At 46.3% G+C, this 57,671-nt stretch carries 50 protein-coding genes (1 of these 50 running past the window's edge); 22 read left to right on the top strand and 28 right to left on the bottom strand.

What is annotated here, in order from left to right:
- The 6 genes in view from EOPP23_RS11945 to EOPP23_RS11920 are tightly spaced (at most 30 nt apart) and all read right to left on the bottom strand, a layout consistent with a single transcriptional unit that may run on beyond the window.
- A protein-coding gene (locus EOPP23_RS11945; RefSeq protein WP_153766226.1) for a PilC/PilY family type IV pilus protein crosses the window boundary here: on the bottom strand, positions 1 to 1,305 show its beginning. 1,572 nt of this gene lie to the left of the window's left edge; the window shows 1,305 of its 2,877 coding nt (coding positions 1-1,305); its start codon is at positions 1,303 to 1,305; the stop codon falls past the left edge of the window.
- A 30-nt stretch (positions 1,306 to 1,335) separates the two neighbouring features.
- A complete protein-coding gene (locus EOPP23_RS11940; protein WP_153766225.1) occupies positions 1,336 to 1,653 on the bottom strand; it encodes a hypothetical protein in 318 nt (105 codons plus the stop codon).
- Complete coding sequence (locus tag EOPP23_RS11935) at positions 1,650 to 2,129, bottom strand: pilus assembly PilX N-terminal domain-containing protein (protein WP_153766224.1); 480 nt, start codon at positions 2,127 to 2,129, stop codon at positions 1,650 to 1,652. The genes EOPP23_RS11940 and EOPP23_RS11935 overlap by 4 nt, the downstream gene beginning before the upstream one ends.
- 3 nt (positions 2,130 to 2,132) lie before the next feature.
- Entirely contained in the window at positions 2,133 to 2,909 is a 777-nt protein-coding gene (locus tag EOPP23_RS11930) for a PilW family protein (protein ID WP_153766223.1), read from the bottom strand.
- Positions 2,906 to 3,409 carry a type IV pilus modification protein PilV gene (gene pilV, locus EOPP23_RS11925; protein WP_153766222.1) on the bottom strand — a complete coding sequence of 168 codons (504 nt, stop codon included), beginning with the start codon at positions 3,407 to 3,409 and terminating at the stop codon, positions 2,906 to 2,908. The genes EOPP23_RS11930 and pilV overlap by 4 nt, the downstream gene beginning before the upstream one ends.
- Positions 3,410 to 3,964, bottom strand: coding sequence for a GspH/FimT family pseudopilin (locus EOPP23_RS11920; RefSeq protein WP_194842587.1), 555 nt, complete (start codon positions 3,962 to 3,964; stop codon positions 3,410 to 3,412).
- A 175-nt stretch (positions 3,965 to 4,139) separates the two neighbouring features.
- On the opposite strand from EOPP23_RS11920, the gene EOPP23_RS11915 reads away from it, so the two are divergent.
- Positions 4,140 to 6,230, top strand: a complete 2,091-nt coding sequence (locus EOPP23_RS11915) for an EAL domain-containing protein (protein WP_153766220.1) — start codon at positions 4,140 to 4,142, stop codon at positions 6,228 to 6,230.
- A gap of 130 nt (positions 6,231 to 6,360) precedes the next feature.
- A complete protein-coding gene (locus tag EOPP23_RS11910; RefSeq protein WP_153766219.1) occupies positions 6,361 to 7,983 on the top strand; it encodes an NAD+ synthase in 1,623 nt (540 codons plus the stop codon).
- A 52-nt stretch (positions 7,984 to 8,035) separates the two neighbouring features.
- On the opposite strand, the gene coaE is transcribed toward EOPP23_RS11910, so the two are convergent.
- Together coaE and EOPP23_RS11900 are read right to left on the bottom strand one after the other, a co-directional pair.
- Positions 8,036 to 8,647 (bottom strand): dephospho-CoA kinase, encoded by a 612-nt coding sequence (coaE, locus tag EOPP23_RS11905; RefSeq protein ID WP_370514760.1) that lies wholly within the window; start codon positions 8,645 to 8,647, stop codon positions 8,036 to 8,038.
- On the bottom strand, positions 8,644 to 9,522 hold the full coding sequence (locus EOPP23_RS11900) for an A24 family peptidase (RefSeq protein WP_153766218.1): 879 nt from the start codon (positions 9,520 to 9,522) through the stop codon (positions 8,644 to 8,646). Before EOPP23_RS11900 ends, coaE begins: the two co-directional genes overlap by 4 nt.
- Before the next feature lie 238 nt (positions 9,523 to 9,760).
- Between EOPP23_RS11900 and EOPP23_RS11895 the strand changes: the two genes are divergently transcribed.
- The gene (locus tag EOPP23_RS11895; protein WP_153766217.1) at positions 9,761 to 10,828 is read left to right on the top strand and encodes a hypothetical protein; all 1,068 of its coding nucleotides are present in this window, start codon (positions 9,761 to 9,763) and stop codon (positions 10,826 to 10,828) included.
- Between the two features lie 95 nt (positions 10,829 to 10,923).
- A complete protein-coding gene (locus EOPP23_RS11890) occupies positions 10,924 to 14,133 on the top strand; it encodes an autotransporter domain-containing protein (protein ID WP_153766216.1) in 3,210 nt (1,069 codons plus the stop codon).
- Positions 14,134 to 14,233: 100 nt separating this feature from the next.
- Here the strand turns inward: EOPP23_RS11890 and EOPP23_RS11885 are convergent, their stop codons facing one another.
- The 6 genes from EOPP23_RS11885 to EOPP23_RS11860 all read right to left on the bottom strand — a co-directional run bounded on the left by EOPP23_RS11885 (position 14,234) and on the right by EOPP23_RS11860 (position 22,581).
- Entirely contained in the window at positions 14,234 to 15,451 is a 1,218-nt protein-coding gene (locus tag EOPP23_RS11885; protein WP_153766215.1) for a type II secretion system F family protein, read from the bottom strand.
- A 235-nt stretch (positions 15,452 to 15,686) separates the two neighbouring features.
- The gene (locus tag EOPP23_RS11880; protein ID WP_153766214.1) at positions 15,687 to 16,493 is read right to left on the bottom strand and encodes a symmetrical bis(5'-nucleosyl)-tetraphosphatase; all 807 of its coding nucleotides are present in this window, start codon (positions 16,491 to 16,493) and stop codon (positions 15,687 to 15,689) included.
- Between the two features lie 75 nt (positions 16,494 to 16,568).
- Entirely contained in the window at positions 16,569 to 17,366 is a 798-nt protein-coding gene (rsmA, locus tag EOPP23_RS11875; protein ID WP_153766213.1) for a 16S rRNA (adenine(1518)-N(6)/adenine(1519)-N(6))-dimethyltransferase RsmA, read from the bottom strand.
- Between the two features lie 130 nt (positions 17,367 to 17,496).
- Positions 17,497 to 18,486 (bottom strand): 4-hydroxythreonine-4-phosphate dehydrogenase PdxA, encoded by a 990-nt coding sequence (gene pdxA / locus EOPP23_RS11870; protein ID WP_228550703.1) that lies wholly within the window; start codon positions 18,484 to 18,486, stop codon positions 17,497 to 17,499.
- A 1-nt stretch (position 18,487) separates the two neighbouring features.
- A complete protein-coding gene (locus EOPP23_RS11865; RefSeq protein WP_228550702.1) occupies positions 18,488 to 19,768 on the bottom strand; it encodes a peptidylprolyl isomerase in 1,281 nt (426 codons plus the stop codon).
- Between the two features lie 11 nt (positions 19,769 to 19,779).
- Positions 19,780 to 22,581 carry an LPS-assembly protein LptD gene (locus tag EOPP23_RS11860; RefSeq protein WP_194842586.1) on the bottom strand — a complete coding sequence of 934 codons (2,802 nt, stop codon included), beginning with the start codon at positions 22,579 to 22,581 and terminating at the stop codon, positions 19,780 to 19,782.
- Positions 22,582 to 23,066: 485 nt separating this feature from the next.
- Here EOPP23_RS11860 and EOPP23_RS11855 point away from each other — a divergent pair, with 485 nt between their 5' ends.
- Genes EOPP23_RS11855 through djlA form a run of 3 tightly spaced genes read left to right on the top strand, consistent with a single transcriptional unit; the run spans position 23,067 to position 25,587 of the window.
- Entirely contained in the window at positions 23,067 to 24,101 is a 1,035-nt protein-coding gene (locus EOPP23_RS11855; protein WP_153766209.1) for an aminoglycoside phosphotransferase family protein, read from the top strand.
- 5 nt (positions 24,102 to 24,106) lie between these two features.
- Positions 24,107 to 24,769: an N-acetylmuramate alpha-1-phosphate uridylyltransferase MurU gene (gene murU, locus EOPP23_RS11850; protein WP_153766634.1), complete on the top strand. Its 663-nt coding sequence runs from the start codon at positions 24,107 to 24,109 to the stop codon at positions 24,767 to 24,769.
- Complete coding sequence (djlA, locus tag EOPP23_RS11845) at positions 24,769 to 25,587, top strand: co-chaperone DjlA (RefSeq protein WP_153766208.1); 819 nt, start codon at positions 24,769 to 24,771, stop codon at positions 25,585 to 25,587. The genes murU and djlA overlap by 1 nt, the downstream gene beginning before the upstream one ends.
- A 30-nt stretch (positions 25,588 to 25,617) precedes the next feature.
- On the opposite strand, the gene EOPP23_RS11840 is transcribed toward djlA, so the two are convergent.
- Together EOPP23_RS11840 and dgt are read right to left on the bottom strand one after the other, a co-directional pair.
- Positions 25,618 to 27,093 carry a hypothetical protein gene (locus tag EOPP23_RS11840; protein ID WP_153766207.1) on the bottom strand — a complete coding sequence of 492 codons (1,476 nt, stop codon included), beginning with the start codon at positions 27,091 to 27,093 and terminating at the stop codon, positions 25,618 to 25,620.
- A gap of 479 nt (positions 27,094 to 27,572) precedes the next feature.
- Positions 27,573 to 29,012: a dGTPase gene (dgt, locus tag EOPP23_RS11835; RefSeq protein WP_153766206.1), complete on the bottom strand. Its 1,440-nt coding sequence runs from the start codon at positions 29,010 to 29,012 to the stop codon at positions 27,573 to 27,575.
- Between the two features lie 96 nt (positions 29,013 to 29,108).
- On the opposite strand from dgt, the gene EOPP23_RS11830 reads away from it, so the two are divergent.
- From EOPP23_RS11830 to EOPP23_RS11815, 4 genes are all read left to right on the top strand, one after another.
- Positions 29,109 to 30,152: a 5'-nucleotidase gene (locus EOPP23_RS11830; RefSeq protein ID WP_228550701.1), complete on the top strand. Its 1,044-nt coding sequence runs from the start codon at positions 29,109 to 29,111 to the stop codon at positions 30,150 to 30,152.
- Between the two features lie 14 nt (positions 30,153 to 30,166).
- Positions 30,167 to 32,080: a DNA topoisomerase III gene (locus EOPP23_RS11825; RefSeq protein ID WP_153766632.1), complete on the top strand. Its 1,914-nt coding sequence runs from the start codon at positions 30,167 to 30,169 to the stop codon at positions 32,078 to 32,080.
- A gap of 70 nt (positions 32,081 to 32,150) precedes the next feature.
- A complete protein-coding gene (locus EOPP23_RS11820) occupies positions 32,151 to 32,462 on the top strand; it encodes a hypothetical protein (protein ID WP_153766205.1) in 312 nt (103 codons plus the stop codon).
- 261 nt (positions 32,463 to 32,723) lie between these two features.
- The gene (locus EOPP23_RS11815; protein ID WP_194842585.1) at positions 32,724 to 33,878 is read left to right on the top strand and encodes a pepsin-like aspartic protease; all 1,155 of its coding nucleotides are present in this window, start codon (positions 32,724 to 32,726) and stop codon (positions 33,876 to 33,878) included.
- Positions 33,879 to 34,003: 125 nt separating this feature from the next.
- Here EOPP23_RS11815 and EOPP23_RS11810 read toward each other — a convergent pair whose 3' ends face one another.
- Complete coding sequence (locus tag EOPP23_RS11810; RefSeq protein ID WP_153766203.1) at positions 34,004 to 36,028, bottom strand: NADPH-dependent 2,4-dienoyl-CoA reductase; 2,025 nt, start codon at positions 36,026 to 36,028, stop codon at positions 34,004 to 34,006.
- A 106-nt stretch (positions 36,029 to 36,134) separates the two neighbouring features.
- On the opposite strand from EOPP23_RS11810, the gene EOPP23_RS11805 reads away from it, so the two are divergent.
- Together EOPP23_RS11805 and EOPP23_RS11800 are read left to right on the top strand one after the other, a co-directional pair.
- Positions 36,135 to 36,731 (top strand): TetR/AcrR family transcriptional regulator, encoded by a 597-nt coding sequence (locus tag EOPP23_RS11805; RefSeq protein WP_153766202.1) that lies wholly within the window; start codon positions 36,135 to 36,137, stop codon positions 36,729 to 36,731.
- Between the two features lie 73 nt (positions 36,732 to 36,804).
- Entirely contained in the window at positions 36,805 to 37,614 is an 810-nt protein-coding gene (locus EOPP23_RS11800) for a hypothetical protein (RefSeq protein ID WP_153766201.1), read from the top strand.
- Positions 37,615 to 37,667: 53 nt separating this feature from the next.
- Here the strand turns inward: EOPP23_RS11800 and artM are convergent, their stop codons facing one another.
- The 4 genes from artM to EOPP23_RS11780 all read right to left on the bottom strand — a co-directional run bounded on the left by artM (position 37,668) and on the right by EOPP23_RS11780 (position 40,740).
- On the bottom strand, positions 37,668 to 38,348 hold the full coding sequence (gene artM / locus EOPP23_RS11795; protein ID WP_153766200.1) for an arginine ABC transporter permease ArtM: 681 nt from the start codon (positions 38,346 to 38,348) through the stop codon (positions 37,668 to 37,670).
- Entirely contained in the window at positions 38,345 to 39,007 is a 663-nt protein-coding gene (artQ, locus tag EOPP23_RS11790; protein ID WP_153766199.1) for an arginine ABC transporter permease ArtQ, read from the bottom strand. Before artQ ends, artM begins: the two co-directional genes overlap by 4 nt.
- 134 nt (positions 39,008 to 39,141) lie before the next feature.
- Positions 39,142 to 39,882 carry an arginine ABC transporter substrate-binding protein gene (locus EOPP23_RS11785; RefSeq protein WP_153766198.1) on the bottom strand — a complete coding sequence of 247 codons (741 nt, stop codon included), beginning with the start codon at positions 39,880 to 39,882 and terminating at the stop codon, positions 39,142 to 39,144.
- Positions 39,883 to 40,002: 120 nt separating this feature from the next.
- Positions 40,003 to 40,740, bottom strand: coding sequence for an ATP-binding cassette domain-containing protein (locus tag EOPP23_RS11780; RefSeq protein ID WP_153766197.1), 738 nt, complete (start codon positions 40,738 to 40,740; stop codon positions 40,003 to 40,005).
- A gap of 173 nt (positions 40,741 to 40,913) precedes the next feature.
- Here EOPP23_RS11780 and argR point away from each other — a divergent pair, with 173 nt between their 5' ends.
- Positions 40,914 to 41,372: a transcriptional regulator ArgR gene (gene argR / locus EOPP23_RS11775; protein ID WP_153766196.1), complete on the top strand. Its 459-nt coding sequence runs from the start codon at positions 40,914 to 40,916 to the stop codon at positions 41,370 to 41,372.
- Between the two features lie 313 nt (positions 41,373 to 41,685).
- Here argR and EOPP23_RS11770 read toward each other — a convergent pair whose 3' ends face one another.
- Positions 41,686 to 42,096: a PPC domain-containing DNA-binding protein gene (locus tag EOPP23_RS11770; protein ID WP_228550716.1), complete on the bottom strand. Its 411-nt coding sequence runs from the start codon at positions 42,094 to 42,096 to the stop codon at positions 41,686 to 41,688.
- Positions 42,097 to 42,188: 92 nt separating this feature from the next.
- A complete protein-coding gene (gene fkpA / locus EOPP23_RS11765; protein ID WP_370514759.1) occupies positions 42,189 to 42,920 on the bottom strand; it encodes an FKBP-type peptidyl-prolyl cis-trans isomerase in 732 nt (243 codons plus the stop codon).
- Positions 42,921 to 43,315: 395 nt separating this feature from the next.
- On the opposite strand from fkpA, the gene EOPP23_RS11760 reads away from it, so the two are divergent.
- From EOPP23_RS11760 to EOPP23_RS11750, 3 genes are all read left to right on the top strand, one after another.
- Positions 43,316 to 43,645 carry a PBPRA1643 family SWIM/SEC-C metal-binding motif protein gene (locus tag EOPP23_RS11760; RefSeq protein WP_153766194.1) on the top strand — a complete coding sequence of 110 codons (330 nt, stop codon included), beginning with the start codon at positions 43,316 to 43,318 and terminating at the stop codon, positions 43,643 to 43,645.
- A gap of 326 nt (positions 43,646 to 43,971) precedes the next feature.
- Positions 43,972 to 45,183 carry an efflux RND transporter periplasmic adaptor subunit gene (locus EOPP23_RS11755; protein ID WP_153766193.1) on the top strand — a complete coding sequence of 404 codons (1,212 nt, stop codon included), beginning with the start codon at positions 43,972 to 43,974 and terminating at the stop codon, positions 45,181 to 45,183.
- Positions 45,184 to 45,197: 14 nt separating this feature from the next.
- The gene (locus EOPP23_RS11750) at positions 45,198 to 48,371 is read left to right on the top strand and encodes an efflux RND transporter permease subunit (RefSeq protein WP_153766192.1); all 3,174 of its coding nucleotides are present in this window, start codon (positions 45,198 to 45,200) and stop codon (positions 48,369 to 48,371) included.
- Positions 48,372 to 48,417: 46 nt separating this feature from the next.
- Here EOPP23_RS11750 and EOPP23_RS11745 read toward each other — a convergent pair whose 3' ends face one another.
- On the bottom strand, positions 48,418 to 48,618 hold the full coding sequence (locus EOPP23_RS11745) for a hypothetical protein (protein ID WP_153766191.1): 201 nt from the start codon (positions 48,616 to 48,618) through the stop codon (positions 48,418 to 48,420).
- A gap of 158 nt (positions 48,619 to 48,776) precedes the next feature.
- Entirely contained in the window at positions 48,777 to 49,583 is an 807-nt protein-coding gene (locus tag EOPP23_RS11740; protein WP_153766190.1) for a transporter substrate-binding domain-containing protein, read from the bottom strand.
- A 140-nt stretch (positions 49,584 to 49,723) separates the two neighbouring features.
- Between EOPP23_RS11740 and EOPP23_RS11735 the strand changes: the two genes are divergently transcribed.
- From EOPP23_RS11735 to EOPP23_RS11725, 3 genes are all read left to right on the top strand, one after another.
- Positions 49,724 to 50,359 carry a YceH family protein gene (locus EOPP23_RS11735; protein ID WP_153766189.1) on the top strand — a complete coding sequence of 212 codons (636 nt, stop codon included), beginning with the start codon at positions 49,724 to 49,726 and terminating at the stop codon, positions 50,357 to 50,359.
- A gap of 40 nt (positions 50,360 to 50,399) precedes the next feature.
- Complete coding sequence (locus EOPP23_RS11730; RefSeq protein ID WP_228550700.1) at positions 50,400 to 50,900, top strand: GAF domain-containing protein; 501 nt, start codon at positions 50,400 to 50,402, stop codon at positions 50,898 to 50,900.
- Between the two features lie 136 nt (positions 50,901 to 51,036).
- Positions 51,037 to 52,050: a hypothetical protein gene (locus tag EOPP23_RS11725; protein ID WP_153766188.1), complete on the top strand. Its 1,014-nt coding sequence runs from the start codon at positions 51,037 to 51,039 to the stop codon at positions 52,048 to 52,050.
- Between the two features lie 19 nt (positions 52,051 to 52,069).
- On the opposite strand, the gene EOPP23_RS11720 is transcribed toward EOPP23_RS11725, so the two are convergent.
- The 3 genes from EOPP23_RS11720 to EOPP23_RS11710 all read right to left on the bottom strand — a co-directional run bounded on the left by EOPP23_RS11720 (position 52,070) and on the right by EOPP23_RS11710 (position 55,029).
- Positions 52,070 to 52,636: a chalcone isomerase family protein gene (locus tag EOPP23_RS11720; RefSeq protein ID WP_153766187.1), complete on the bottom strand. Its 567-nt coding sequence runs from the start codon at positions 52,634 to 52,636 to the stop codon at positions 52,070 to 52,072.
- A gap of 118 nt (positions 52,637 to 52,754) precedes the next feature.
- Entirely contained in the window at positions 52,755 to 53,972 is a 1,218-nt protein-coding gene (locus EOPP23_RS11715) for a DUF819 domain-containing protein (RefSeq protein WP_153766186.1), read from the bottom strand.
- 376 nt (positions 53,973 to 54,348) lie between these two features.
- Positions 54,349 to 55,029, bottom strand: a complete 681-nt coding sequence (locus EOPP23_RS11710) for a hypothetical protein (protein WP_153766185.1) — start codon at positions 55,027 to 55,029, stop codon at positions 54,349 to 54,351.
- 189 nt (positions 55,030 to 55,218) lie between these two features.
- Here EOPP23_RS11710 and EOPP23_RS11705 point away from each other — a divergent pair, with 189 nt between their 5' ends.
- Positions 55,219 to 57,138: a propionyl-CoA synthetase gene (locus tag EOPP23_RS11705; protein WP_153766184.1), complete on the top strand. Its 1,920-nt coding sequence runs from the start codon at positions 55,219 to 55,221 to the stop codon at positions 57,136 to 57,138.
- Positions 57,139 to 57,347: 209 nt separating this feature from the next.
- The coding region (locus EOPP23_RS21490; protein WP_228550699.1) for a hypothetical protein at positions 57,348 to 57,671 on the top strand (324 nt) is incomplete at its 3' end.

The following is a 57,671-nucleotide window of genomic DNA, read 5'->3' as shown; positions in this document are numbered from 1 at the left end:
GCTATCACTGTCTTCATCATCAATATCTATACCACGAGCCCACTGCAAAATTTCTGTTCTATTAGTGCTGGATGTTGCTCCCAGTAACAGGTTGGTAATGAGGCTGTTGGATTCATGAAGGTTGTTGGTAGCCAGGTTAAGCTGCTGATTGGAAGCTCCTCCAGTATTGGTGTAAACAGCTCGGCCCTGAGTAAGGTGTTCGACCATTCCGCCCTGAGTCACTTCTTTACCGTCGACGCTGCTGCTCCAGTAGCTCTGTGCGGTCTCAAGGAAAAAACCAGTAGAGCTGTCTATAGCCAGATTACCGTTTTGATCATAAACCTGGTTGTCATTTCCCAAGCGATAACGCTTCAGGTTGCCTTTCCAGTTCGGGCCGACATCTGGTTTAAACACAATGTAATAAACGTCCTCAGCGGTTTCCAGAGAGTTAAAGGCACTGGTTGAAGTAGTTGGAGCGGCAAAGCTGCTGTCTTCAGCATTAACTCTCAGTAATATGTCTTCCAGTGCACTTTGTAGCTGGGAAGCATTGGAGGCATTGTAGTACTCACCACCACCATGATTAGCCGTACTGGTCAGTAGACCCGGCGGTGCAGAACCAAACCCTCCGATGGTGTAAGTTACAATATTCTGATCAGATGCCAGTGAGCTAATATCGTTGTTGAACATATACCAGGACATCTCATCAAGGCAGCCACCATCACCACTACAGCTAGTACTCAGACCACTGGGCAGTGATGCTCCACTGACAAGCGTTCTAATATCACTGACTGCATCGGTGTCATAGAAAGGGTCTCCATCAGTAAACAGAACGATATTGCTTTTCTGACAGCTGTTCACTATTGGGCTTATATAGGTGTTTCCACTTTTGGCTGCATCCACACTGTTACCGCCAAATCTTGTTGTTTGTCCGGCAAAGTACCGGTATGCCTCATAGAGGGTTTCGCTGAGAGGCGTGAGCCCGCTGGCGCTATAACCATTTATCACACTGACTGCAGCGGCTCTTCCGGTATCTATATCCTGGGAAGCAAAATCAACTTTTCCGCCGTTGTCGTAGTTAAAACTCATCAAGCTGATATTGATGTTTTGTGCGCCTTGTACAAAATTCCGGGCAGCATTTTTTGCTACATCCATTCGCGTCTGCCCATTGCCAGCACTGGCTCCCATACTTCCAGACGTATCCATAATGAACAGTACGTTAGCCTGGGCATCGCTGGGTAAATCTGCAACAAACAGCTCGGTATCATCGGCTTTTAGCGGCACGATGCAGGCAAGGGATGAGAGAATGAAACAGTGCTTTCGATTCACCGGAGTGCTACCTGAATAAAGGGCATCACCTTATTGAATCGGCATGAAACCTGAGGCTTTACGGCTGCCAGGCAGGAAAAATATAACACCGGGTTTGCCATCAGCTGCTTTTAGCTGGTTAATTCGATTGATTGGAGAGGAACCCCGAATGCTCAGGTCATGGTTGAAGGTATAGTTTTTAGGTGGGCAGGTAGGGCATTTATAGGCGGTAAAAATACCAGAGTCACTGCTGTGAAAGCGAACATATACCTTAATGTACTCACTAGCATGTTCTACCTCAGAAGCAGTGCTTTCAGCCAGAAGGCCAGTTATCTGGAAAAGAGTAACTAACAGAATAAATAATTTCATGGTCCCGCCTTTGGAGTCACATAAACAAAGCCCAGTGTCTGGTTAGAAGTAGCGGCTGCGCCATTAAGGGTAGCTACTGAATCCAGCTCAAAATTCAGACCTATGAAGCTGGTAATGCTGTAGCCGGTGGGAGGGGAAGCCTGTCCTGTATAGCGCAGGGTTATGGTCTGACAAATATCACCCGGATTGGTACAGGTTGCTGAGGCAATAATAGGCGTCAGCGTCTGGTTTCCATCCACTGCAGCGGCCATCACCGTCGGATTACTGCGTAGATAAACCATCTGGGCATCCAGTTCACTGTATGCTGTCTGATAAACCTGTAGGGTTCTCTGTTCGTTACTGACGGCCAGCTCTTCCAGAATGGCCATATCCATGACCATCAAACCCGAGAGAGTAAAGATCAGCAGAATGATCAGGGTCATCATCATAGTTGAGCCCTGTTCATTTTTTATGGGCTGGTACTCATCCCTGTTCATTCTTTATAGGCCTGCGTTATTCAGTTTTACGGCAGTGGTATAAACAAAGCGGGCTGTCGAGTCTATAAATGACAGATTGCCACTTTCCAGCAGGTTAAACTGCCTGGTCTTCTGATCAAAAGCGGTTTCACTGCGGCCGGAATTAACCAGGACACCAAGCCTGATGGCTCTGACCTGATTCCAGTTGGTAACAGCATTAGCGGCAACGTAGCGATTGACTGTGCCTGCTGTAGCCCCCTCCAGACCGTAGACCGCTTGTAAGCGTTCAACGCCGTCCACCAGCAATTGTGCCGCACCTCTGGAGGTGCCAGCTACAGGGTCATAACCCTGACAGAAGAGTCCGTTAATGTTGTTGTTACTGGCATCGGCAGCAACGTAGTAAACATCGGCAGTGATTGCGTTAGCGGGTACAGTATTGCCAGCGCAGTCCAGTCCATTGACGGGCTCATACTGAATGGCGACCTGGTCACTGCTGGTGCCGCCACCATCTCTGGTACAAGGATTACTTGAACCACAGCTGCCCTGAAAGAAGGGCTGCATGGTTGCGCCATTGGTTGGGCTCCGATAACCACCCAGACGCATACCGCGACTCATGAGTAGCAGAGCATGCCGACCATTGGCCTGAGCCAATGACAGGTGCTCATGAAAGGCGGTTGAGCGAGAAGTGCCCACCATGAGCTGAAGAAAAGTGGTCGTGAGAAACAGGCCTAAAAGCAGTGCGACCATCAATTCAAGAATGGTGACACCTTGACAGTTTCTTCTGGTCAGAGCACTCGTCATTGTCGAGCCCTTATTCGCAATTGCTGGCGACTGGCAAACAGTCCGGCAACTGCAGCTCTCGAATCCCAGGATACGGTAATGTCGAGCATGGAGCCTGTAATACAAGGGGTCGCAGAGCAGGCAATGGTCAGTTGCTGGTTGATCAGTCCGGATGAGTCACACATCAATTCATGGACATCAAATCGTGCCATATTGGTGGGTGTGCAGGTGGCACCAATGCAAGAGGGCGGTGATGAATTGCAGTAAGTGACGATGTCGGTACTGGCTGTGGACGACTGACTTTGATATTCACCGGATTCAACAGCCTGCGGATTTACTTTCATTCGTTCAGTGGCCTCATGGGCTAGCCAGGTGGCATGAGATCGTTGGGAACTGTCGTGAGTTATACGAATAGCTTCACTTTGGAGTCCTGAGAGCCCCAGTACACCGAGTGAGAAGATCAACAGACTGATCAGCACTTCAATCAGGGCAACGCCCTGGTTATTTCCTTGCCTGTTCATTCAGTTACAGTTCCCTGTTAATGATGATTTCCTTACCGTTCCAGTTCCTGAAACTGCCACAGTTCTCAAATCAGTGCCTGTTCTGCCATTCAGACACACAACAAAAGATCCTGATGATACGGGCCGACCTCTTGGGTTGAAGGTCAGGGTATTGCCGCTGGTCCAGGTCATTCTCAGCGTTGATGAAATACCGTTGTGGTAACGGATGACTTCTTCACCGGCATCAATGGAGTCGTTATCGTTAGGATTGGTGAAAACCGTCCATCCTGTCGACCAGTCAGTGCTGGTGGAGTCACAATCCAGCCCTGTGCTGCTCCGACAGATGCTGACCAGACTGCCTCTTTTAATGGCTTCACTGCGGGTCAGGTTAATACTGCCCACTGCAGCCTGAGAGCCTGAATCCAGCTTGAAGCGATCCAGCAACGAACCAAGGGTGGTCGACATGGAAGCAAGGATCGACATCAGAACCAGCACAATCATGACTTCAATCAGCGAAAAGCCGCGACCGGTAGACTGTCTGAATGTTCTCTTTTCAGGTGCTCTTTGTTTACACACAGCCAACCCTTGAACGGTGAAAACGTTAATGACAACGAATACATAAAAAGTCGGCCGTTCCCGTGGGAACTATTGCTGATTTGCTTCTATCCGGATGAAGACTAAAAAAATGTGTCATCTTGCAGCTATATAGATAGAGATTTTTCCATGTCAGCCAATCAAGGATCGACGAGCCATGGAGCTGGAGAACAGAGAAACCCTGCGTATTCTGGTGATTGATGCGTCATCATCAGAAGCGGAAGCCCTGCTGAATGTCTATCGGGATGCCGGTTATCCAACCCGTGCCCAGCATATAATGTCCATGGCAGACCTTGATGAAGCTTTATCCAGTGATCAGAAGTGGGATCTGATACTGTTCTCCAACACTGAGCTGCCCGAGGGTGTGTTTATTCAGGATATGCTGGAGAAGGTGGAGCAGCAGGGACGGGATATTCCATCTATTGCTCTGTCAGAACACCCGGAAGACGATATGTCCGAGCTGCTGAAACAGGGCATTCGCAGTGTGGTGCCCAGTGATAATGATGAGCTTTTGTTACTGACCAGTGACCGGGAAGTATCTGACCTTCATACCCGTCGTAATTACCGACGCATGAGTGTGGCGCTCAATGAATCAGAGAAGCAGCGCCGAAACCTGCTGAATGACCAGATCGACGCCATTATCTATGTTGCAGGTGGCAAGATTCGCTACTCCAACCCTGCCTTCAATGAAATGGTCGGGTTTGATGCCAGCGATAATCTCGCTGGAAAACCTTTTGCAGATCTGATTGCCCAAAATGATCGTAAGGATGTCAGCGAGTTTTTGATCAGTATCGAAGACAGTGGCCAGGCACTGGCTGCGATTCAGTGCCCTCTGGTCAGAAAAGGCGACAGTGAAGTACCGGTAAGAGTGATTGTCAGCCCGACTTCCTTTGAAGGCAGTTATACGTTGAGCCTGCTGGTGAGAGTTCACGATGAGCATACGGAGTCTGTGGCAGAAAAACAGGAAATAGAAGCCGTACGCCCTGATACCGAAACTCATCTGTTTGATAAGAAGCAGTTCAGTGACCAGCTGGATGTTGCTGCTCAGAGAGTGGTTTCTGGCAGGGACAAGTTTGCCCTGTTGTGTATTACTCTGGACTCTTTAAGGGAACTGCATGCCAAATCAGGGAAACGGGTTAGCCAGCCTGTCTATAAAGAAGTATCCAGAAGGATGGGGTTGAGCCTTCTGGAACATAAAGCGGGCAGCTGGAGTGGTGACTGTTTTATGGCTTTGGTTCAGACAGGTGACGAGAAGGCCGTACAGGAGTTATCAGGGCAGATCCTTCATGATGTTGCTGCAGAGGCAATAGAAATTGAAGATCAGGAAATATCGATTCAGCTGAGTATTGGTGCCGTCATGATCAATGACGCCTGCAGTGATATTCAAACATTGTTGGTGCGGGCTAAACACACGGCGGTGGTGTCTCAGAAGAAAGGCGGTGGTTGTCTGAGTTTTTACAAGAAACGCCGAATCAGCGCGGTTAGCTCGGTAGAGAAACATCTGGCCGGTATGGTAAGTCAGGCTCTTCAGAAAGACAATTTCAAACTCTTCTATCAGCCTATTGTCAGCCTGAAAGGATCCACTGAAAAGCACTTTGACGTCCAGCTTCGTATGCGTGACGTTCGTGGTCGTGAGCATGAGTCTACCCGCTTCCGCAGCAAACTCGATAAAAATGCTATGTGGAGCAAGGTGGATCGCTGGCAGGTGATACAGGCCGGTAAAGAGCTGCTGGACGGTATGAAAAAGAAAGACAATGTCCGGTTATTCTTTCACCTGGGTGGCAATGCCTTTACCGAGAAAGAGTTCTTGCCCTGGATGAGTGTTGCTTTTAAGGCGGCAGGTATCCCAACCTCGGCTGTTGTCATTGAAATGAGTGAGCAAAACATTGTTCGTTTTCACAAGCAGGCGCCACAGTTCTTCGATGCCGTTAAAGGTATGGGCTTCCATACCGGCGTCAGTGAGTTTGGTTGTAGTCTGAAGCCGCTGGATACCATAGAACCTTTCAATCTGGATTACGTGAAACTCGATCCTTCTTTTACTAAAGACCTCACCAACGAAAATGAAGGTAAAGAGCTCAAGGACATGATTCGAGTACTGGCTGATAAAGGTCAGAAAGTGATTGTTCCTGAAGTGATGAGTGCAGTAGAAATGGCTCCGTTATGGCACACAGGTGTTGACTTTATTCAGGGCGACTTTGTTCAGGAACCATCGTCAGACCTTGACCTGAGCTTTGAAGGTGACTTCTAGAAAACCTTCAAAACAGAGCCTGCTTTAAGCAGTGAAGGCTCTGTTTACCGCTATTTAAGTTTTACTCTTACCCCGTCTTGGTTGAAAATAGCCGCTCTTCGGAATTCATGTGAGAGAGTCAGGCATTTCAATGTCAGCATTGCTCAATATCGTCATGGCCCAGCTTAATCTGAAAGTGGGCGACATCGACGGCAATACAGCCCAGGTAGTTGAGGCGGCAGAACAGGCCAGAGATGACCTGCAGGCCGATATGATCGTATTTCCAGAACTGACTCTGTGTGGTTATCCACCGGAAGATCTGTTGCTTCGTCCCAGTATGGTGTTGCGAATCGAACAGGCGATGAGTCAGCTGGCTGGCATCAAAGGTATTGATCTGGTGATTGGTTTGCCTGCCATGGGCGCCCATGGTCTGGAAAATCAGGCTGTGGTGCTCAGGGACGGTGCTGTTATTGCCCGCTATGCCAAACAACACCTGCCAAATTATCAGGTGTTTGATGAGAAGCGTTATTTCGTACCGGGTAACTCTGCCACAGTATTCGACTGCAAAGGCACTAAAGTCGGTTTGGCTATCTGTGAAGACCTCTGGTATCAGGAGCCGGTTCAGCAAGCTAAAGAAGCGGGTGCTGAGCTGATCGTCAGTCTGAATGCTTCGCCATTCCATAAAGACAAACAGTCTATTCGTTACGAAACGGTTCGTAGCCGTTGTCTGGAAAATGATATCTCTGTGCTTTATGTCAACCTGTCTGGTGGTCAGGATGAACTGGTCTTTGACGGCGGTTCCTTTGCCATGAACGGCGAAGGTAAGGTAGCAGTCAATGCTGACTACTTTGATGAAGGGCTATTTCAGGTTCAGTTTGATCAGAAGGAATGCTCTTTTGTTGAGCAGGACGTAGCAGAACTACCGGAATTCCATGAGCGTGTTTATAAGGCTTTAGTTGTTGGTATTCGTGACTATGTCAACAAGAACGGTTTTAAAGGCGTGGTTCTGGGGCTGTCCGGTGGTATCGATTCGGCACTGACTCTGGCTATCGCTTCCGATGCCCTTGGTGCGGACCGCGTACAAGCCGTGATGATGCCTTATCGTTACACATCCAGCATGAGTCTGGAAGATGCTCAGGAAGAAGCGGATATCCTCGGTGTTGATTACAGCATTATGCCTATCGAGCCCATGTTTGATGCTTTTATGGGAACACTGAGCAGCCAGTTTGAAAATACGGCTAAGGACACCACTGAAGAGAATCTTCAGTCGCGCTGCCGTGGTGTGATGCTGATGGCCATTTCTAATAAGAAAGGCTATATGGTGCTGACCACTGGGAACAAAAGTGAAATGGCCGTGGGTTATGCGACACTTTATGGTGATATGTGTGGTGGCTATAACGCACTGAAAGACGTACCAAAGACACTGGTCTTTGAATTGTCCGAGTACCGTAATTCTCTTGGCTATGTCATTCCTCAACGAGTCATTGATCGGCCGCCTTCAGCAGAGCTTGCTCCTGACCAGGTAGATGAAGACAGCCTGCCTCCGTACAGCGACCTTGATCGTATGATTGAAATGTACGTGGAAGAAGACAAAAGTCTTGAGGCGATTGTTGAAGAAGGGTTTGATCGTGACGTGGTCTATCGTGTGCTGCGGCTGATTGACGTCAATGAATTTAAACGACGTCAGGCGGTAGTCGGCGTTCGTATTACACCTCGTGGCTTTGGTCGTGACCGTCGTTATCCGATTACCAATGGCTGGCGCCCAGGGTTGTAATCAGATAAGCCGTTAGATAGGTTCCCACGTTATATGTGGGAACCTACCTTTTTTACTTCACCAACTTAAGGTACTTCTGATGCAGAGCTTCCAGCTGCTGGTGGAGTTGTTCCAGTGAACCTGAATTGTTCACCAAATCATCAGCTTTATCCTGTCTCTGCTCTCTACTGGCCTGTTTCTTGATAATGGCCAGAGTCTGCTCTTCAGTCATACCATCACGTGTCATCGTGCGTTCTATTTGCATTTCAACCGGTACATCGACCACCAGAATTCGATCAACCATGACATGCTGATCAGTTTCAACCAGTAGCGGTGAAACCAGAACGGTATAGTCAGAGTGAGCTTCTTGCAGCTCTAGCAGTATCTGATCACGAATCAACGGGTGTAATAACTGCTCCAGCCATACACGCTCGTTGTCGTTCTTGAAAATGATATCTCTTAACTGGCGACGATTCAGCGAACCATCGGCTTCCAACACATCTGAACCATGCCGTTCTGCAATGGCAGAAAGAGCAGGGCGACCAGACTCAACAACCACTCTTGAAGCCAGATCGGCATCAACAATAGTGATGCCCTTTTCAGCAAAGTAATCGGTTACGGCTGTTTTGCCGCTACCAATGCCGCCGGTCACTCCAATGACTGTTTTTCTCATGATGCTGCTCACAGCCTGATTCCCATGGTTGAGAGATAGGCGTTCAGCAGTTGCTCACCCCAGATCATGGCGATAAAACCGGCAGCGGCAAGGTATGGACCGAAAGGAATAGGGTCGGTTCTTTGCAGCTTTTTGAACAGCATAAGAACCACGAAGAAGACGATGCCAACAACAGAAGAGAGCAGAATAACAATGGGCAATGCCTGCCAGCCCATCCATGCGCCCATGGCTGCAAGCAGTTTGAAGTCGCCATAACCCATACCATCTTTGCCTGTCAGCAGCTTGAACAGCCAGAAGATAGTCCAGAGGAACATATAACCAGCGATGGCACCGTAGACGGCATCCTGCAAAGAAGTGAACAGTTCAAAGCTGTTTGCCAATAAACCAATCCAAAGCAGTGGCAGAGTCAGACTGTCCGGTAGCAGCTTGGTGTCATAGTCAATCATGGTCAGTGTCAGCAGAGTCCAGCCAAAGAGACAAACCAAAGCGGTTTGAATCGTAGCACCGAAGTAAACACCGGTAGTGACGGCTAATAGCGCACTGACGATTTCAATAGCTGGATAACGGGCTGAAATACCTGTTTTGCAGGATGAGCATTTTCCACGCAGGAACAGGTAACTGATGACCGGAATGTTTTCCCAGGCGCGGATGGCATGACCGCAGGAAGGGCAGGTGGAGTCCGGTTTAACCAGGTTGTAAGGTTCCATCTCTGCTGGAACCTTCTCTGGATGTAACTCTTCAAGGCAATCCAGTTTCCACTGGCGCTCCATCATTACTGGTAAACGATGGATGACGACATTTAAAAAACTGCCTATTAGCAATCCAAGCAAGGCCAGAGTGGCATAGAGGTAAGCGGGAGATGTTTGTAATAGTTCGAATATGGGCATGAATCATTAGTATCGTTAGTAGTACTGACGATACTTTACTGTATTTAAGGCTTATACGCACTGAGCGAAGCCTGCCTCAAGATAGTTTCATCAACTTCCATACATATAAATGAACTTTTCTATAAATACTGCCTCTAATGTGTCAGCTGGCTCTTTTTGAGCACTTACTAACCGCAAAATACCCGGGCACACCTGTGGTAACGCTGAACTAATACAGGGAAATTAAGGAGTTATAGCTATGGAAAGTGTAACAGTTGCAGCTTCTTCGCCATACAGTAGAGAAAGTTCAATAGATGAAACCGAGAGCAGTGACGAAGAACGAATTGAAAAGAAGGACCTGGTTGGGGGGTATTTTATTGAAGTATGGAATTCAATTGGTAAAACGTGCTGTCAATTATCCCATGAGTTGCTGGAAAAAAAGCTACCCAAAGTAGACGATGCTTTAAATGAAAGGGTAGGCTTTAAACGTGAAGACTACTCTACAATAACAGCCATCACAAAACCCATTCGTTATATTGGTTTTTCCGCACTGGCCTCCACATCGATAGTTCTCTTATTAAACAGCGTATCACTACCAGCCTGGGTGACTTATGTAGCAGTGACTGCAATAGTAACATCCTGTGCAGTTTACTTATCTTATGTTGAAAATGAAGCTGGCATCAGTAAACAGAAATATAGGGATATCGATCAGCAATTTCAGTTATATAAACATGCTATCAAGACGTTCATTAGTGAAATGGAAGAAGGTCATACGCTGATGAGCAAAGATGACTTCTTAGTTAAAAGGAAAAAGATTGAAGATTTACTTCGTGAACATCACAGGGACCTCATGAATGAAATGATGGTTGAAGATAAAGCAATCAAAAATGAATTTGAAAGAAAGTTAGAAGAGTTAAAAGAATACTTTGTTGAGACGCTGGAAAAACATGATAGAGCTGTAAAGACTGAAGTTAAAACCTTGTGTGCCCGGCTGCATGAATACGGAATGGATATTACCAAAGCAAATGAAAAGATAAGGGATTGTGAAGTTACTAATGCTTCTCTGCTAAATCAGTTACGTGCTTCACAATGGGAAACCTCTATAGCCAAAGAGGAAGAAAATCAGACTGCGGTTAAGCTCTGTGAAATGCACAGAGAAAAGGAAAAAGAAAAGGAAAAAGCACAAGCAGAAATTGCTGTGTTGAAGGAGACAGTAAAAAAAATTCAGACAGAAAAAACAGAGTTGTTAGAAAAGCTTACAAAACTGAAAAATAGGATGAAAGATTCTGATGATTCTGATGTGAAATTGATTGCTGAATTGTTATAGAAAATAAGTTTTTAATTATCACGCCAAAATTTTTTATAAAGGCAAGGTGTAGAGTGCTTCAGCTCAGGAAAAAGACATTATTAAGAATCGCAGTGATGATTATTACTTTTTGCTGCCTGTCGATGCAATTTAATCATGCTGTTGATCCTCCTGATAATAGATATCTAACTCGTGGATATGAACTAAAAGTATGGTTTGGTTTTATGGCTCTATATACAATGAGTGCTATGACTGCTGGTTGGTATTACGGAACAAGTGATGAAAAAAGCAAAGCAACAGAGGGCTCACTTATTAAGTCTGACAAAGAGACAGAGATGAATAATGCCACTTTGAAGGACGATATAAATAGAGGTGATGGAAATTCAACTGATTCCAGACAAGAAAAAGTTGTAAATAGTACCAGCGATTTTGAAAAGTATCTTACGCCATTTTTTGATGGTGAGAATAAAAATAAGTTAAAGTCTAAAAATGATCTGGCGTTCAAAAATAACAAAACTCAGCCAATAAAAAATTCTGTTGCTTTCGAAAAATTTCCATTGCGAGCAGTTAATGTGAGTGCTCCAGAAGCGCAAGATGCAAAAGCAGAACCGAATTCCGACTCAAAGCATGAAAATAAATTAGTCTACAGCTATCCAAAAAATATTGAAGTAGAACCATTGTCAGCAAGGCTTTTTCTGGTGCCGGTGACACTAGGCCGCTCTGCCCCAACAGTAAATCAAATGTCGGTTGATATTCTTTCTAACAATGCAGGCTCTAACAATAGAGTACCTTTGCCAGAAGTTTCATTTGATAGCATACAGATCACAGAAAAGGGGCTGGGATCTAAGGACTCAATCACACCTGGCATGGTGATGAAACCTGCTTTGCCGCAAAAGTTATCAAACACCTTTGTTGCTAAGGGGCGATCTTATCCCGAAGTACAACAGGGTGGTCAGATAGGCTCGCAGGAAGTTATGGGGAAGATAGTCCCGGTTACTGAAAGTAGGTCAACACTCAATACGTATAACCAGCAGATTCATGACGCAAGACTGTTATTGGGTATCGATACAGAAGCTACAGCAAAAGAGATAAGGAAAGCAGTAAGAGAGTTGATTCAGAAGCGAAAGCAGCATCCAGATCACGGAGGTGATGCGGAAGCTTTTGAAATGCTTATCAAGGCCAGAGATACTTTATTGGAAAATCTGGAGGAGCAGAGCCGTCGTCGTACCGGGCAGCTGGCTTCACAGGGCTCCAAAAAGGAAATCGAATACAAGGCTATAGCAGAAAACTTGAAAATATGTCCATGGAATAGCGGGATTGAAACAGAGCTTAAAGATTCTGAATTACCCGCTGTTGAGCTCTATTTTAATGAATCCCTTGTCGTAAGTACAAAAGTCACTGGCTTGGATAGAAGTGCAGTCAAAAAGAATAGGGCTTTCTTGAATGTGAATACTATCGGTAACGCTGAAGTATCCGAAGTTACGAGTGCGTTACCAACAGTTATAAGAGAGCATCAGGTCGTATCAGATGATTATGGTTCGAATTCAGTGCGAGCTTCATTACCTTCTTTCCAAAGTGCTCATCGTGAGCAAACAGTAATTCCCTCACAACATGGCATGAGCATTGAGCCTTCAAAGCTGGTAGAAATATTTTTGCCAAACGATGGGTCTTCAAAGAAATCAGAAGTTATCGATTTTAGTGTGGCTTTTGGCAATCATGTCACTGTCAATAAATCATTGTCCCCTATGGATAATACTCAGCGCAGGGATTATCAGATTCCTGCAAGACGTTATGATGTTTTATCAAACTCATCGAATACTATCGAGAAGGGTGCTCATGGTCCTTTGAAAATTCATAGCAGTGTACCAATGGAGTCTTATACGTTTGCTATTGCTTCAGTCAAATCCTCACTCGATGTTGATCACCAAAATAGGCTGATTCAGCAGGCAAGAGCACTACTTGAACTGAATGAACAGGCAACAGCCAATGATGTCAGGCGAGCTTACAGAAGGCTGATTAAACAGCAAGAGCTTCATCCCGACTCTGGTGGCAGCAGTGAGAGTATGGCACGCGTTAATAATGCCAGAGATATTCTTCTTAAAAGCTCTGGTGATAATTCGGAAAATAGTACTGAAAAGGCTTTAACGTTCAGTGCTTTCAGGGAGGAGGCTTCTCTTGATGAGGAGATGAATCCGGACAGTAGTGATTTTAGTGAGCAGGCTTTGCTTACATCTTCTTCGACGAGCACTTCTTCCAACAATAAAACGACAGCAACTGAATTAGCGGGCAAACAGGTTTTATCACTATATGGAGCAGGTACTGACCAGGTTCAGTCTTTGTTGACTGCTACGATGATGACACACCACAGCGCAGCTATTCGAAAGATACAGTCAGGCAGGTTGCTTGCCGGGGTAACTGAGTTGAGTGTGTCCGGCAATGAACAGTTGGTTGTCTCCAGAGAGAATGGCTTTTCACTCTCGAATCCAGTACATGCAGGTAAATCGTACAGTTATGGTCAATTTTACGGACTTGATTTGAAGCAGGAGAAAATAGGGGATTTATCTGCTTTTGATGCTGAAGGCTATGGGTTCGAAGTGGGAGTATTCAGACAAATCAGTAATGAATGGTCGCTGGGGTTGTTCACCGGCATTCAGAAAATGAGTAGCCATTTTCGGGACTCGATGGCCAATATGAAAGCCACGAATTATCGTATTGGCCCATTTGCAGGTTGGTATAAAGATCCCTGGTATTTTGATGTTGCTGTGACTTATGGTTGGTCTGAACTTGAAAGCGAACGATATCAGGTTACAGATGGACAACTAAGGACTGCCAGGCAAAGTACCTCTGAATGGAGTCTGTTTGCAGGGTTCGGTTATAAAATGAACCTCGACGAAATTCTACAGGGACTTATATTGACTCCTGGAATTGAATTGATCTCTAGCAGTATTCGAATGGGGGAGCTGAAAGAGAAAGGAGAGTCTGGCCAGCTGTTTTATGTGAAGCCTTTCCATAAGGAATCTCTGATCGTTAGATCAGGGCTTCAGATAAATTACCTGGTCCCTGGTCTGGAAAGTTCTCATGAGTACAGGTTAGGCATAGGTTTCCAAAGAAACTATTCCGGTCAGAATCGGATGCAAATAGAGTCGAACGACAGTGACGTATTCAAATTCAAAAACAGTCATTATGAAAACCGATCTATGTATTACAGCCTTGGTTATTCGTATATAAAAAGCAGTGATAGCAGCTTTCATTGGGAGTACACAGGTTCAAAGGGAGACCGGAGTCGAAGCCACGGGGTAGCTGTAACCTATGAAAAACGCTTTTGAGAAAATTGCAGTATGGTTTGGAGTTTACAAAAGAGACTAAGGGGAGACAGCTTCTCCCCTTATGATAATATGAAACGTGGTATAAAAAATTTTATATTTGTCAGACGACTGCGCCTAATTGGAAGATTGGTAGGTACATTGCAATTATAAGACCACCGACTAATACCCCTAGCACCGACATGATCAAAGGCTCCATCAGACTAGTCAGACCATCTACCATGTTGTCCACTTCGTCTTCATAGAAAGTGGCCACCTTATCCAGCATTTCGTCCAGCGCACCGGACTCTTCGCCGATAGCCACCATCTGAATGGCCATTGATGGAAAGATGCCAGAGTTTTTCATAGCAAACTGAAGTTGCTGACCACTGGAGACGTCTTCTTTGATACGTTGAGTTGCATCGGAATAAACGACGTTACCCGCAGCACCGGCTACCGAATCCAGAGCGTCAACTAATGGCACACCCGCCGCAAAAGTTGTTGCAAGGGTTCGGGCAAAACGAGCCACTGCAGACTTATCAAGAATACCGCCAATGATGGGTAATTTCAGCTGTATTCTATCCATTCGGTCCCGAGTAGCCTTGGAAGTTTTCATGGCCTGTTTCATGCCGAATATAATTGCAATTATCACCCCGAGCGCTATATACCAGGATTCCTGAACCACCTCCGAAAGCCCGATAACCATCTGGGTAAATGCTGGCAATTCTGCGCCAAAGCCCTGGAATACCTCCTCGAACTGAGGCACTACCTTGATCAGCAGGATACCGGTTACCACAATGGCGATACACACTACCGCGATGGGGTAGTTCATGGCTTTTTTGATCTTGGATTTCAGTGCTTCGGTTTTTTCCTTGTAAGTCGCAATACGATCCAGCAAGGTTTCCAACGCACCAGACTGTTCACCGGAAGAAACCAGGTTGCAGTAGAGATCGTCGAAATAAAGTGGGTGCGCGCGTAATGCGTCTGCCATGTTAGTACCACCGGCAACGTCATTCTTGACCTTGCCAATCAGTTCTTTCATAGCAGGCTTGTCGACACCTTCTGCGGTAATATCAAAGGCATTCAACAGAGGTACACCGGCCTTCATCATGGTGGCCAGTTGGCGAGTGAACAGGGCAATATCCATAGGAGTGATCTTGCCACCCTTGGTGCCCAGGCTCATGCCTTTCTTTTTTACTTTTGCTGAGCTGACTCCCTGCTTTCGGAGTTCGGCCTTGATCAGGGCAATACTGCTACCCTGCATCTCTCCCTTGGCCTTCCGGCCACCTTTGTCCTTACCTTCCCAGACAAAAGTGGTTGATTTTGTAGGTTTACGTGCCATTCGTAGCCCGTTCCATAGCTCGATTTTTGTCTATCGTGAAAAATGCCGCCGATTTAATGGCGGGATTCCAGTACCTTTCACGTGCGTATACCGGCTCTAGTGAGTTCGCTATAGGCTTTGTCGGCGTGTATTGTACGAGACCTTAATTAAACTTTATACGGACTGGCTGGCAAAACTGAAAAAAGACTGCAAAAACAGGTATTTTCTTTCATGCAGTCTCCCTTAAAAAGGTGGTTTAGCAGCAGTCAATAGATGTTGTGGAGTAGTCATCAAGACAGAGTGCGGTAAGGCATCGTCCCCAGACGCAGCCTGTATCCAGAGCGAACAGGTTTTTGTGAGGCGTTTCACCTTCCAGGGCGGCCCAGTGACCAAAGATGATCTTTTCCTTGAACATGGGGCTGTTAGGAAAATCGAACCAGGGCGCAAAGCCGCTGCTGGGCTTTGCGCTTTTATTGTCCAGATCAAGCTCTCCGAATTCATCACAAAAACGCATGCGAGTCAGATAGGAGGCTGTCATCTTTAGTTTGGCCCGGCGTGACAGAGCGGTTTCCATGGAATGGAATTTGTCGGTCTTGAACAGAACCCGGAGAAAATCTTTATAGTCATCAGCTTGTAGTTCTGCTTCAAGCTTTCTGGCATAAAGACGTGCCTGCTTCAGAGTCCAGATCGGAGGAATACCAGCGTGAACCATGGTGATATTGTGGTCTTTGTCATGGTGTAATAATGGCCGGTGCCTGAGCCAGTCAATCAAATCGTCACAATCAGGTGCTTTCAAAATTTGAGTGAGCGTGTCTTTCTTTTTAATACGTCGAATGTCAGCTGCTACGGCCAGCAGGTGTAAATCATGATTGCCCAGTACTGCTGTACAGTTTTTTTTCAGGCTTTTCAAAAAGCGTAATGTGTGCAGAGAGTCAGGCCCTCTGTTGACCATGTCGCCAGCAACCCACAGCTGATCAGGGCCGGGTTCAAAGCCGACCTTATCCAGAAGATAGCGAAGAGGGTCATAACAACCCTGTATATCACCGACGACATAGACAGACATTAACGTTTTTCTCCCAAAACCAGACAACTCAACAGGTAAAAAGAAAGTAAGAGCTAACTAATAGTATTAACCCAGTCAGCTCTTATCGTTCAAGTAGTCTGCAATAGAAACGAACTGTTCAAGCGTAATTCGTTCTGGTCTGCTGGTCGGGTCGATAGACAAAGCTTCCATTTCTTCAGCGGAAATCAGCTTTTTAAGAGTGTTACGCATCGTCTTTCGGCGCTGCTGGAATGCTTCACGGACAACACGTTCAAGCAGCTCAACGTTTTTACAAGGATAGGGCAGGTCTGTGTAAGGAGTCAGTCGTACAATAGCCGAATCAACCTTGGGTGCCGGGCTGAAGCAGCCAGGATTAACAATAAACAAGTAATCAACCCGACAATAGTACTGAGCCATAATGCCCAGACGACCGTAATGTTTATCACCAGCCTGAGCAGCCAGACGTTCAACCACTTCTTTCTGCAGCATAAAATGCATATCACTGATCAGGCCCTGAAACTGCAGCAGGTGGAAGATCAGTGGTGTCGATATGTTATAGGGCAGGTTACCGACCAGACGCAAAGGTTCTTCATTTTTCTGCAGAGAGGTGAAGTCAAACTTAAGAGCGTCACCCTGATGAATTCTGAAGCCAGGGTTCAAGCCAAATCGGAGCTTCAGTGTCGGGATAAGATCTTTATCCAGCTCAATAACATCCAGTTCACCGGCATTGTCTAGCAGGTATTCGGTAATGGCGCCTTGGCCAGGACCGATTTCCACAAGGTTGTCGCCTTCCTTAGGATGGATTGAGCGAATAATACGCTGAATAACACCATGGTCATGAAGGAAGTTCTGACCAAAGCGTTTACGAGCCTTGTGAAAAGGGATATCTGTCATAGTGTATTGAATGTTGAACCAGTGATGGGGGCGGTATGATACTGACAGTAAAGCCATTTTACTATTAGCAAAGGTGCTATTAGCAAAGATGCTCTCTGCAAGAGTAACTGTCAGTAAGGGTACGATGGTTTCATGAAGAAACCATCGTCAGAGCATAGTTAATAGCTGTTAGCAGGCTGCCTGGGTTGGCTTTACCTGTGCCAGCAAGATCAAGGGCTGTGCCATGATCGACAGACGTTCTAATGATAGGCAGGCCAAGAGTGATGTTTACGGCATTACCAAAGCCTTTGTATTTCAGAACCGGTAATCCCTGGTCGTGATACATAGCCAGTACAGCGTCTGCTCGTTCCAGATAGTTCGGGTTAAACAGAGTGTCTGCTGGCAGAGGCCCTTCCAGAATCATGCCTTCTGACCTGAGGCTGTCCAGTACAGGAATAATTGTTTCTATTTCTTCCATACCCAGATGCCCACCCTCACCTGCATGTGGGTTCAGACCACAAACCAGTACTCTTGGCTCGGCAATGGCAAATTTCTGTTGTAAATCCTGATGCAGGATTCGAATGACTTTCGTCAGCGATTCTTTTGTGATGGCAGCAGATACATCTTTCAAGGGTAAATGAGTGGTTGCCAGAGAGACTCTCAGGCCTTCTGTTGCCAGCATCATTACAACCTTTTCAGTCTCTGTCTTCTCAGCCAGAAATTCAGTGTGGCCACTGAAAGGAACGCCTGCGTCGTTAATGATTTCCTTGCTGATTGGTGCTGTCACCATGGCATCAAACAAACCATTTTGACAGCCTTCAGTCGCAGCAAAGAGCATGGACAAAACATACTGACTGTTATCTGAATCGAGATGACCGGTTTTACAGGGAGTGTTCAGGGAAAGCGGCATCACCAGTATTGAGCCTGGCGCAGGCACTGAGCGATCATCAGGGTTGAATACTATGAACTGAACATCGAGCCCTAGATCTTTGGCTCTTTCAGCCAGTAGTTCTGGATCTGCAATAACAACGAGTTGAGCCGGAATGGATTGGTTGGCCAGCATCAGGCAGATGTCCGGGCCAATTCCGGCAGGCTCCCCGGAGGTAATAACCAGCCGGGGAACTGCAGGAGAGAAGGTCATATCAGAGACGAACCTCAACATAACTCTGGTCGCGGATTTCTCTCAGCCAAACCTGAAGTTCTTCTTCGAACTTGCGGCTGGCGAGCACTTCACGAACCTTGTTACGACGAACCTTATCGCTGACATCCGAGCTTCGCTTGCCGAGTACTTGCAGTACGTGCCAGCCAAATGGACTCTTGAAAGGCTCGCTGACTACTTTCTCAGGGGTTAGCTTCATGGCTTGCTGGAACTCAGGCACCAGTGTTTTTGGCGCGATCCAGTTCAGATCACCACCGTTCAGCGCTGAGCCAGGATCGTCGGAGTATGCCTTGGCCAGTTCGCTGAACTCTTCACCAGATTCGATGCGATCATAGAGGTTCCTGGCCAGCATTTGTGCTTCCAGCTCACTGCGAATCTCATTGGGTTTGATCAGGATATGACGAACATGAATCTGTTCTTCCATATGCTTCTCGTTACCGCGAGTGTCCAGCAGTTTGAACAGGTGGAAACCGCCAGGGCTTCTAACAGGCTCAGAGGTTTGCCCCTTCTTCATCTTTATAGCTTGGTCAGCAAACAAACTTGGTAACTGATCAGAAGAACGCCAGCCGAGATCACCGCCCTTCAAGGCATTCTGTCCCTTGGAGTAGGTGGCAGCCAGTTCGGCAAAGTTAGCGCCTTGCTTCAGCTTCTTCGACAGTTCATTAGCCTGCTTCTGGGCAGCTCTCACCTGGTCAGGTGATGGGTTGTCCGGAGTGGCAATCAGAATATGGCCTAAGCGATATTCAGTTTGAGTGCTGGCCTGGCCTTCAGGTGACTTCAGGAAGTTATCCACTTCCTGCTCACTGATCTGAATACGCTCACCGATTTGACGCTGACGCACACGGTTGATGATCATCTCGCGACGAATCTCTTCCCGGGCATTGGCGTAAGACATACCATCAGATTCAAGGTTCTTCTTGAACTGTTCAACAGTCATGCCATTACGGCTGGCAATACGGTTGATAGCGTCGTTCAGAGCCCAGTCATCAATCCGTACACCGCCGCGCTGACCCAGCTGTAGCTGAAGGTTTTCAAGAATCAGCTGTTCGAGAACCTGCTGCTTGAGAACACTCTCGGGAGGCAAATTGATATTACGGCTGCCCAACTGACGTTGAACCGATGTAATACGATTTTTAAGTTCGCTTTCCATTACCACGTCCTTGTCGACGACAGCAACTATGCGATCCAGAGGTACCGGCTTGGCATAAGCAGTACCATTGGCCATTGCCAGCGTGCAGCAGGCGGCCATGAGTAGGTTTTTCATTCCCTTCATCATTACTTCTCGCGAATCTTGTAGCCTTTGATACCTTGCAAATATTCAGTTCCGGAGTTCCCGGTGATATTCCCCAGTCCACTCAGGACAAACTGCAGGAAAATCCCCTTCTTCGGATCAGGATGGTCGATATTATCATCTGATTCGATCCATGAACGCCAGAACAGCCGAACCTGATAACAGCAACTGGTGTATTCGACACCGGCAAGCTGCTCAAGGTTCCTCTTGTTAGTAATATCGTACTGATAACGGCCCAGAGCCCCCCAGTTACGGGTGAAAGCCAGTGGCCAGGCAAAGGAAAAATCAGCCTGACTCAGGTTGTTACCAGTTGTTTTACCAGTAGATTTATCATTTTCGTTGAGAATATAACGGTCAACTCTGTCCTGGAAACGGTACCCCAGGTTAACAACCTTGCGGTCTTCAGGGTTCCACTGGTAGGCCAGATTGTAGTTGTCCAGTCTGTTCTCATTGGTGTTCCATGAGAAATCCTGTTTCAGGCTCATGGTACGGGTAAAGTTATAGACAAATTCGGATGCCAGTGGAGAAGTGGAGTCCGTTAGCTGGTTTTTAGTACGTTCGTCCAAACCTGCATAGTTGTCAGTAATGTCGTCAGCGGGGCGGCCCTGCTGGCCAAGATTACTGGCAATGAATACTTTTCTATCATCAAAGTAAAATATCTGACCCAACCCAAAGCGCATTTTCTCAAAGCCACTGTCATCAATCAGACGAGTGGTAAAGCCAAGAGCAATCTGATTGGTATCACCTATGCGGTCATAACCGTTGAAGCGATTGTCGCGCCAGAGGGAACCATAGCTGAATCCGGCTGCTCCGGAATCGAAGTTAGGGTTGAACTCCTGATTCTCTTTATAAGGAACATAAAGATACTTGGCTCTGGGTTCGAAGGTATGAGTGTAAGCATTACCAAACAGGTTGGTGAAACGATCAAAGAACAAACCGCTGTCCAGAGAGAAGCTAGCTGCGTTTGTCTTGGGCGAATCAGTGTAGTCTTTATCCTGAATGCCAGTATATGAGCCTTTCAGATCCGCAAGAACCTGACTTTCAACAAGGTCTTTCAGGTTGTAATTAACACTGCGAACTTTAACTTCAGGTGTCAGGAAGCCCCACAGGCTTTCCATTGGGTAACTGATGCCAGCTTCGGCATAGGTACGCCCACCCTGGGCTCGTTTTATACCATAGCCTTCATCATAAACACTGCGTTTGATATCCGGGTTTTTAAAGTCAGGATGATCAATTTCCTGTTTGAAACGCCAGTCATCTGCACGCTGAAAGTGTGTGTAATCAGCCAGATAATTCAGGTTAAGCGTCTCACCTAGTTGCCAGTGACCGTCCAGTACCAGCTGAGGCAGCTTATTGTATGGGTCGTCTGAAGTCTGGCTCATATTCTTGAACTTCTGGGCTTCCAGCTTCAGAGACCAGTAATTGAAGTCATTGCCACCCTGGTATTGAGTGCCAATCTTCTGGTTCAAAGGAGCTGTGTTGCTCAGGTTCAGGTTGCTGCCAAAGTCATTGATGTAGTTCTTATCACTGGCGTCGGCGTAATCCAGATCGGCAGTCCAGCGTCGACTGAAGTTCTGCTGGTAACGGATATTGGCCAGCCAACGATCTTTATCTTGATAAGGATTGTCTTTTTCCAGCTGGTCCTTGTTCACCAAACCTGCAACGCCCACTTCACCTTTGCCAGACTCATTCATGTATCTGAGTTCGTTTTCCAGCAATAGGCCGCGTTTTGCCATATACCGTGGAGTGATGGTTGCGTCGTAATTTGGCGCAATATTCCAGTAATACGGAGCAGTTAAGTCCATACCGTTATCATCACTGAAGGCGATGGTTGGGTAGAGAAAACCGGACTGACGGCGGTCATCGATAGGGAAGTAGATATAAGGCGTATAGAAAATCGGCAGTCCTTTAACACGAACTACTGCATTTTTTGCCGTACCAAAACCAGTGTTTGGATCAAGAGTGATGCTGTCGCCTGACAGCTTCCAGCCATTATCACCAGGCTTACAGCTGGTGTAAGTGGCGTCATTCAGTTCCAGAACAGCGTCTTCATTACGAACGATTTCTGAAGAGTCACCACGAACATGGGCTTCGTGCATGACATAACTGGCATCTTTAATGGTTGCCCGACCCGTTTCCAGCATCATGTCGCCATGGTCGCCGGTCAGCAGTGTTCCGGGTTCACGGAAAACAACGTTGCCTTCCAATTCGGCAAAGTTGGTTTCGCGATCGAGTCTTGCGGTATCAGCCTGTACTTGTCGGCTACCCTGCCTGAGGGTCACATTGCCTGTCAGAGTGGCTACAGATTCTTCGTCATAAGAAGATTGATCGGACTCTGCAACAATAGGCGCTGTTTTGGAATTGCCTTTGAAGTGCTTGCCTGGACGGTCCGGCTCGACATAGCGACCATCACACCAGGGAGTTGTTTCCTCAAGTGCAACTTTTACCTTTTCAGGGAGCCTTTGTTTAGGCACCCAGTCCAGTTGCTCTCTCAGGTGTGCCCTGGCTCTGGTGGTTGCTGCTGGAGCTGGCTGGTTGGCGGTGGCTCGAGTGAAGCTTTCTTCTGTCACAATAGGCGCAGGTCTTGGAGCTCTGCGCAGGTCACCTTGTTTTACAGGCGCAACAGAACAACTCCAGCCATTATTGCTGGAGGATACACTGCAATTCCATTGCTCGTCAGGTGACAGTGTCGTCTCGGCCATGACTTTACTGACAGGCTGGCTGCTTATCAGCACGGCGGCAATTGCCAGAGTCAGAGTCCGAGGTTTAAAAGGTAATTGGTGCATCTCCATGAGCTCAACAATCCCGGGCGTTTTTTCCTTACCATGATGTTGTCTTATTCATAGGTACTTTGATGAGAGTACCGAAGATATATACAACTCATAGTGGTTGAAGTCTGCTCTGTCTGTGTGGGTGGTCGAAATTATTTCTGTCACCGGCTACTGACCGAAAGAAGGGGCTGTTATGAAAGCCTCTCTTAGTATCAATGTACTTGAGAGTGGCTACAGCGACAATCTTTCCGGAGCTAATCGGGAAATCATACCTGAAAAAAATCGAAATGAGTTTTAATTTCCAGATTTATCTGATTTTTCCTCAGGCAGTAGAAACTGCCATAGCCAAGAGTTACCAATGAAATAGCCGCAGTTTCTTTATTATCACTACTGCTACTCTGTGATACTCTCGATAGCAATTATTCCTTCTTATTTTGAATGCCTTGTCTGTGACCTTCCAACTCAGACAGGCGTAATGACTCAGGATCTAATGGCCGGATATGAGCAAAGCCGACCCAAGCCGTCTTAAGCAGTTGTCTGAATGGACCTCGAAAACTCTGCTGCCTACTTCGCCACCACAGCCATCGGTTTTACCTATGAAAGCTGTCGGAGGGGATGCTGGCTTTCGTCATTACTATCGTATTCAGACCCCTGATGGCACTGTTCTCGCTGTTGATGCACCGCCTGAAACTGAAGATTCGCGAGCTTTCGTCAGTATTGCCGGAATGCTGAAGGCAGGTGGTATTAATGTCCCAGATATCAAAGCTGTTGACTACTCGAGTGGCTTTCTGCTGGTAGAGGATTTCGGCGATAGATTGCTGTTAGGCGAGTTGTCAGATCAGACCGCGGACATCTATTACCGACAGGCATTGCTGGAAATTATAAACCTTCAGAAATGCAGTGCTGAGGCATTAATGCCATACAGTCGAGAGCTGTTAACCACTGAGCTGGGTATTTATAAACAATGGTTTCTGGGGGATTTGCTGGGGCTGAGTGTTGAAGATCATCCAGGTTTACATGATTTGTTCTTCACTCAGTTGGTCGATTCTGCTTTGAGACAGCCGCAGGCAATGGTTCATCGTGATTTTCATTCCCGAAACCTCTTGTTACTGCCTGAAAACCGGTTAGGGGTTATTGATTTTCAAGGCGCCCTGTCAGGGCCTGCTTTGTACGATGCAGTTTCATTATTAAAAGATTGTTATATCAGCTGGCCAAGAAGCAAAGTTGAAAACTGGCTGCGCTATTTTGTAAATGGTCATCCTCATTTACATAAGGTGGGATTTGAAACCTGTCTGCAATGGTTTGACTGGATAGGATTGCAGCGACATTTGAAGTGTTTGGGAATATTCAGTCGGCTTTGGTTCAGGGATGGTAAAGCAGATTACCTGAAAGAGATTCCAATGGTGTTTAACTATGCACTGGAAGTTTGTCATCATTATCCAGAACTTGAATCTTATGGTCTGTGGTTAACTGACCACGTGATGCCCATTCTTCAGCAGCGACTTGATTTGGTGCAGGCAGGAATAGAGCAGTGAAAGCAATGATTCTTGCTGCCGGTCTGGGGACTCGTCTCAGGCCGTTGACACTAGACGTACCCAAGCCCTTGGTGAAAGCTGCGGGCAAACCTTTGATTGTCTACCATATAGAAAATCTGGCGGCTGCCGGATTTCGGGATATTGTTGTTAACTGCGCCTGGCTTGGCCATAAGCTGGTGGATTTTCTGGGCAATGGTCATCAACTTGGTGTAAATATTTCTTACTCCCATGAGTCTGAGCCACTGGAAACCGGTGGTGGTATTTTGAATGCTATGCCATTGCTCGGCGATGAACCTTTTCTGGTGGTTAACGGTGATGTGTTTATAGAATATGATTTCAGCACTTTGCCCTCTACTATTGATGGTTTGGCTCATCTGGTGCTTGTGGATAACCCTGACTTCAAGGAAAAAGGAGATTTTTCCCTGGACTGCGGTCAGGTCAGGTCAGAAGGTGAACATTTATTTACCTTTAGCGGTTTGAGTGTTCTTACTCCTGAGCTGTTTGAAGGGCAAAAAGTGGGTAGTAGTTTTCGTCTGGCACCTTTATTGGTAAAAGCCATGATGAATGATCGAGTCAGCGGTGAGTATTTTACAGGTGTCTGGACCGACGTCGGTACACCTGAAAGACTGGCTGAACTTGAAAAGTATCTTAATCAGAGCAGGAAGTAATGACGTCAATACTGGTAGGAATATTTCTCGGCTTCTTTTTTGGTGGGCCGCTGGGCGCTGTTTTTGGTGGTTTCCTAGGTGCCTGGGTTAATAAAAATTATATTTCCCAAAACACAGAAGGCCAGTCTAACGGCAATGGTTTCTATCGTTTTCGAACCCAGAGTGCTTTTTTCAATGCCACGTTTCTGGTGATGGGGCGTCTGGCCAAGGCCGATGGCCGGGTCAGTGAGCATGAAATTCAAATGGCCGCTGCCATTATGAATAAAATGCGGTTGTCGTCAGATCAGAAAAAAGCAGCGATTGAACTGTTTAATAAGGGAAAACAACCCGGTTCTGATATCGATACAGCCCTGCATGAATTTCGCAGAGTGGTTGGTTTCAATACGCTCTGTCCGTTTTTTCTGGAAGTACAGCTACAGGCTGCATACGCCGATGGCAGTTTAACTGAAGCTGAAAGGCAGGTGTTTGTTCAGGTATGTCAGGCGCTGGGAGTCAGTGATCAACAGTTTGAGCAGATCCATCAACGTTTTATTGCCCAGCAGTCCTACTATCAGAATCAATCCGGTGGAGGCGGTGGCTGGTCTGCGGCTAACAGTGGTTTTGGTTTATCAAAAGCCTATGAGGTTTTAGGCGTCAGTGAATCGGCATCGGACGCTGAAGTGAAACGAGCTTATCGTAAGCTGATGAGCCAGCATCACCCTGACAAGCTGGTGGCAAAAGGTTTGCCTGAAGAAATGATGGAAGTTGCCAAGCAGAAAGCTCAGGAAATTCAGGTGGCTTATGAGCAGGTTCGTGAAGATAGAAAAAGACCCCGTTGAGTAGAGGTCCTGAGTTTATCGGGGCTAGCTTTACTTATCGTCAGCGCTGGGTTCGTCCGGTGGTGTTGGAGGAAGACTAAGATTTAGTAATGGCACATCGTCGTCATCTTCTTTTGCTAAGAAGGCAGCTTGAGTACTATTAAAGGAGAGACCTTGAAGCGGGTCTTTCATTACTTTGTTAAATTCTGCTTCATTAAACCCCGAGGTTGAAGCAGGTAATTGATTATAAGAGGGTGGTCTACTCATTGTAATCTGAGCGTTTATTGCTTGTAACTGGTTTTGTTCCAGATATTCATTAATGCTCTTACCAATATCCCAGGCTGATTCTGACTTTCTTATGGCCTCTTCAAGACGCATAGCAGCTATTCGACCTGAGTAAATTTCCTGGCTCAAAGATGCCAGCGTAGAGCTGTTCTCAGTGCGTAATTCTTCTGTTTTTGATAATTCGACATACTTGTCTTCCAGAGCTTTCAGGTCGGTTTTTCGATACTCTCGAACCCAACCTATAGCTTTTCTTTTGGCGATTTCACTGTCACTATCTGATCTGACAGTGTCAACTTCACTGTCCCCAAGAAGTGATTTTATTTCAGCTAGTTGACCTTTATGATCAGACCACCATGAAAGCATTGTTTGCTGAACATCGTTCATTGTTTCTTTGCTTTCTTTCTGAGCGTCGTAGAAATGTTCTTTAACTTCTGCTCTTCTGCTCATTTCTTTTTCTATTGCCTGATAGTCTTCAATGATTTGACTACTGCATTCATTCATTAATGCAAGTAACTCATCTCTAGTCTTGAACTCTTTTTCACCCCTTGCCTTATAAGTCTCTTTTGAACGATAGAAAGGTATTTTCTCAAGTCGAGCTTTGAATTGATAAAAAGCATCACGGCTTTGCTGAATGCGTCCGCGAAGATCTGCGATTTCACCATCTCTTACATGAAGATCTTTAAAAGCATTAAGCGTTTCTTCGTTTCTAGTATCTGCCTTCTTCTGTCCTTCCATAAAGTCACTATAAATTTTTCTGGTTTCTTTCTGGTAGGCCATATTTTTTGGATCCATGGCATCGGGGTCGGAATCCCTAAATCCAATACGGACAGAGCGAACTTGCTCAAGTTCTTTCTCAGCATCTATCCACTCTGGAGCGTGTTTAAGCTCACCCTTGAGCTTTTCATCTTTGTATGCAGAGTCTGAATCACCTTTCTGAAAGTTTTTGATCACTTGTTGCATATGTTCAGTAGTAACGCTGGCATGACGGTCTTTCAAATCCTTAGGGTTGTTAAACCATCCATTCTTTATCTCTTCCCTCAAAAGTGTTTTTTCAGTTTTAAGTTGTTTGAAAGCTCTCTTGGGGTGAGCAATCACAGTGGCCCATCGGTTGAGCCGTTGGGCAAAGGATCGCTTTACCCGGCCACGCATGGCTGTTTCTTTATCAATACTGATCTGAGGAATACCCTTACGACCGGTAAAGTAATCTCCTCCTGGCTTGATAGGGTCGAAACCTTTCATCATGAGCTCCCTTCAGATTTTGCGGCTTGCGCTGTTATTACGAAGCCAGCGGTTAGTTCTCCTGTGTAAATAGTAGGAACTCAGTTTCGATGAGCTGAGTGAAAGAGGTCGCTGACTGATGAAAAATGGATGAATGGCTGAAAGGTGGTGCTAAAAAGAATCAAATGCAGATATAAGGGAACCAAATAGCTCCAAACAGGACTAATAGCTGCATCTATGACTCATTGAAAATATGCTTGAGAATGTCTATGTACTTAATAAAAAAGAAAATAATGTACTGGCGAGTGCCTGAAACAACACAGGTGAAGGTTAAAACCAGACAGGATCAATGTTACTGTTTTGTGCCAGCCAAGTTGGTGTCCAGACTGCGGTCAGCTGAGACTAATCACTTTGGCCAGCAGATGCTCTGCAAGTCCGTGGCAAAAACACTTAGAGATCGTTCTATCGTCTATAACCTGTTCTAAATCAATCATATAGCTGTGTCAGATAGCGGAAAGGCTCTGAAACTCTTCCATTACAAAGTGATCGGTCATTCCGCTTATGTAATCAATAAGCAGTCTTGCGCGGTAATACCATTCCAGATCCTTTTGTTCCTGAAGGCTGAAGGCCTTTCTGTCTATTGCTGATACCGCTCTTTTATAGGCAGCTGTCTGCTTGACAGAAAGTCGGTGGAAAAGCCTCTGCTCGAGAAAATGATGTTCCTGATCCTTGAATACAATATCGGTAAACGCTTCTGTTTCCAGCTCAAGAAGAGGCTGGTATATATCAAGCAAGCCCATAAGGGCTGAATGACCTCTCAGTTCCGGTGTTTCTTTTTCCTTGCTGGTGAATACATGACGAATAGCGATGGTCTTCAGTGTTTTCAGGGCCAGATGTTGATCAGAGTCTCCATCAATCAGTGGTTCATCCAAGGTTCCGTCAAACACAGCCTGATGTTCTTGCAGGTATCGATCGGCAGCGTAGTCCACCAGGTCACTGACCAGTTGTGTTCTGAGTTTGACAATAAAACGGTGTGGTTCCTGTTTTGAAAGACTGCTGGCAAGATCAATAATGTTAGTAAGGTAAGTGTTCTCTGATCCTGCGTACTCCGTCCAGACAGATTGCAGGTAATACTTCAAATCACGGTAAGAAAGTATGCCTTTATCAACAGCGTCCTCAAGGTCAGCAATACAGTAAGAAATATCATCCGCCGCTTCCATGATGTAAACCAGCGGAAAACGGCAGCCTTCCTTTATTTTGAGATGTGATTGAATATCGTCTACCAGGGCAGTCTCCGAGTAGTAAAATCCCGGTTTCTTTTTTCGATAGTAATTGCTGTCTGCAGGTTCCGGCTTCTTCTGATAGGGCGGCCGAGTGTATTTCATGAGTGCAGCCAGTTGTGAGTAAGTCAGGTTAAGGTTTTGCAGTTGATGAATAATCCTTAAACCCTGAGCATTGCCTTCAAAAACAGCCAGATCTGGCAGCAGAGTATCAGTAAACAGTTTCGATGGTGTGCCAGCGGCAGACAGGTGGCAACTGGTAGCTTTGGCTCGAATCCAACTGCTGATGGCCGCTTCACCGAAATGTCCGAAGGGTGGGTTGCCGACATCGTGCATCAGGCAGGACATTTCCACGATATTGGTGAAAACGGTTTCTTTTCCTGTCAATCCAAGAGTACCAAGCTGGTTTTCTTGAGAGAGCTTTTCCAGAATAGTCTGTGCCAGAAATCGTCCTGTCTGCTGTACCTCAAGAGAATGAGTCAAGCGACTTCTGACAGCGGCGTTGGTTTCCAGAGGGTAAACCTGTGTTTTCTGTTGCAGTCTTCGAATAGCTGCTGACTGGATGATACGGCCACGGTCACTTTCAGTTTCCGCTAACAGGCTTCTGGGCGATTTACTGCTGGGTTGAGGGCGAAGGTGAGTCAATTTCTCTGAATAATTCATAAATAAGCCATAAGCAAAAAATGTTTCTGATATAGAAAATGTCGGCCAACTTGGTGTTAAGTTAGAACACTGGCGGGAAGGCAGGGAGAAATCTGAATGAAATCCGGTAAACTTGGCTCTGTTGCCAATGAACCCTCTCAGGACTCTGAAGAAACGATGTTATTCCCGATAGAAAAGAAGCTGGTTATAGCCGTATCGTCCAGTGCTCTCTTTGATCTTTCTGAGTCCCATGCTGTTTATACCGAGAAAGGCAGTCAGACCTATAAACAGTTTCAGGAAGACAACCTGAACAAGGTCTTGGGCAAAGGCGTCGCATTTCCTTTCATCAAACGATTTCTGGCATTGAATAATCGTTTTCCTAAGGAAGAGCCGGTTGAAGTGATTCTGTTATCCAGAAATTCAGCCGCTTCAGGCAAGCGAGTATTTCGCTCTATTCGACACTACGGACTGAATATCAGTCGTGCTGCCTTTATGGAAGGGCGCTCTCCTTATGAATATATTCCGGCGTTTAATGCTTCGCTGTTTCTGACAGCCAACCAGGAAGATGCTCAGCAGGCCATCGAGGCTGGGTTTCCTGCAGGTCTGGTTCTGCCCAGTAAAATTGTGAATGACGATGCCTGTGATGAGCTGAGAATCGCTTTTGATTTTGACGGTGTAATAGCAGATGACGAATCAGAAACGATTTATAAGGAAGGTGACTTGCCTGAATTTTATCAATATGAGTCAGCAAAGTCCCATATTCCCCATAAGCCAGGACCGTTAGCAGATTTGTTCAGAAAACTGGCAACACTGCAGGAACTTGAGGAACAGGAAAAGCTCCGGAATTCTGAGTACCAACCTTTGATTCGAACCGCTATTGTCACCGCACGAAGTGCTCCCGCCCATGAGCGAGTGATTACTACCCTTGAAAGCTGGGGTGTCAGTGCAAACCAGACCTTCTTTTTGGGTGGTATGGCAAAAGACCGAATTCTTAATAAACTCAGACCTCATATGTTTTTTGATGATCAGAAAACCCATCTGACAACAGAAGCAGGTGATATTCCCATGGTTCATATTCCATTCGGTATTGCCAATCGCCCGTTATCAGCGACAAATAAAAGTGACAGACCTGAGCAGGAAATGCTCTGCACGGAAGAGTGAGTGCATCAGAAACAATGCGACTAATCATTGCCGAAAAACCAAGTCTGGGCCGAGCCATTGCTGATGTGTTGCCCAAGCCGTTAAAGAAACACGAAGGTTATATAGAATCCTCATCAGGTGATTATGTGACCTGGTGTGTTGGGCACTTATTGGAACAGTCCGAGCCCGACAGCTATGACCCCGCTTATAAACAGTGGCGGCTGGAACATCTGCCAATTATTCCCGAGCAGTGGCAACTCCAGCCTAGAAAAGGCGTACGAAAGCAGCTGTCAGTAATCAGAAAACTGTTAAAAACGGCTGACGTTATTGTTCATGCGGGTGACCCTGACAGAGAAGGTCAGCTGCTGGTGGACGAAGTGCTGGACTACCTGAAACTGTCACAAGCCCGCAGAAAAAACGTTCGACGTCTTCTGGTCAATGACCTGAACGCTGCTGCGGTTAAAAAGGCTTTGGCCCGTTTGAAGAGTAATACCGAATATGTTCCTCTGTCAGTGTCTGCTTTGGCTCGTTCTCGTGCTGACTGGCTTTATGGCATTAACCTGACCAGAGCTTATACCGTACTGGGGCGAAAGGCTGGCCATAACGGTTTGCTTTCTGTAGGCAGAGTACAGACACCGGTACTTGGGTTGGTGGTAAGAAGAGATCAGGAGATAGCTGATTTTAAACCCTGTCCTTATTTTGAAGTGTTTGCTTTGATTCAGACTCAACAGAATGAGAGCTTTAAAGCAAAATGGCAGCCCAGCGAAAACTGTCAGCCCTGGATGGATGATGATGGTCGTGTCTTAAATGATAAGCTGGCAGAAAACGTAGTCAGTCGTATAAAAGGAAAAGACGGCCTTGTCACCAAGGCAGAGAATAAGAAGGGGAAAGAGAATGCTCCGTTGCCGTATTCTTTGTCCAGTTTACAGATAGACGCTGCAAAAGCACTCCGGCTGGCCGCAAAGGAAGTGCTGGATATCTGTCAGAAACTCTACGAACAGAAGCTTATTACCTATCCACGATCTGACTGTCGTTATCTGCCAGCAGAGCATTTTAATGAAGCGCCGGATGTTCTGGCCGCGATCAGAAGTAATGCCGATCAACTGGTTTCATCTGTTGATGGTGCTGATACTCACCGAAAAGGTCGAGCATGGAATGATAAAAAAGTGGGTGCTCACCACGCTATTATTCCTACCGCCAGAAGAGCTAATCTTTCGGCTATGGGGGATAAGGTAAATAAGCTGTACGGATTGATATCACGACAATACATCGCTCAGTTCTACCCTGAACACACGTACTCTTCCCGTAAGCTTGAGGTGACTATTGAAGGTGGATTATTCACCGCGAGCAGTCGAGTATCGCTTCAGGAAGGTTGGAAGTCACTCTATCCAAAAAGTAAGAAGACCCCAACTGACAGCGAAGATCAGTTTCTGCCTGACCTGAAAAAAGATGACCCGGTTCACTGCAGTGATGCCGAGATTGCAGAAAAAATAACTCAGCCGCCTAAACCTTTTAATGATGCCAGTCTGCTTTCTGCCATGACCGGTATCGCTCGATATGTCAGTGATAAAGACATACGAAAGGTGCTCAAGGACACTGATGGTTTGGGAACGGAGGCGACACGAGCCGGAATTATTGAGTTGTTGTTCAAGCGGGATTATCTAACCAGAAATGCCAAAAATATTAATGCGACCACAACAGGTATGGCCTTGATTAATGCTTTGCCGGAACCGGCAACTCGACCGGATATGACGGCTCGCTGGGAGCAATATCTCAATAGCATCGTTGAACGGCAGGGAAGTTATCAGGTGTTTATGGGCGATCTTGAAGCGCAGCTTAGAGAGTTACTTAGTAGTGCAGGCTCTAGTGGCATGGGTGAGATCAGAGCAATACCTGCAAAACCTTATCGAAAGAAGCGAAGCTTTCGCCAAAAACGAAAAACTAAGTGATCACCATCATCGGTATTAATATAGGACTATGGTAGAGTTTTTCTTTATTCAAATAACTATGTGTGAGTGAATGATGAAAAAAAGAGTGCTTCTTGTGCTGATGGGGGCTCTGGGCTTGGTAAGTACTGCCCAGGCGAATACCAGCTATGCTTTTTCTTGCAAACACTTCAAGGAAGAGCGAAAGGTTGAGGTTGTTTATCTTCAGAGAGAAAGTAGCTTGCCCTGTGAAGTAAGGTACACCAAGGATGAAGTGTCAGAAACCCTTTGGAACGCCAATTACACCAAAGGTTACTGTGAGGACAAAGCCGCAGAATTTGTCGAAAAGCAGGAAGACTGGGGTTGGAGTTGCCAGCGAGTTGAAAAAAATACGACAGCAGGTTGAAAACAGATTCTTTTGTAACATTAATTTTTGAATTGCCAGAGTAAAAACTTAGAGTAAAACAGTCTAGAAAATTGCTTGGCTGGATTGAGTTAGCTTCTATAGTTTTAGCCTGAATACAGGCAGTCGTGCTTAACTTCTGACTGCCAAATCTGAGGCTAAATTATGACGTTTTTTACAAATAGTCTGCGACTTGGGGTGCCCTTGCTATTATGTGGGGTGTCATGGGTATCAGCTGATTTGGCTGATTCTGGTTTTTCAGGGGTGCAAAAAAACCAACTCCCAATAACTATTGATTTGAAAGCACCGCATAAAGATCAGCGGCTTGAGATTAATCAATTGTCCGACGATATCAAGGATAGTATTCCGCCAGCCCTGCCTATCAAAAACCTATCAAAAACCATGTACTTCGGCTCATTCCAAATAGGCTCAAGGTATCAGTTGTTCACTGCTGTTCTAGATACCGGATCTTCAGATATCTGGATTCCTGGAAGTCGTTGCACAATTGAAGGGTGTGTGGGGAAAGACAAATTTAATCCAGCCAGTAGCAGCACATTTCACCAGACAAATAAGTCGATATCGATTCAGTATGGAACCGGATCCATGAATGGTACTGAAGGCATCGATCAGATAAGTCTGGCTAATGTGACTGTTCCAAATCAGGGGTTTGCAGTTGCTGATTATGTGTCCGGCTTCTTCAAGGGGTTACCTTTTGATGGCATATTTGGTCTTGGTTATACCATGCTGTCTGAAGACCATATACCGACATGGTTTGAGAATGCTAAAAAACAAAGGCTTATTGATAAGCAACTATTTTCATTTTATTTGAGCAATAAAGCGGATAGTTCTGGCAGCAAACTCTTCATTGGGGGCTATGACAAGAATTATTATCAGGGAAATATCGACTGGCATAAGCTGGTGAACCTGTATGGCAGAAATACGAAAAAGCTGTATTACACGATCAATATGCACGGCTTGAAGGCTGCTGGAAAGAGTATAGATCTGGGCTGTGGAGCAGATATCTGCCCAGTTATTGTCGACAGTGGCACTTCTTTAATGGCCGTATCTGAAGACGCCTATGATGATATAGCTAACCGAATTTATGTTGCCAAAGATTGCTCAAACCTGGGTCAGATTGAACCTCTGGATATAGTGCTGGGTAACAAGGTCTATACGCTTACCGAGGAGTATTTGGTCGTAAAGCAGCAAAATGAAGCAGGCCAGCAAGAATGTATACTGGCAGTTGAACCAATGTTTCCTGACCCTTTGAATCCAAATCCACCCTGGATTCTTGGTGATACTTTCCTCCGTTCTGTTTATTCCGTCTTTGACCAGGAATCAAACAGAGTTGGTTTTGCACAACTTGCAGAACCCTATAAGAAGGCAGCTGCAGTGATAGGTCCTAAAACAATTTATTAATAGAATAAATTAAACAGCTGTTTGGTATTCGCTTGAGTATATTTACACACTTGAGCCGTGCGAAGTGAGTGACCGGAGTTGATACTTCAATGAAATGCTCCGGTCATTCTGTCTTCTCTTTAGGACTAGATGGTTGCTGCCAGTCTGGCGCCTTGATCAATAGCTCTTTTAGCATCCAGTTCGGCGGCAACATCAGCACCACCAATCAGATGAACTGGCTTGCTGATGCCATCGACCAGATCTCTTAGCGGATCCTGTCCCGCACAGAGAACAATATTGTCGACCTTTAGAGTTTTCTGTTCTCCGGCAATGGACAGGTGTAAACCATCGTCGTCAATCTTGTGATATTCACAGGATGGAATCATAGTGACACCTCGCTTCACCATTTCTGCTCTGTGAATCCAGCCAGTGGTTGTGCCAAGGCCTGCTCCAGGCTTTGAAGACTTTCTTTGTAGCAGAAAGACTTCACGCTCGGTCGCTGATTTTTCTTCCGGTTTTTCCAGTCCTCCACGATTTTTCAGACTCATATCAACACCCCACTCGGCCATAAAGGCGGGAATGTCGAGACTATTGGAAGGCCCTTCCTGAGTAATAAATTCACTCAAATCGAAACCGATACCACCTGCGCCAATCACCGCAACCGATTTGCCGAGTTTCGCTCCTTTGAATACATCCAGATAACTGAGTACCTTGTCATGTTCAACGCCTTCAATAGCCGGTGTTCGGGGAGCGACGCCGGTTGCCAGAATAACTTCGTCAAACTCACCTTTTTCCAGTTGTTCACTGGTGACGCGGGTGTTCAGTTTTACTTCTACACCTGTCAATTCAAGCTGCCGTTTAAAGTAACGAATGGTTTCTCTGAACTCTTCTTTGCCCGGTACTGTCATAGCGATATTGAACTGGCCGCCCACTCTGTCACTGGCTTCAAACAGAGTCACTTGATGACCACGTTTGGCTGCAGTTGTAGCAAAAGATAAACCGGCAGGGCCAGCACCGACAACGGCCAATTTCTTTGGCTTATCGGTCGTCAGGTAATTAAGTTCGGTCTCATGACAGGCTCTTGGGTTTACCAGACAGCTGACCAGTTTTAACTGGAAAACATGATCCAGGCAGGCCTGGTTGCAGGCGATGCAAGTGTTGATTTCATCGGAGCGGTTCTCAGCGGCCTTGTTGACCCATTCGGGGTCAGCCAGCATGGGACGAGCCATGGATATTATGTCAGCATCACCACGAGCCAGAACTTCTTCAGCTACGTCGGGCATGTTGATTCGGTTGGAAGTAATAACCGGAATGCTCAATTCATTACGAATGCGAGCTGTTACCCAGGTGAAGGCTGCACGAGGAACCATGGTAGCAATAGTTGGAATACGGGCTTCATGCCAGCCAATACCAGTGTTGATGATAGTTGCGCCGACTTTTTCAATCTCTTTGCCCAGCTGTACTATTTCATCCCAACTGCTGCCACCTTCAACCAGATCAAGCATGGAGAGTCGGTAGATAAGAATGAATTGTTCACCAACGGCTTCCCTGACTCTGCGAACCACCTCTACAGCCAGGCGTATGCGGTTTTCATAATGACCTCCCCAGTCGTCTTCACGGTGGTTGGTTCTGGCGGCAATAAACTGGTTTATGAAGTAGCCTTCAGAACCCATGATTTCAACACCATCATAACCCGCAGTCTGGGCGTTCAGTGTGCAGCTGACAAAGTCTTCAATCTGCTGATCGACTTCTTCAGGCTGTAACTCTTTAGGCGGAAAGGGTGCAATGGGAGCCTGAATCGCGCTGGGGGCAATGGCTTTAGGGTGGTAGGCGTAACGACCTGTGTGCAAAATCTGCATACAGATTTTACCGTCCTCTTTATGAACGGCATCAGTTATCAGGCGATGGTTTGCTATTTCTTCATCTGAATTAATAAGGGCTGCGTTAGGCAGAGCACCTGATTCACGGTTTGGCGCAATACCGCCGGTGACCATAAGGCCAACACCGCCTTTGGCGCGCTCGGCAAAATATTGCGCCAGCCTTTCATAACCACCAGGGTGCTCTTCAAGGTTGGTGTGCATGGAGCCCATCAATACCCGGTTTTTTAACTGGGTAAAGCCAAGGTCGAGTGGTGCCAGCAGGTGTGGGTACTGCTTATGTTGGCTGGTCATGGTGAATCCTCATCAGATGCTTTTTGTATCTATTTATTATCTGGACGGTGTCAAGATAAGGATGTATGTTGACGGTGTCAAGATTTGTCGATGCAACTAGAAACGTATGACTGATAAAAATAAGTACCATCACGGTGACCTGCAACAGAAGCTGCTTAATGAAGCTGCATTAGTGATAGCAGAAAAAAGCATTGATGGGCTCTCAATGCGCGGGCTTGCAGATCGTCTTGGGGTTTCAAGAACGGCCGCCTATCACCACTTTAAGGATAAAAATGGTTTGCTCTGTGCCATAGCGGAAGATGGCTTCAGGCGATGGCAGGCAGAGTTGGATGGTTTACTTAGTCAGTTGCCTGAAAGCATGGAAATCTGGTTTGAACACTTCTCCAGAGCTTATCTGGATTTCGCCACAGAGTCGGCAGAGCATTATGACCTGATGTTTGGTCGCCCTATCTGGAAGCATGGGCAACCTACAGAATCACTGAGAAAACTGTCTTACGATGCTTTTCAATCCTACGTGGAATTTGTGGAAAGGTGTCAGCAGAAGAATCTGATTGCTGAAGAACAGAACGCACTGCGGCTCGCTCAAGTCAGTTGGGGTACTTTGCATGGTTTATGTCGTTTGATAAACGATGGAATTTACATTGATAGAGATTCTGTAGAGGATATGTGCAAAAACTCAGTCAGACTGTTTGCCACTAATTAGCCAAAAGTTGTATGGCGAGCCCTTCGACTGCCTGCTTCACTTAATTGAATTGGCCGTACAGGGAGGAAGTATTATGGATCCAGCAGGTTTTCAAATTTTATCTCATAACGGGTTATTTCAAGAGTGCCCACGAGCCTTAGCAGACGCCTCTCTGTCTTATGGTTATTTCAATGGTGCTGTATTGCATTCAGTGAATCCTGATATGCACATTCAAACAGATAATGTTAGTTTGCAAAGTTGTGGCCTAAAAAGAACATTGGCTATGAGAGATAGCAGGCAGGCTGAGTCAAGTGATGCTTCAACGATAAAGCATTCTAAGCTCACTTCTCCGAAAAGTAAGAGAGCAAGAGCAAAGCGCGCAGATCGTACTTCTATAAAGCAATTCGACAAGGCCGAGAAGAGTTCTCTGAGTCAATTACCAGAGGGGCAGTTTGTTCAATCCTGGGATGGTATGAGTAGAGAGGATGCTCTCAGAGTGGCAGCGCATAATAATAAGTATTTCGCATATGCTCACTATGTAATGGAAGAATTAAAGAAAGAGGCCGCGCCTGAAGTTTCAGGGACGATTACTCGGTTCCAGGCTCAGCTATTAGCCAATATACAGAATGTATCTAGCATGCTGGAAGCTCATGGTGTGCAGTCCGATACTTCTGAAACCCAGCCTAAGGTTCTTAAATCCATTCCTGGAACTGAAAATGCTAGTCCTCGCAGTGGGAGTAGCCGTCTAATTGATCTGGCCAGCATTCCTGAAATTGATGAAAAGATAGACTTAAGTGGCAGCCTTGATTCCGGAGTGTTCGATATGGGTGGTTCACCGTCGAACGGTTTTATAGATAGCCTGGATAGCTCTTTTCTGGAGGGGGTAGAGAACTGGATCAATTGAGTTGTACTACTCCCTGCTTTTCTATAGAGCAGGGAGTAGTACACAGGAAAAATCTAGTTAGAAAAAGCTAAAGCTCTCCTTTCCATTATTCTTATCACCAGCGTCATTATTCCAGTCATGGTCAAATAGATAACTCCAGCCAGAGTAAATACAGTAAGTGTGTCGTAGGTTCTGGCATTGAGGCGGTCAGCATAGCCCATCAAGTCCATCAGCGTGATGGTGCTGGCCAGAGAAGTGCCTTTCATTACCAGAATCATCTCATTGCCGTAAGCGGGCAGCGCTCTACGAAAAGCATGCGGCAGAACAATACGAATCAACGTCTGTCTCTTGTTCATACCCAGTGCCAGTGCCGCTTCCCAGTCTCCGGCAGGCACGGCATCAACAGCACCTTTGAACAATTGAGTGGAGTACGCGGCAGAGTTCAATGCCAGTGCCAGTAGTGCGCAGAACCAGGGTTCGCTGAGCAGAGGCCAGAGGAAACTATCCTGCAGGCCTTTAAATTGCGCAGGTCCGTAATAAATCAAAAAGATCTGCACCAGCAATGGTGTGCCTGTGAACAGCAGGATCTGTGCTTTTACCAGCCATTCCAGCGGTTTAAATCGCAGGCTTAAAATCAGAGTGAAAACGACCGCCAGTGCCAGACCACTGAACAGGCTGGCAAAGGTCAATTCAAGAGTAGTTTCCAGCCCTTTTAATAGTTGAGGCATGTAATCCATGATGGCTTCAAGGTTCATGCGGTCACCACTCTTTCATGTTGTGAAGCTTTGGCTTTCATGCTGTTCAGTAGTTTCTGGCTGATCAGGGTAATCACCAGATAGATAACAGCGGCAACCGAATACCAGGTAAAAGGCTCAAAAGTTTTTGAGGACAACATCTGAGCTTGATGTAACAGTTCTGTGCTGCCAATCAGGGCAACCAGCGCCGTATCTTTCAGCAGTACCAGCCACTGATTGCCTAATCCTGGCAGGGCATGACGCCAGGCTTGAGGCACCACAATGCGAATAAACGATCTTCGGGTGTGAATACCAAGAGCCTTGGCCGCTTCGGTTTGGCCTTTATTTACAGCCATCAGAGCGCCACGGATAGTCTGACTGGCATAAGCGGCATAAATCAGCCCCAGGGCAATAGTGCCGGCAGTGAAGGGGCTGACTTCTATGTACTCATCGGTTAGCAGAAAAATAGCATGGGATGAGCCAAAGTAGATAAAGAAGACCACCAGAATTTCAGGCAAGCCTCGCAGTACTGTGACCATTGTTGTGGTCAGGTATCTGAGAATGCGGAACCTTCCTAATTCCAGTAAAGCGAATACTGTTGCCAGTATCAGGCCCAGTATTAGTGATGATAGGGCAAGACCCAGGGTCATCAGTGTCGCATTAAAAAACAATACTGCCATGACTTACTTCTTCCGATGGTCTATTTGTATCGCTTAGGATCAGTCCTAAAATAAGTTCCTCTTTCTAATGTTACTTTTCCCCTTTGCGGAGCAAAGGGGAAAAGTAAATTGGGAAGTTATTTCGGTACTACTCCTTAGTTGGCGAAGTATTTGTTCTGAATCTTCTGGTATGTGCCGTTGTTCTTCAGAGTGTTCAGAGCAACGTCAATTTTCCCTTTCAGTTCATTACCTTTACGGACGGCAATACCGTAACCAATACCGAAGTATTCAGGGTTCTTGATTTCAGCACCTACGTGCTGGTATTGACCTTCACCTTTCTCGGTCATCCATTCGTTAGCTACTGCAGTGTCAGCAAAAACAGCGTTAACACGACCACTGGTCATATCCAGAAAAGCATTCTGTACACTGTCGTAAGGGCGAACAGTTACACCGTTGGCTTCCAGCTTGTCGATAACGTATTGCTGGTGCGTAGAACCGTTTTGAACGCCAACGGATTTGCCTTTTAATTGATCAATAGAATCAAGGGTGTCTTTTTTAGCGATAAAGATGGCAGAGTTTTCGTAATATGGCTGGCTGAAATCAACCTGCTTTTGACGCGCTGGAGTGATATCCATGCCGGAAATGATCGCGTCGAAACGACGGAATTTCAGGCTTGGAATCAGACTGTCGAATGGTTGGTTGTTAAAGCTGCACTCCGCCTTGAGTTCCTGACAGATGGCATTGGCCAGATCAACGTCGAAACCTTCAATCTGGTTATTATCGCCAATAAACTCAAAAGGAGGGTAAGTAGCTTCCATACCAAAACGAATGGTTTCACCAGCTTGTACAGAAGCAATTGAAGTGGCAGCAATTAAAGTAGCAATCAGCTTTTTCATAAACAACTCCAACGACAATGGTCGTATTATTTAATGGTGTTTTCCGTCAGCTTTTGGCTGTCGTTGTCTATAGGTGGGAGAGAACCCTGTTGCAGGGTTCTCTATACAGACTTAACTCGATTAATGTTCGAGGTAAGCTTTAAATTCTGCAGTTTGTGGGTTTTTAAAATGCTCGGCAGAACCGTCTTCAACAATCTCGCCGTCTTCCAGATAGATAACCCGGCTGGCGATTTTGCGGGCAAACTCTACTTCATGAGTAACCACAACCTGAGTAATGCCGGATTGGCTTAACTCTTTGATTACTTCAACGACCTGGTTGGTGATTGCAGGATCAAGGGCGGCTGTTGGTTCGTCAAACAGTAGTACATCCGGTGACAACATCAGGGCGCGGGCAATAGCAACACGTTGCTGCTGACCACCTGATAGTGAAGAGGGCCAGGCTTCAGCCTTCTCTGTCAGGCCAACTCTGTCCAGCAGTTCTCTGGCGCGAGTGATAGCGTCCTGTTTTGGCGTTCCCTGAACAATGGGCGCTTCAATCAGATTCTGCAGTACCGTCATATGCGGCCAGAGGTTATACTGCTGAAAAACCATACCAACTTTGCGACGAAGACTAGTGGCTTGTTTATTCAGTTGTTTTTCATCAGTTTTTTCTGAAAAGCTGAAATTCATTCCAGCTATGTTCATGGTGCCGGCGTCAGGTGTTTCCAGCAGATTAAGCATTCGCATTAATGTGCTTTTACCCGCGCCACTGGCTCCTAGTAAAACGGTGGTTTCACCTTTGGGAATTGAAAAACTGATATCTTTTAGAACGGTGGTGGAGCCGAATGCTTTGCTCAGGCCCTGTACTACGATGCCCATAACCTGGAAATTCTTTCATCATTTAGGATGGAAGGGATTTTCTAACGTGAGTTGGATGAAAGCAAGTTTTTATTGAATATTTATTCAAATTTACGCCTAAATATATGATAGTTTGTATATTGTGGTAAATAAAAGCTATTTGATTACATATTTCGGAGCGATTGACAGACATTATGGCCAGCCAGAAACAGGAAGAATTGATCAAGGCATTCAGGCAGCTTCTTAAAGAAGAGCGTTGCGGCTCTCAGAGCCAGATTGTCGAACAGCTTCAGGCTCAGGGCTTTGATAACGTCAGCCAGTCCAAAGTATCAAGACTGTTGAGCCGACATGGTGCCGTGCGTGCTAGAAATGCTCGCAACGATCAGGTGTACTGCCTGCCGCCAGAGCTGGGTAAGATGGATTCCAATATTGCGGTACGGGATCTGGTTGAGGAGATTGCCAATAATGGCATGCTGATCGTGATCAAAACCAGTCCCGGTGCTGCTCAGATGATTGCCAGATTACTGGACTCTATTGGTCGTGCTGACGGTATTCTCGGTTGTGTAGCGGGTGATGATACTATTATGGTCGCGCCGGTTAATGCCAAAGAAATAGATGAGTTGCAGAAGAGCATCTGCGAGCTGTTCGGTTAAAGGTAGGGTGAAGGGTAAGGCGACAGTTATCATCCACCAACTGTAGTCATTATTCGTTGGGGTAAATGAAGACAGGCACATTTACCCTACCTATCTTCCAGTACCTTTGCTTATCATCGAGTACCATATTTCCTGGTAATACTCCCTTCCTCAGTTCAAGAGCAGTATTTGAGACTTTCAGAAATAACTCGAAAGTTCTTGGCGTATTCCTATCGTAATGAGTTCACGGTTATTTCCCTCCAGGCCTTGCAGTATTTAAAAGGTTTTAGCTTGCTGTTGGCAGAGCTGTCTATGGCAATAAAAGCGAGCCTTATCAAGAACGCTCGGTAGGCTTTTTGGTGACAACCAGTTCGTTGTAGCCGGAAAGTGAACAGGGCTGCCTGGTGAAGTTCAGTTTCGGTAATTCACCAATAATTATTTCTGCTGTTGTGTAAACCATACTGCCTGGCAGGACGTGGCCACCAATTACTCTCCCTTCTTCATCGGCTACAGACATATGCAGGTGACAGCCTTCGGTTGATACGGTTCCTGACAAAGAGACAATCTCGGCAGGAAAATCGTAACGGGTTCCCTTTCTATGATCAGAGAGTCTGAGTACGGATGGTTTCAGGCTTCCTGCACAGGACAGAATGCAGCCGGCAGTAATATCCTCTTTAATAAGAAAATCTTTCAAGGATTGGAGTAAATCTGTTCCAGGGAGGAGTCGGAAGACATAGCATTCCATAGAGCTTTTCATAGAGTGTTGATGAAGCGGTATTGAGAGAGGAGGGAGAGTTGTCAGGCCTTAATAAAAAGGCCTGACAATAAAGCGTAGAGTTACTTGGCGATATCCAGCAGTTCTACGTCAAACACCAGTACGGAATTTGGCGGGATAGAACCAGCGGACTGTTCACCGTAACCCAGCTCGGAAGGAATGTAGAGTTTGTACTTGGCACCTTTAGGCATCAGCTGCAGGCCTTCCTGCCAGCCCTTGATAACGCCGTTCAGTGGGAACTTGGCTGGCTGGCCACGTTCAACGCTGCTGTCGAATACAGATCCGTCAACCAGAGTACCTGTGTAATGAACAGTTACCGTGTCTTCCAGAGCAGGCTTAGGTGCGTCAGCTTCACCAGCAGAGACTACTTCGTACTGAAGACCTGATTCAGTGGTTTTAACGCCGTCACGCTTGCCGTTTTCCAGCAGGAAGTCAGCGTTTTTCTTTTTGTCTTCGTCCAGTTTTTCCTGAACCTTCTTCTCGATAATTGGACGAATACGCTCTTCATGGCCCTGCAGTGCGGAACGAATATCTTCTTCGTTCAGCTTGCTGTTACCGTCAAGCGCTTCCATGAAGCCTTTTTTCAGCAGCTCGCGGTCAATAGCGATGCCCATTTCTTCCTGCTGTTTCAGAGTCTGGTCAGCGTAGTTGCCCAGAGAGGCTCCCATAGCGTAGGCCGCTTTCTGTTCAGGGGTTTCCAGTTTTACTTCTTCTACTGGCTTAGGTTTGTCCTGACAGCCTGCTGCGAGAGCCACGATGGCGGCCAGTGCGGTAACCTTGAGAACCTTTTTCACTCTTTAATCTCCAGTGGACTGATGAAGCCCTGTTCAGTAAGGGCTTTTGCCCAATTACAGACACGCGCCTGCGACAGATACGAATAATGGCACAGAGGCACAGGGAATTGTATACAGCTCCCATTATTTTTCAGATCCTGACAGAGCCTTTACTTTGACGGGTATTTCCCATGGGTTGTGCCATGCCATTGGTAATTTATTTCGGCTCGACAGAGAAAAATATCAAGGTCGATTTGTGTGATTTAAATAAAAAATAGCTAGAAATTGTATCGAATCTGGCCAGCAGGAAGTAAATCAAGTAAATTAGGTCGGTTTTACCCGCTCTCCAAACGGTGGCCGTCTTCTGGTCGACCCTCAGGAAGCCGACGATTAATCAAGAATATGGTGGGCAGTTTATGCTTTATGCCGATGGCAACCGACTGATGAACCTTGCTGACAAGCACAGTCGTGGTTTTGACAGTAAAAAGACAGCAAGACTGGGCACAGATAAGAATCCTGCCAACATTGTTGTTCAGACAGAAGAGCGACTGCAGGAGCTGGATGTCATTTTTAAGGAAAATGACTGGAAATACGTTGCTGAAGTTAATGAAGAAGCGGAAGAAAATCTGTCCGATTTGGAACTGCTGAAAAATCTGCCAACCACTAAAGTGGTTGAAAAGACACCAGGCCGAAACGATCCGTGTTCATGCGGCAGTGGCAAGAAATTCAAGAAGTGCTGTGGTTGATTAAAGTTGTTTTCTGACACTGTTTTCTAATTATAGAGTCAGCTGTAGCTTTTGGCGGCAAAGGTAGGGTTCCTGTCTTTGCCGTATTATCCTCTATCTCTGCAAGTATATTTTCTGTAAATCTTCTCACCTCTCTTTACTCACATGCCTTACAGAGCGATCATGATCGCTATCAGATTTTAAAACAGAAGTACCGTTTAGGCAGTGATCATAATTGATAACAGCTGTCGCTTAGAATGTCTCACCATTGAAGTCGCACGGTTCACTTTCTTAGCTTGAGATCTTTCATTTTTAATCAATAAATTATCATCTATGGGCAGCTAATTATGGCGAAACAAAACGGACTCCGTCAGCTGGTGGTGTCGACGGTCGTTCTGGCTATTTGTGGAGGGCTGGCATTTGGGTTATCGAACTGGTCACAACCTCCCAAGAAGAAAGCTAAATCAACCCCTTTTCCACTGGTTCAGACTCAGGTTCTGGAACAGAAGCCGGTGAGTTTCACGGTGGACAGTCAGGGTGTGGTTCAGCCTGCTATTGAAACCTCGCTGGTTGCAGAAGTAACGGGTGTGATTACTGATGTTGCGCCAGGCTTTGCCAGTGGTCGGTTGTTTAAGAAGGGGGAATTGCTGGCTCGTATTGATGACAGTGATTACCGTGTAGGGCTCAAGCAGGCCGAAGCGACACTGGCAGCAAAAAAAGCCAAACTGCAAGAAGAGATGGCCAGGTCGGAAGCAGAAAAGAAAAGCTGGCTGAGAGCGGGTCGTAAACTGGCTGATGCGCCGCCATTACTATTGCGCTTGCCCTATGTCAACGAAGCCAAAGCCAACGTTCAGGCTGCTGAGGCTCAGCTGGAGAAAGCCCGCAGGGATCTGGAACGGACTCGAGTACGTGCGCCTTATGACGGTATGGTGAAGGATCGTGAAATTAACCTTGGTCAATACATCGCTAAGGGAGCCGTGGTTGGTTCAGTGTTTTCCATAAACAGTGCCGAGGTTCGCTTGCCACTGAAGCCCGCTGACTTGATGTTTGTCCGGTTGCCTGAAGCGGGTAAAGTTATCGAGCAAACTATTCCTGTCACCTTTACTCAACAGCTGGGCAGCCAGTCAGTGACCTGGCAGGGTCAGCTGGATCGTATCGAAGGTGTTGTTGATCAACAGAGTCGCATGCACTTCGTTGTTGCCACCATTTCTGACCCTTACGGCCTGCAGTCTGATGCGGCAAAGTTGCCATTGAAAGCCGGCAGTTTTGTACGAGCCAGTATCACCGGTGGTGAGCTTGATAACCTGATTCGTGTGCCTCGTAATGTCGTATACGGGGATGGACAGGTATTGCTGGTCAATAATGACAGCAGTGTCACCTTCAGAAAAGTGACCAGTGTTTATGCGGACGAAGACAGTGTCTATATCAGTGAAGGTCTTAAAGAAGGTGATGTACTTTGCCTGACGCCTTTGGTTAGTCCTGTTGAGGGTATGCGTATCAGAGTGGACTCCGAAAGTTCGCTGGTGAATACCAATAAAACCTCTGCAGCGAAAGGTTGAATGGGAGACGTGCATTGAATACTGATACCCATACCGAACAGAAAGGCTTTATCGCCTGGTTTGCCAATAATCCGGTGGCAGCCAACCTGTTGATGATTATGATTCTGGTGGCAGGCATTATGGCCACGTTCACCATCAAAAAACGGATGTTTCCGGACTTCGCTTCTGAAACGGTTCATGTGGCTGTACCTTATCCGGGTGCCGGTACTGAAGATGTGGAGCAGGGTGTTCTGCTTAAGCTGGAAGAATCCCTGAAGGATGTCAGCGGTATTAAGGAGATCGATTCCAAGGCTCGGGAAGGTTACGGCTCATTGTCGGTGCAACTGGAATCAGGTTATGAACTTGATCAGTTGTACGACGATGTAAAATCTGCAGTAGAAAGCGTGACCAATCTGCCTGATAAAGCAGAAGATCCCCAGATCACCAAGCTGGAGTATAACGAGCAGGTGCTCTATATCTCGCTGTACGGTGATCAGGATCGATTGTCTCTGCAAAGAACAGCCGAGCAGCTGCAGACTGAGTTGCTGGAACTGCCGGAAGTTCTCAAGACCGATATTCTTGGTGATGACGATTATGAAATCTCCATTGAGGTATCAGAGCAGGCATTAAGAAAGTATGGGCTCACTTTCAATGAAGTGGCCAATGCGCTTAGGGTGTCGTCTATAGACGTAGCCGGTGGCTCGATTAAAACCCGTGACGGTGATATAGCCGTTAAAACCCGTGGTCAGGCTTATAATGGCTTCGATTTTTCTGATTTTGTGATTCGAACCAATGCGGATGGCAGCCGTCTGCACCTGTCTGATATTGCTACGATTACCGATGGCTTTGTTGAAGACGACGGTTTTATTCGTTTCAACGGTAAGGAAGCGATCGCTATTGAGATTGTTTCCGAGAAAGAGCAAAACGATATTGCGACGTCCAGGGCCGTTCATAAGTTTCTTGATGAACGAAAGGCCAGTCTGCCTGAAGGTGTCAGCGTAAAAACCTGGGGTGATCTGTCTTACTACCTTCAGGGCCGTATGGATATGATGATGGAGAATATGCTGTTTGGCGGCATATTGGTCTTCATTCTGCTCAGTTTGTTCCTTCGAATTCGTGTAGCTGTCTGGGTTATTGTTGGTATTCCGGTTTGTTTCCTTGGTGCTGTCTGGTTGATGCCCAATGCCTTTATGCCGGTGTCGATCAACGTGATCAGTTTGTTTGCCTTCATACTGGTGTTGGGGATAGTCGTCGATGACGCCATTATCATTGGTGAAAGCGTCTATACCCAGATAACGCGGCATGGGCACACCACAGAGAATGTCGTTAAAGGGGTAAAACGGGTTGTCGTACCGGCTACTTTTGGTGTTCTGACGACAATGGCTGCTTTTGTGCCGCTGCTGCTGGTTGAGGGTGGTGCTGAGCCTTTCTTTAAAGCCATCTCTCTGGTGGTGATTTTCTGTCTTATTTTCTCGTTGGTGGAATCCAAAATGATTCTTCCTGCGCATCTGGCTCATATGAAAAAGCTGGAGTCAGACAATAAGGCGCCAGGATTTACCACTCGCATTCAGATGTCCTTTTCAAAGTGGTTGGACCAGTTTGTTGAACGACGTTATCTGCCGCTGATTACTCTGGCGGTTCGTAACCGTTATGTCGCTGTCAGTGCGTTTATTGGCTTGATGATGTTGATTGTTGGTCTGCTGCAGAGCCCTCTGACTCGCTTTGCTTTCTTCCCGGAAGTGCCCAGTGAAATTCTGCGGGTGAACCTCAGTATGAACAGTGGTGCGTCAAAGGATGATCGTGATCAGGCATTGCTGAGAGTTGAGAAGGCTCTGTTTGAACTGGACAGGGATTACCGGGCTGAAACCAATGATCAGGAACATTTGCTGGAAAGCCTGATGATCTGGTCGCAGGGTGATAATGACGGTACTGCAGTTCTTGAGTTGACTAAAAATGAAGTTCGTAGCATTGGTCCGAAAGAAATTTTGAATCAGTGGCGTGAGCGCACCGGAGAAATTTCGGGCGTTAAGAAACTTAATTTTACCGCGGGCCAGCGAGCCGGTGGTGGTAAGCCTCTTCACTTCAAGTTGAGTGGCACTGACTCTGGGCAGCTGGAGGCAGCTTCTGCTGAGTTGACTCGGTATCTGAAGAGTTATGACGGCCTGTTTGATGTTGAAAACTCTGCGGAAGCATCGACCGATGAAGTGGTTCTGGATATTAAACCGGGGGCTCAGGCACTGGGGCTGAATCTTGCCGAGTTGGGTAATCAGATCCGTCAGGGCTTTTACGGCGAAGAGGTTCAGAAGATTCAGCGCGGCAAGGAAGAGGTCAGGGTTATGCTGCGCTATCCAAGAGAGGAGCGTAACGACCTGACCGATCTTGAACAGGTTCGCATTCGCACTTCTGGTGGCAACGAAGTGCCTTTCTTCCAGGTGGCCAGTATTGAAGCTGGTGAAGGTGCCAGTCTTATCAGTCGTACTGACGGTAAGCGCTCTCTGGCTGTGAGTGCTGATATTGATGTCGCCAAGGTAGAGGTAAGCACAGCGGTTGAAGATGTGATGGCAAATCTTGTACCTGACCTGAAAGGGCGTTATCCAACAGTCGAGATTGAAACCGGTGGTTCTACCCGTGAAGAGATGGACTCAATGGTTCAGTTGGCGCAACTCGGCTTGCTGGGACTGCTGCTGATTTATGCATTGATCGCTATTCCATTGAAATCCTATCTGCAACCCATGATCATTATGGGAATCATTCCTTTTGGTCTTGTGGGTGCAGTGATCGGGCACTTTATTCTGGATCTGCAAATCAGCATGATGTCGATTTTTGGTCTGATCGCTCTGGCAGGTGTACTGGTTAATGACAGCCTGATTCTGGTGGACTTTATCAATAAAGGTCGCGAAACGGGTATGTCGTTAATTGATGCGGCGACTCAAGCTGGTCGTGAGCGTTTCAGGGCGATCATACTGACATCCCTGACTACCTTTTTGGGACTGGTGCCGATTACTTTTGAGCAGAGCTTGCAGGCGCAGTTTGTTATACCAATGGCTGTATCCCTTGGCTTTGGTATCCTCTTCGGTACCGTTATAACCCTGATTCTGACGCCGACACTCTATCTGGTTGTTGAAGACTTCAAACGTGGAGCGGGAAGGCTGAAAGGCTGGGTGAAGTGGCTATGGACAGGTGAAAAGCCGGTTCTGATGAAGGACTGATTCCAGAAAGGTCTGATGAGTGGCTGTGGCAGATGCCGCAGCCCGCTCAGACAAAGTAAAGACCCAGAGCAAACAGCAGTCCGGGAACAAAAAAGCCGACCAGAGCACCGGATTCTCTATCTCCCCACTTTTTTTCGGTAACTTCACCCATAAGATAGGTGAGTGCTACCCAGATCAGAAGACACACTAGTGCCAGTGCCCAGTCCATCATATTCATACTGGCCAAAAGCTTATGCAGGTTAAACATACTCACTCCAGAAAGGCTTGTTGATATTTATGACCACCAGAAATGCCAAGGGTTCAGCTTCTTGCTGGCATTGATGATGGTTTTACCTTAGCAGGGAGGATAGACGGTAATAGGTATTGCTGCCTGAAGGCAGACAGGAGGGGGCTTGGTTGGCCCGATCAGCGATAAGAGATAGGGCTGACTTTCAGACTGTATTCCATCCATTTATAGAGACTGTCATTAATCGTATGAGCCGATTGGCCGGATTTATGACTTTTTCGGAGTTCTTCAGATATCTTCTCCAGTGGCAGTTCACAGGGTGTATTTTTGGAAACTCCGATATGGAGTTCAAAGGAGGCAATATCAACTTTCGCTTTCTCAAACCTTTGTTCAAGATTCATAAGGGAGATAAACAGGTCGCTCTGCGTATCCGGGTAGATGGCGTAATCTACCCGTCCGACATTCAGCATTAATATGCCTTGTCGCGCATGGTAGGTTCGAATAATACGCAGATTGTTGCTGGCAAAATAATCGAATTTTTCACCAAAGCTAAGCCCCTTTGGGGTTACTCCAACAAGTCCTTTCAGGTCATTCCAGCTGTTCAGGTTTTCGGATCGACCTTTTTTGACCAGAACAACGTACTTCTGTGTGTAGATGGCGGGTTCGATAAACCGAACGTTTTCTGCGAGTTCAGGAGTTTTAACCATGGCCGGATTTAAAGCAATACGTCCTGACTGCAGGTTACGGATAACTCTGTTTACCCCTCCCCGATAGTCAGAGGTTGTCTGAATGCCGAGTGAATTAAGGATACCTGTCGTTAAGTCAGTAGCTGCTCCCAAAGTTTGCTGGAAGTCTCCCCAGGAAACCGGAGGAAGATCCGGGTGTCCAGCCAGTGTAATATGTTTGCACTGATCGCTTGCTGAGCTAGTGCTTGTATAAGACAGAAAGAACAGGGCTGTGAAGGTTAGTGTTTTTATGTAAACCACAGCAGTTTCTCAAATAGTACGGTCGATATTAAATATATGTTAAGTATTATTTATGCGTTGGCAGCGATTAGAACCTAGCTGTTTTTGTGATGCAAGTCCTGCTTTGATAATTTGCCTGATCACACTATGGAGTAACAACGATGGATATGTCTCTTACTAACAACCAATGTCGTGTTATTGGCTGTTTGCTGGAAAAGGAGAGTACGACGCCGGATCAGTATCCGTTGAGTCTTAACAGTCTTGTCAGTGCCTGTAATCAGAAGAGTAATCGTGACCCTGTTATGGCGCTGACCGAGCAGGAAGTATTGGACACGGTTCAATCTCTTCTTTCACAACGTCTGGTGAGTGAAGAGCCGGGAAGTCGTGTCAGTCGTTTCCGGCATCGTTTTTGTAATACCGAATTTTCCCAGTTACAACTCTCCAGAGAACAGTCCGCTCTGATCTGTTGTTTTCTGCTTCGTGGCGCTCAAACACCTGGTGAGTTGCGAGGTCGTACAGCAAGAATGGCGGGGTTTAGTGATGTGCAATCGGTTGATGCTGAGCTTAAGGCACTTTCTGATCAGGGTATGGTCAAAGAATTACCGAGACAGGCGGGTAAGAGAGAGGTGCGTTATATGCACTTGCTGGGTGATTCGACATCTTTTCCTGATACCGAAGCGGTGCTTTCAGACAACCGGAATGCCGATCAGGCCAGAATTGCCGAGCTGGAGCATCAGGTCAAAGTGCTGGAAGCAGAAGTTAACAGGCTGACAGGCTTGCTGTCCGACAGAGACTGAGATAGTTTGCACGGTTTGGTTTAATGAAAGAGATCTCAACATGTTTGAAGCTGTAGACATGCCAGAGAATAAAGACGATTTTTACCGTCTGCTGGTGGCTCAGGCTGATGCCCTGACCAGTGGTGAAGAAGATGCATTGGCCTGCCTGGCTAATGTTTCCAGTCTGTTGTTTACATCAATGGCAAAGGTGAACTGGACAGGCTTTTACATTGTTCGTGGTGAGCAGTTGGTGCTGGGGCCATTCATGGGTAATCCGGCCTGCGTAAGAATCCCGTTGGGTCGTGGTGTTTGTGGCACTGCGGCTGCCGATGCTGAAACTCAGCTGGTGGACGATGTGGATGCTTTCCCGGGGCATATTGCCTGCGATGCAGCCAGCCGCAGTGAAGTGGTTGTTCCCTTTATCAAAGTTGGCAAGGTTCTGGCGGTGATGGATATCGACAGTCCTGAGGCTAATCGCTTTGATGAGCAGGATAAGGCTGGGCTCGAAGCTCTGGTTCGACTGCTGGAAGAAAGACTGGATTTGTCTCAGCTGGTTTACTGATATCCCATTCAAATCAAGTCAGAGGCTGCTTCTTCTGTGGCAGCCCTCTCCCGCTTTTTACCACGCCTTTCATGCTATTTACTCTACGCCCTGTTTCTGCCGATAGATCAATCAGGTGACAGGCTGGTTGAGAATCATGAGACTGAAAAAAGGTGTTGCTGGGCTTCTGGCTTTTCTGATGGCATTTATGGCTGAGGCTGAGTTGAGGTTTTTGCCAAATGTCCCCGATTACTCAGTGCTGCGAGAGTTTGAGGATGCTTTTTATCATCACTTTCGCAGTCGGCAGTTAACCATTGAAGCCATTCCAACCTACCGTCGCAGTGATTTTGAGTCTTACAGGGTAAAGGTTGCCGGCCAGCTTTATTATGTCAGGCTGGTGCCGAGTGATTGCCGAAACTGCTCTTCGCTACGGTTTGATCTGGAGTGGCAGCTGAAGAAGGAAGTTGAAACAGAGTCGCGACTTGCAGAGCTCAATATTTTCCGAATACTGCCAGAGAGTGCGGCTACCTTTGTTTTTCAGAGAAGAAGATACTACCTTGCCAGCTTTCCTGTTGTTTCTGCCGTTTCTCTGGAAGACCTCTATCGACAGGTCTGGTTCTCATCTCCCTATTCACTGACCAGTGTTCAGCAGCAGACCCTTGCCAGAGTTTTTTATCGCATTGGTCAAAGTCTGGCTGTTTTTGCTCTTGACCCATCATTGCCCTCTGAAACATCAAAAGACATTCTGAAAAGAGTGGTGAAGACTCGCTTGTCGGACAGGTCGGCAAGAAATCAGTTGTTCAATGACAAAACCGATGCCATCTTTTTTGTTGATCTCATTGCCAGCGAAGATAATCCATTGAAGCATCAGAGTGTTGAACGATTGCTCCAACAATGGCTTGGGTCATACCTCGATCTTATAGAGTTACTCAGTCGTCAAAGTAGTTTTCAATGTGGCAGACAGGCTGAATGTATAGCGGCTTCGTTTGAAGATTTTCTTAGCGGTTTTCAATCTATGTTGCCTTCTTATAACAAGCTGCTGTTGAAAAATATACTGTCAGAACTTCTTGCTGAACAGCTCGCTCTGAGATGTTCTGAGTCAAACATTTCTACTGCTTTTTGTACGGCTCGAAGCCGGGTAAGTGTGAGTCGCTACTTCCGACTTCGATGATAAGTGCTGTAGACGCACTCTAGGAGTTATCAGAGTTCATCATCGCTTTTTTAAGTTGTTCATCAATGGGGTTGTTGCCAAGCCAGACTCTCAACAGAGCTCTGCTGAAATCATCTCCTTTCAGAAGCGAAATATAGTGACCGTTTTTATAGGTTTCGACGCCTTTTCCTGGAATAAACAGCAGTTGAAAGCAGTCACCTTTATTTATTTTGTTTTTGAATAAAGTCATGGCCTTTTCCAGTCTTCCCTTGAGAGGGGCTACGTGACCATTAGTGGCTTTCTTGAGTCCTTCATTTAGCCCGATAATGAATTTTTCCGGTGTAATCATTCCGGAGATAATATCCAGCTGAACCATGACGGTGTTCTTGCCGCTGGTTACCCATTTTGGGTCATAAGACTTCTCAATCAGGTACAAGGAGCCTACGTATAGATTGAAAAGATACTGATTTCTTATGCCCGTGCCATTGAGCACCATTCTTTTGTTTTCTATAAGCACCTCTTCAGGAACTAATACTCCTGCAATAGTTCTGGCGTTTACAGGCATGTTCAGTAAAAAGGAAATAAGAACAACTGATAGATATTTCATGTGCTGGCTCGAGCGAGATCGGTGATGCTGCCAGAGAAATATAGAGGGTTCTTCATAATAAGAGGTAAAAAAAAGCCCGACAAGTTGCCGGGCTTCAAATCTATTGACTCAGATCAAATTACATAGCTATCAAAATTTTAGCCAGCATCAGAGCGGTAACGGTACCGATGGCAGAACCAAAGATGCCCATCATCAGACCCGCCGGAACCAGAGCCTTGTTGTATGTGCCTGCCAGGATTGGGGCAGATACGGAACCGCCAATGTTTGCCTGGGAAGCGATACCACAGATGTACAGGTCCAGTTTGAATACTTTCGCCATAATCAGCAGAACGACGAGGTGGAAGGCCAGAATCAGGAAGCCTGCCAGGATGTAGAATGCTGCATCGCCAAAGTCGATAGTGGAGAAGTCGGTAGAAGTAGCAATCAGACCCACGACAACGTACAGCAGTACACTGCCGACATGATCAGAACCCTTAACGGATTTCAGTGGTGTCATGCTACCGATAATGCCGGTAATGGTTGCCAGAATTACTACCCAGCCGCTGCCGCTGAAGAAGCCACGCAGTCCGGATAGGAAGTTTTCGTCAGTCAGGTTACCCGGGTTCACATACTGCTTACCCAGAACCATTACGGCACCAGCAACGGCCAGACCCAGACCGATGGTGATCATGAAATCCATGAATTCATAATCACGCTTGTCTTCGTTTTTGGTGGCGGTGATGTTGATGTGTTCAATGATCTTGTCAACGTCAGCACTGTTAGCACCGGAGAACTTGTTGAATCTCTCACGCATGGGTGCGAAAGAAATCATCAGTACCAGCCAGATAGAAGCACAGATGTTGTCCATCAGGAAAGCATAGGTCAGAGCCTGTGAACCATCGGCAACATTCAGGCCTTGCTGGGTAGCGGCCATGTTAGTGGAGCCACCAATCCAGGAAGAGGAAAGGATGGACAGTGTCTGCCATGCATCAGCTTCAAACTGGGATTTGAACGCGGTGTAAACAATAATGAAGCCAACAACGATACTGACAGTAACTGCTAGGAAGGAACCCATCAGACGTGGTCCAAGCTTGAATACATCACGAATGTCATTTTTCAGCAGCAGCAGGAATAGCATCATTGGCAGCAGGTAGTATTTCAGCTTGCCAATAAACGCTCGCATTTCCGGTGTCAGTTCCCAGATTTGCAGGGAGGCACCAATCATTCCGCCAAAGTAAATAAAGGTCAGCGCTGGAATGATTTTGAACAGACGCATCTGAAGTCTTTTCTCGCAGAACAGTACTGCTGTGATGAAAACCATCAACAGAGAAAAGAAAGTAAAAGGACTGGTTATCATTAATTAATTCCCTTGTACGACGGGCAACTCAAGTGAATTTCTTGATGTTTTTATGTCTACTCATCCTTAAGCAGGGAGTGGACCCGGGTTAATGTGATTACTCTTCAGAAAAGAAGTGTTTTGTATGTCTTTTGTATGGAACCTGTAATGAGTAAAAAAGACTGCGGTGATACTACATAGCAAAACCAACGGATAACTATAGGTAAAGTCGCCTGTCTGATTACTACCCTGTTTCGCTTGCTAGTGCGGTTGTTTCGCTATAACGATAAAGTGATGATCTATTTATCGTTATCTTCGTATTGGTGTTATTTCGTGTGGCTGTCGTATATCTACGGAGTCTTGCTGAATTATGCGAACATGAAAGTAAGCTGCACCTTTAGATAGGAAGGAAAACAAAACTGCCAATAGTATGAACAGCATTACGAATAGCACGATGATTCTTTCGAGAAATTAATTGCGCCATCATGTCCTGATTGGCGATTAATTTACCAAAGAGTCGTTCAAAACTCAGGTTGATTTCAGAGCCTGTGCCATTGGTTAAAATGAGAGGCGAGTGGTTTTCGTCATTTGCCTGCTTCAGACGCCAGAGCAGTATTTCAATGTTGCGGGCGGAATTGTGTAGCTTTTGTTCATCCAGAGAATCAGTGATAAAAAATTCTTCTTTATTGTTATAGGAAGCGTGAATCATACCTGTCAGTCCAAACATCAGGGCAAAAACCCGGTCACCGCTGAATTGGGAATCCAGACTCAGCAGTATTGCGTCGCTGCCAATGGATCCATTCAATTCTGGGCTGGATTCTAAAAGACGGTAGGTGCCAAAGAGTTGTTTAACTCGGTATTCAACGGAGAAACTGTTTTTCTCCAGCTCCCTTGGATTTCGTGCGTAGAGTTTTACCGTCAGTTCTTTTAAAAGCTGGTCAGCTGTCTTTAGATGTAGATCTGACACCATATCAATTTCTGATTTGGCCAGAGATTCAACCCTGAAAGAGTTCTTGCTGGAGCAACCAGTCAGAGTCAGAGTAAAAATAAATATTATTAGCAGCGTTCTAGTAATCATTTCTGGTCTTGTTGTTGTTTAAGTAAATTGTAGGTGTCGTGGGAGATGACGACAAGAGCTCTCTTTCAGTTGTTTCTTATCTGTTTACTTATTGCTCACTAAACCTAAAGTCTTATGGTTTGAATTACTGTGACTTGTAATCTAGGCATTTGAAGAACGCAGTAACAAAAATAATAACAGGACAGAGTCATGGGCTATCAACAACAATATCAGCAGGCCTGTAATAACCCTGAGCAGTTCTGGCTTGAACAGGCTGATCAGATTTCCTGGTTTAAAGCACCTTCCACTGCTTTGGCAAAAGATGATAATGGTGTAGACCGCTGGTTTCCTGATGGGGTGATGAATACCTCCTGGTTGGCACTGGATCACCATGTTGAGCGGGGCAGGGGAGATCAGGTTGCGCTGTATTACGATTCACCAGTCACAGCCACCAAGCGAAGCATCACTTATAAGGAGTTGCTTCAGGAAGTAGCCGTTTTTGCTGGTGCTCTGAAAAATCAAGGTGTTGAAAAAGGCGACAGGGTGATTGTTTATATGCCTATGGTGCCTCAGGCTGTTATTGCTATGCTTGCCTGCGCTCGTTTAGGAGCTATTCATTCAGTTGTTTTTGGTGGCTTTGCGCCCCATGAGCTGGCTATTCGCATCGATGATGCTCAGCCGAAAGTCGTTGTAACTGCTTCCTGTGGTGTCGAGCTGGATCGAATTCTTCCCTACAAGCCAATGGTGGATGCAGCCATTGATCAGGCAGAACACAAGCCTGAATGCGTTATTGTCCATCAGCGTACTCATTTCAAAGCGGCAGAGATGCTGGCAGGCAGGGATATTGATTGGCAAACAGTCGTGTCTGATGCCGCTCCTGTTGAATGTACACCTGTAAAAGCGACTGACCCTCTCTATATCCTTTATACGTCAGGAACCACAGGTCGGCCAAAAGGTGTTATCCGTGACAATGGTGGTCACGCTGTTGCTATGAAGTACTCAATGGAAGCCATTTATGACCAGCAACAAGGTGATGTGTTCTGGGCTGCTTCTGATGTGGGTTGGGTAGTAGGGCACTCATATATTGTCTATGGCCCATTAATTGCCGGCCTTTCATCTGTTCTCTATGAAGGTAAACCTGTTCGCACTCCGGATGCGGGGGCTTTCTGGCGAGTCTGCGAAGAATATAAAGTTAAAACACTTTTCTCGGCACCCACTGCCTTCCGGGCTGTTCGAAAAGAAGATCCTGAATGTGGACTGTCGAAAAAATTCGACCTGAGTAGCCTTAAGACTATCTTTGCTGCGGGTGAACGACTGGATCCAGCTACTTACGAATGGTTGGGCGATACGCTAAAACGTCCAGTTATTGACCACTGGTGGCAGACGGAAACAGGTTGGGCTATTGCCGGTAATCTCGTTGGAGTCGAACAGGTTCCGTGCAAGGCGGGTTCAGCAACTTATCCTATCCCGGGTTTTCAGATTGAAATTCTGAATGAATCCGGTCAGCAGTTGTCCCCAGGCGAGCAAGGTTCGGTAGCTATTAAGCTACCACTGCCTCCTGGTTGTTTACCTGGCATCTGGGGTAATCAGGCTCGTTTTGTGGATGGTTATCTCCGTGAATACCCTGGTTACTATGTTTCCGGTGATGGTGGCTGTTTTGATGAAGATGGCTATCTCTATATTATGGGGCGTACTGACGACATTATTAATGTTGCAGGGCATCGCCTCTCTACCGGAGAAATGGAAGAGATTGTTGGTCATCATGAAGCTATTGCTGAATGTGCGGTTATTGGTATTGCTGACGAGCTTCGTGGTCAGGTGCCGGTTGGCCTTTATATAGTCAAAGATGGCATTGATATTCCTGAAGATATTCTGGCCAAGGAATTGGTGCAGCTGGTTCGTGAGCAGTTGGGGGCTGTTGCCTGTTTCCGTAATGCATTGGCAGTTAAGCGTTTACCCAAAACCCGTTCAGGTAAGATTCTGCGCAAGTTAATGAGACAACTGGCGGATGGTGAGGATTACGTGATCCCAGCGACTATTGATGATCCGGCTATTATTGACGAGATTAAAGAGTCTCTGGATAAGAAAGGGCTTCTTGCTCCGCAGTTGGCTGGTGCGCCCTTGATGTAATCTCAAGCCCAATGGTTTCTATATATAAGGTGGGCAGTAATGCCTGCCTTTCTTTTTAGGTAGTCTCCACATCTTGCTATTTAAAACGCCAATCTATAAATTACATCTCCTCAACGACGCACCGCTCTTAACGAAACGTTAACGAGCAGCCCGTCAGGCAGTTATCAAATGCTTCTTTCCTCTCTCAATAACGAGAACGAAAACAGCGATTGACAACAACGGCTGACACGGTAGAATGCGCCGCCGCTGACCAAGAAAAGTTCTTCGCAAGACGAACGAGGTTAGCGAGTTGCAACCCGATTCCACGGATTCGAAAGAGTCTGAAAAAACAAACGGTTGACAACAAAAACGGTCGCGGTAATATAGCGGCCTCGCTGATCGGCACCGACGCCGATTCAGAGTTTGAATTAAGACGCTTTCGAGTGCTTCAAACAAGTTCTTTAAAAACATATCAGACAATTCGTGTGGGCGCTTGTGTGATGAATTCGGTTAATCAGTTCTTCTTCGGAAGGATTGAAAAAAATACCAACTCA

This window comes from Endozoicomonas sp. OPT23 (assembly GCF_009653635.1).
Taxonomy (GTDB): Bacteria; Pseudomonadota; Gammaproteobacteria; order Pseudomonadales; family Endozoicomonadaceae; genus Endozoicomonas_A.
This window is presented reverse-complemented; position numbering and strand designations above follow the sequence as displayed.

What these genes read in the sequence shown, in the direction of transcription:
- EOPP23_RS11805 (WP_153766202.1), top strand. Translation starts at nt 36,135, where the DNA reads ATGACTGATAAAAATAAGTACCATCACGGTGACCTGCAACAGAAGCTG.
- EOPP23_RS11715 (WP_153766186.1), bottom strand. Translation starts at nt 53,972, where the DNA reads ATGATAACCAGTCCTTTTACTTTCTTTTCTCTGTTGATGGTTTTCATC.
- EOPP23_RS11840 (WP_153766207.1), bottom strand. Translation starts at nt 27,093, where the DNA reads ATGATGAAAGGTTTCGACCCTATCAAGCCAGGAGGAGATTACTTTACC.
- rsmA (WP_153766213.1), bottom strand. Translation starts at nt 17,366, where the DNA reads ATGACAGATATCCCTTTTCACAAGGCTCGTAAACGCTTTGGTCAGAAC.
- EOPP23_RS11880 (WP_153766214.1), bottom strand. Translation starts at nt 16,493, where the DNA reads ATGTCTGTCTATGTCGTCGGTGATATACAGGGTTGTTATGACCCTCTT.
- djlA (WP_153766208.1), top strand. Translation starts at nt 24,769, where the DNA reads ATGACGTCAATACTGGTAGGAATATTTCTCGGCTTCTTTTTTGGTGGG.
- EOPP23_RS11895 (WP_153766217.1), top strand. Translation starts at nt 9,761, where the DNA reads ATGGAAAGTGTAACAGTTGCAGCTTCTTCGCCATACAGTAGAGAAAGT.
- EOPP23_RS11855 (WP_153766209.1), top strand. Translation starts at nt 23,067, where the DNA reads ATGAGCAAAGCCGACCCAAGCCGTCTTAAGCAGTTGTCTGAATGGACC.
- EOPP23_RS11735 (WP_153766189.1), top strand. Translation starts at nt 49,724, where the DNA reads ATGGATATGTCTCTTACTAACAACCAATGTCGTGTTATTGGCTGTTTG.
- EOPP23_RS11885 (WP_153766215.1), bottom strand. Translation starts at nt 15,451, where the DNA reads ATGGCACGTAAACCTACAAAATCAACCACTTTTGTCTGGGAAGGTAAG.
- EOPP23_RS11760 (WP_153766194.1), top strand. Translation starts at nt 43,316, where the DNA reads ATGCTTTATGCCGATGGCAACCGACTGATGAACCTTGCTGACAAGCAC.
- artM (WP_153766200.1), bottom strand. Translation starts at nt 38,348, where the DNA reads ATGAACCTTGAAGCCATCATGGATTACATGCCTCAACTATTAAAAGGG.
- EOPP23_RS11915 (WP_153766220.1), top strand. Translation starts at nt 4,140, where the DNA reads ATGGAGCTGGAGAACAGAGAAACCCTGCGTATTCTGGTGATTGATGCG.
- EOPP23_RS11710 (WP_153766185.1), bottom strand. Translation starts at nt 55,029, where the DNA reads ATGATTACTAGAACGCTGCTAATAATATTTATTTTTACTCTGACTCTG.
- EOPP23_RS11725 (WP_153766188.1), top strand. Translation starts at nt 51,037, where the DNA reads ATGAGACTGAAAAAAGGTGTTGCTGGGCTTCTGGCTTTTCTGATGGCA.
- pilV (WP_153766222.1), bottom strand. Translation starts at nt 3,409, where the DNA reads ATGAACAGGCAAGGAAATAACCAGGGCGTTGCCCTGATTGAAGTGCTG.
- EOPP23_RS11745 (WP_153766191.1), bottom strand. Translation starts at nt 48,618, where the DNA reads ATGTTTAACCTGCATAAGCTTTTGGCCAGTATGAATATGATGGACTGG.
- EOPP23_RS11935 (WP_153766224.1), bottom strand. Translation starts at nt 2,129, where the DNA reads ATGAACAGGGATGAGTACCAGCCCATAAAAAATGAACAGGGCTCAACT.
- EOPP23_RS11900 (WP_153766218.1), bottom strand. Translation starts at nt 9,522, where the DNA reads ATGCCCATATTCGAACTATTACAAACATCTCCCGCTTACCTCTATGCC.
- EOPP23_RS11720 (WP_153766187.1), bottom strand. Translation starts at nt 52,636, where the DNA reads ATGAAATATCTATCAGTTGTTCTTATTTCCTTTTTACTGAACATGCCT.
- EOPP23_RS11800 (WP_153766201.1), top strand. Translation starts at nt 36,805, where the DNA reads ATGGATCCAGCAGGTTTTCAAATTTTATCTCATAACGGGTTATTTCAA.
- EOPP23_RS11755 (WP_153766193.1), top strand. Translation starts at nt 43,972, where the DNA reads ATGGCGAAACAAAACGGACTCCGTCAGCTGGTGGTGTCGACGGTCGTT.
- EOPP23_RS11940 (WP_153766225.1), bottom strand. Translation starts at nt 1,653, where the DNA reads ATGAAATTATTTATTCTGTTAGTTACTCTTTTCCAGATAACTGGCCTT.
- EOPP23_RS11810 (WP_153766203.1), bottom strand. Translation starts at nt 36,028, where the DNA reads ATGACCAGCCAACATAAGCAGTACCCACACCTGCTGGCACCACTCGAC.
- EOPP23_RS11930 (WP_153766223.1), bottom strand. Translation starts at nt 2,909, where the DNA reads ATGACGAGTGCTCTGACCAGAAGAAACTGTCAAGGTGTCACCATTCTT.
- artQ (WP_153766199.1), bottom strand. Translation starts at nt 39,007, where the DNA reads ATGGCAGTATTGTTTTTTAATGCGACACTGATGACCCTGGGTCTTGCC.
- dgt (WP_153766206.1), bottom strand. Translation starts at nt 29,012, where the DNA reads ATGAATTATTCAGAGAAATTGACTCACCTTCGCCCTCAACCCAGCAGT.
- EOPP23_RS11890 (WP_153766216.1), top strand. Translation starts at nt 10,924, where the DNA reads ATGATTATTACTTTTTGCTGCCTGTCGATGCAATTTAATCATGCTGTT.
- EOPP23_RS11865 (WP_228550702.1), bottom strand. Translation starts at nt 19,768, where the DNA reads ATGAAAAACCTACTCATGGCCGCCTGCTGCACGCTGGCAATGGCCAAT.
- murU (WP_153766634.1), top strand. Translation starts at nt 24,107, where the DNA reads ATGATTCTTGCTGCCGGTCTGGGGACTCGTCTCAGGCCGTTGACACTA.
- EOPP23_RS11705 (WP_153766184.1), top strand. Translation starts at nt 55,219, where the DNA reads ATGGGCTATCAACAACAATATCAGCAGGCCTGTAATAACCCTGAGCAG.
- EOPP23_RS11780 (WP_153766197.1), bottom strand. Translation starts at nt 40,740, where the DNA reads ATGGGCATCGTAGTACAGGGCCTGAGCAAAGCATTCGGCTCCACCACC.
- pdxA (WP_228550703.1), bottom strand. Translation starts at nt 18,486, where the DNA reads ATGACCTTCTCTCCTGCAGTTCCCCGGCTGGTTATTACCTCCGGGGAG.
- EOPP23_RS11860 (WP_194842586.1), bottom strand. Translation starts at nt 22,581, where the DNA reads ATGCACCAATTACCTTTTAAACCTCGGACTCTGACTCTGGCAATTGCC.
- EOPP23_RS11770 (WP_228550716.1), bottom strand. Translation starts at nt 42,096, where the DNA reads ATGGAATGCTATGTCTTCCGACTCCTCCCTGGAACAGATTTACTCCAA.
- EOPP23_RS11730 (WP_228550700.1), top strand. Translation starts at nt 50,400, where the DNA reads ATGTTTGAAGCTGTAGACATGCCAGAGAATAAAGACGATTTTTACCGT.
- EOPP23_RS11830 (WP_228550701.1), top strand. Translation starts at nt 29,109, where the DNA reads ATGAAATCCGGTAAACTTGGCTCTGTTGCCAATGAACCCTCTCAGGAC.
- EOPP23_RS11910 (WP_153766219.1), top strand. Translation starts at nt 6,361, where the DNA reads ATGTCAGCATTGCTCAATATCGTCATGGCCCAGCTTAATCTGAAAGTG.
- EOPP23_RS11820 (WP_153766205.1), top strand. Translation starts at nt 32,151, where the DNA reads ATGATGAAAAAAAGAGTGCTTCTTGTGCTGATGGGGGCTCTGGGCTTG.
- EOPP23_RS11785 (WP_153766198.1), bottom strand. Translation starts at nt 39,882, where the DNA reads ATGAAAAAGCTGATTGCTACTTTAATTGCTGCCACTTCAATTGCTTCT.
- argR (WP_153766196.1), top strand. Translation starts at nt 40,914, where the DNA reads ATGGCCAGCCAGAAACAGGAAGAATTGATCAAGGCATTCAGGCAGCTT.
- EOPP23_RS11825 (WP_153766632.1), top strand. Translation starts at nt 30,167, where the DNA reads ATGCGACTAATCATTGCCGAAAAACCAAGTCTGGGCCGAGCCATTGCT.